This is a genomic window from Flavitalea antarctica (assembly GCF_054461535.1).
Map to the genome: position 1 here is coordinate 1 of NZ_JBTLQG010000024.1, position 57,671 is coordinate 57,671.

General features: G+C 44.3%; 48 protein-coding genes and 1 pseudogene. 13 read left to right on the forward strand and 36 right to left on the reverse strand.

Annotated features, from left to right (window positions below):
• From ACX0G7_RS18615 to ACX0G7_RS18660, 10 genes and pseudogenes are all read right to left on the reverse strand, one after another.
• Positions 1–199, reverse strand: a pseudogene (locus ACX0G7_RS18615) (30S ribosomal protein S4); the annotation flags it as partial.
• A gap of 135 nt (positions 200–334) precedes the next feature.
• Positions 335–736 carry a 30S ribosomal protein S11 gene (gene rpsK / locus ACX0G7_RS18620; RefSeq protein ID WP_458925026.1) on the reverse strand — a complete coding sequence of 134 codons (402 nt, stop codon included), beginning with the start codon at positions 734–736 and terminating at the stop codon, positions 335–337.
• A gap of 157 nt (positions 737–893) precedes the next feature.
• Positions 894–1,274 (reverse strand): 30S ribosomal protein S13, encoded by a 381-nt coding sequence (gene rpsM / locus ACX0G7_RS18625; RefSeq protein WP_458925027.1) that lies wholly within the window; start codon positions 1,272–1,274, stop codon positions 894–896.
• A gap of 110 nt (positions 1,275–1,384) precedes the next feature.
• A complete protein-coding gene (ykgO, locus tag ACX0G7_RS18630) occupies positions 1,385–1,501 on the reverse strand; it encodes a type B 50S ribosomal protein L36 (RefSeq protein WP_279297482.1) in 117 nt (38 codons plus the stop codon).
• A gap of 18 nt (positions 1,502–1,519) precedes the next feature.
• A complete protein-coding gene (gene infA / locus ACX0G7_RS18635; RefSeq protein WP_458925028.1) occupies positions 1,520–1,738 on the reverse strand; it encodes a translation initiation factor IF-1 in 219 nt (72 codons plus the stop codon).
• 122 nt (positions 1,739–1,860) lie between these two features.
• A complete protein-coding gene (locus ACX0G7_RS18640) occupies positions 1,861–2,259 on the reverse strand; it encodes a hypothetical protein (protein WP_458925029.1) in 399 nt (132 codons plus the stop codon).
• A 94-nt stretch (positions 2,260–2,353) separates the two neighbouring features.
• Complete coding sequence (locus ACX0G7_RS18645; protein ID WP_458925030.1) at positions 2,354–3,223, reverse strand: carbon-nitrogen hydrolase; 870 nt, start codon at positions 3,221–3,223, stop codon at positions 2,354–2,356.
• 199 nt (positions 3,224–3,422) lie between these two features.
• A complete protein-coding gene (locus tag ACX0G7_RS18650) occupies positions 3,423–4,484 on the reverse strand; it encodes a fatty acid desaturase family protein (RefSeq protein ID WP_458925031.1) in 1,062 nt (353 codons plus the stop codon).
• Between the two features lie 160 nt (positions 4,485–4,644).
• Complete coding sequence (bshB1, locus tag ACX0G7_RS18655) at positions 4,645–5,382, reverse strand: bacillithiol biosynthesis deacetylase BshB1 (RefSeq protein WP_458925032.1); 738 nt, start codon at positions 5,380–5,382, stop codon at positions 4,645–4,647.
• A gap of 101 nt (positions 5,383–5,483) precedes the next feature.
• Complete coding sequence (locus ACX0G7_RS18660) at positions 5,484–6,620, reverse strand: serine hydrolase domain-containing protein (protein WP_458925033.1); 1,137 nt, start codon at positions 6,618–6,620, stop codon at positions 5,484–5,486.
• 154 nt (positions 6,621–6,774) lie between these two features.
• Here ACX0G7_RS18660 and lpdA point away from each other — a divergent pair, with 154 nt between their 5' ends.
• The gene (lpdA, locus tag ACX0G7_RS18665; RefSeq protein WP_458925034.1) at positions 6,775–8,178 is read left to right on the forward strand and encodes a dihydrolipoyl dehydrogenase; all 1,404 of its coding nucleotides are present in this window, start codon (positions 6,775–6,777) and stop codon (positions 8,176–8,178) included.
• A 174-nt stretch (positions 8,179–8,352) separates the two neighbouring features.
• Positions 8,353–9,501 carry an NAD(P)/FAD-dependent oxidoreductase gene (locus tag ACX0G7_RS18670; RefSeq protein ID WP_458925035.1) on the forward strand — a complete coding sequence of 383 codons (1,149 nt, stop codon included), beginning with the start codon at positions 8,353–8,355 and terminating at the stop codon, positions 9,499–9,501.
• Positions 9,502–9,517: 16 nt separating this feature from the next.
• Here ACX0G7_RS18670 and ACX0G7_RS18675 read toward each other — a convergent pair whose 3' ends face one another.
• Positions 9,518–10,789: a M43 family zinc metalloprotease gene (locus ACX0G7_RS18675; RefSeq protein WP_458925036.1), complete on the reverse strand. Its 1,272-nt coding sequence runs from the start codon at positions 10,787–10,789 to the stop codon at positions 9,518–9,520.
• Between the two features lie 339 nt (positions 10,790–11,128).
• Here ACX0G7_RS18675 and ACX0G7_RS18680 point away from each other — a divergent pair, with 339 nt between their 5' ends.
• Positions 11,129–11,968, forward strand: coding sequence for a glutaminyl-peptide cyclotransferase (locus ACX0G7_RS18680; RefSeq protein ID WP_458925037.1), 840 nt, complete (start codon positions 11,129–11,131; stop codon positions 11,966–11,968).
• A 12-nt stretch (positions 11,969–11,980) separates the two neighbouring features.
• Here the strand turns inward: ACX0G7_RS18680 and ACX0G7_RS18685 are convergent, their stop codons facing one another.
• The 4 genes from ACX0G7_RS18685 to ACX0G7_RS18700 all read right to left on the reverse strand — a co-directional run bounded on the left by ACX0G7_RS18685 (position 11,981) and on the right by ACX0G7_RS18700 (position 18,422).
• Positions 11,981–12,880 carry a class I SAM-dependent methyltransferase gene (locus tag ACX0G7_RS18685; RefSeq protein ID WP_458925038.1) on the reverse strand — a complete coding sequence of 300 codons (900 nt, stop codon included), beginning with the start codon at positions 12,878–12,880 and terminating at the stop codon, positions 11,981–11,983.
• A gap of 79 nt (positions 12,881–12,959) precedes the next feature.
• The gene (locus ACX0G7_RS18690; RefSeq protein WP_458925039.1) at positions 12,960–13,535 is read right to left on the reverse strand and encodes a hypothetical protein; all 576 of its coding nucleotides are present in this window, start codon (positions 13,533–13,535) and stop codon (positions 12,960–12,962) included.
• A 16-nt stretch (positions 13,536–13,551) separates the two neighbouring features.
• Positions 13,552–15,216 (reverse strand): hypothetical protein, encoded by a 1,665-nt coding sequence (locus tag ACX0G7_RS18695; protein WP_458925040.1) that lies wholly within the window; start codon positions 15,214–15,216, stop codon positions 13,552–13,554.
• A 107-nt stretch (positions 15,217–15,323) separates the two neighbouring features.
• Complete coding sequence (locus ACX0G7_RS18700) at positions 15,324–18,422, reverse strand: tetratricopeptide repeat protein (protein ID WP_458925041.1); 3,099 nt, start codon at positions 18,420–18,422, stop codon at positions 15,324–15,326.
• Positions 18,423–18,715: 293 nt separating this feature from the next.
• Here ACX0G7_RS18700 and ACX0G7_RS18705 point away from each other — a divergent pair, with 293 nt between their 5' ends.
• Complete coding sequence (locus ACX0G7_RS18705; protein WP_458925042.1) at positions 18,716–19,123, forward strand: DoxX family protein; 408 nt, start codon at positions 18,716–18,718, stop codon at positions 19,121–19,123.
• A gap of 25 nt (positions 19,124–19,148) precedes the next feature.
• Here the strand turns inward: ACX0G7_RS18705 and ACX0G7_RS18710 are convergent, their stop codons facing one another.
• On the reverse strand, positions 19,149–20,624 hold the full coding sequence (locus ACX0G7_RS18710) for a D-alanyl-D-alanine carboxypeptidase/D-alanyl-D-alanine-endopeptidase (protein WP_458925043.1): 1,476 nt from the start codon (positions 20,622–20,624) through the stop codon (positions 19,149–19,151).
• Positions 20,625–20,675: 51 nt separating this feature from the next.
• On the opposite strand from ACX0G7_RS18710, the gene ACX0G7_RS18715 reads away from it, so the two are divergent.
• Both ACX0G7_RS18715 and ACX0G7_RS18720 read left to right on the forward strand, forming a co-directional pair.
• On the forward strand, positions 20,676–21,926 hold the full coding sequence (locus ACX0G7_RS18715; protein ID WP_458925044.1) for a competence/damage-inducible protein A: 1,251 nt from the start codon (positions 20,676–20,678) through the stop codon (positions 21,924–21,926).
• A gap of 127 nt (positions 21,927–22,053) precedes the next feature.
• Positions 22,054–23,523 carry a dihydrolipoamide acetyltransferase family protein gene (locus ACX0G7_RS18720; RefSeq protein WP_458925045.1) on the forward strand — a complete coding sequence of 490 codons (1,470 nt, stop codon included), beginning with the start codon at positions 22,054–22,056 and terminating at the stop codon, positions 23,521–23,523.
• A gap of 55 nt (positions 23,524–23,578) precedes the next feature.
• Here the strand turns inward: ACX0G7_RS18720 and ACX0G7_RS18725 are convergent, their stop codons facing one another.
• Entirely contained in the window at positions 23,579–24,121 is a 543-nt protein-coding gene (locus ACX0G7_RS18725; protein ID WP_458925046.1) for a SixA phosphatase family protein, read from the reverse strand.
• Positions 24,122–24,200: 79 nt separating this feature from the next.
• Between ACX0G7_RS18725 and ACX0G7_RS18730 the strand changes: the two genes are divergently transcribed.
• Complete coding sequence (locus ACX0G7_RS18730) at positions 24,201–24,920, forward strand: hypothetical protein (protein ID WP_458925047.1); 720 nt, start codon at positions 24,201–24,203, stop codon at positions 24,918–24,920.
• A 259-nt stretch (positions 24,921–25,179) separates the two neighbouring features.
• Here the strand turns inward: ACX0G7_RS18730 and ACX0G7_RS18735 are convergent, their stop codons facing one another.
• The 7 genes from ACX0G7_RS18735 to ACX0G7_RS18765 all read right to left on the reverse strand — a co-directional run bounded on the left by ACX0G7_RS18735 (position 25,180) and on the right by ACX0G7_RS18765 (position 33,429).
• Positions 25,180–25,422, reverse strand: a complete 243-nt coding sequence (locus ACX0G7_RS18735; protein ID WP_458925048.1) for a hypothetical protein — start codon at positions 25,420–25,422, stop codon at positions 25,180–25,182.
• Between the two features lie 26 nt (positions 25,423–25,448).
• A complete protein-coding gene (locus tag ACX0G7_RS18740) occupies positions 25,449–25,739 on the reverse strand; it encodes a glycosyltransferase family 2 protein (RefSeq protein ID WP_458925049.1) in 291 nt (96 codons plus the stop codon).
• Positions 25,740–25,867: 128 nt separating this feature from the next.
• Positions 25,868–28,819 (reverse strand): alpha/beta hydrolase family protein, encoded by a 2,952-nt coding sequence (locus tag ACX0G7_RS18745; RefSeq protein ID WP_458925050.1) that lies wholly within the window; start codon positions 28,817–28,819, stop codon positions 25,868–25,870.
• A 178-nt stretch (positions 28,820–28,997) separates the two neighbouring features.
• The gene (locus ACX0G7_RS18750) at positions 28,998–29,795 is read right to left on the reverse strand and encodes a polyprenol monophosphomannose synthase (protein WP_458925051.1); all 798 of its coding nucleotides are present in this window, start codon (positions 29,793–29,795) and stop codon (positions 28,998–29,000) included.
• Positions 29,796–29,870: 75 nt separating this feature from the next.
• Complete coding sequence (locus ACX0G7_RS18755; protein WP_458925052.1) at positions 29,871–30,638, reverse strand: exonuclease domain-containing protein; 768 nt, start codon at positions 30,636–30,638, stop codon at positions 29,871–29,873.
• 15 nt (positions 30,639–30,653) lie between these two features.
• Positions 30,654–32,024, reverse strand: a complete 1,371-nt coding sequence (locus ACX0G7_RS18760) for a UDP-N-acetylmuramate--L-alanine ligase (RefSeq protein WP_458925053.1) — start codon at positions 32,022–32,024, stop codon at positions 30,654–30,656.
• 550 nt (positions 32,025–32,574) lie between these two features.
• Positions 32,575–33,429, reverse strand: a complete 855-nt coding sequence (locus ACX0G7_RS18765; protein WP_458925054.1) for a hypothetical protein — start codon at positions 33,427–33,429, stop codon at positions 32,575–32,577.
• Between the two features lie 228 nt (positions 33,430–33,657).
• On the opposite strand from ACX0G7_RS18765, the gene ACX0G7_RS18770 reads away from it, so the two are divergent.
• Positions 33,658–34,026, forward strand: a complete 369-nt coding sequence (locus tag ACX0G7_RS18770; protein ID WP_458925055.1) for a hypothetical protein — start codon at positions 33,658–33,660, stop codon at positions 34,024–34,026.
• A 207-nt stretch (positions 34,027–34,233) separates the two neighbouring features.
• Here the strand turns inward: ACX0G7_RS18770 and ACX0G7_RS18775 are convergent, their stop codons facing one another.
• The 5 genes from ACX0G7_RS18775 to ACX0G7_RS18795 all read right to left on the reverse strand — a co-directional run bounded on the left by ACX0G7_RS18775 (position 34,234) and on the right by ACX0G7_RS18795 (position 38,015).
• Positions 34,234–34,833, reverse strand: coding sequence for a GNAT family N-acetyltransferase (locus ACX0G7_RS18775; protein ID WP_458925056.1), 600 nt, complete (start codon positions 34,831–34,833; stop codon positions 34,234–34,236).
• Positions 34,834–35,104: 271 nt separating this feature from the next.
• Positions 35,105–36,472: an alpha-L-fucosidase gene (locus ACX0G7_RS18780; protein WP_458925057.1), complete on the reverse strand. Its 1,368-nt coding sequence runs from the start codon at positions 36,470–36,472 to the stop codon at positions 35,105–35,107.
• A 93-nt stretch (positions 36,473–36,565) separates the two neighbouring features.
• On the reverse strand, positions 36,566–37,606 hold the full coding sequence (locus ACX0G7_RS18785; RefSeq protein ID WP_458925058.1) for a glycosyltransferase family 9 protein: 1,041 nt from the start codon (positions 37,604–37,606) through the stop codon (positions 36,566–36,568).
• A 54-nt stretch (positions 37,607–37,660) separates the two neighbouring features.
• Complete coding sequence (locus tag ACX0G7_RS18790; protein ID WP_458925059.1) at positions 37,661–37,822, reverse strand: hypothetical protein; 162 nt, start codon at positions 37,820–37,822, stop codon at positions 37,661–37,663.
• Positions 37,797–38,015, reverse strand: a complete 219-nt coding sequence (locus ACX0G7_RS18795) for a hypothetical protein (protein WP_458925060.1) — start codon at positions 38,013–38,015, stop codon at positions 37,797–37,799. Before ACX0G7_RS18795 ends, ACX0G7_RS18790 begins: the two co-directional genes overlap by 26 nt.
• Positions 38,016–38,195: 180 nt before the next feature.
• On the opposite strand from ACX0G7_RS18795, the gene ACX0G7_RS18800 reads away from it, so the two are divergent.
• The 4 genes from ACX0G7_RS18800 (at position 38,196) to ACX0G7_RS18815 (ending at position 43,144) form a co-directional block, all read left to right on the forward strand.
• Positions 38,196–40,196: a gamma-glutamyltransferase family protein gene (locus tag ACX0G7_RS18800; protein WP_458925061.1), complete on the forward strand. Its 2,001-nt coding sequence runs from the start codon at positions 38,196–38,198 to the stop codon at positions 40,194–40,196.
• Positions 40,197–40,418: 222 nt separating this feature from the next.
• A complete protein-coding gene (locus tag ACX0G7_RS18805) occupies positions 40,419–41,702 on the forward strand; it encodes a hemolysin family protein (protein ID WP_458925062.1) in 1,284 nt (427 codons plus the stop codon).
• Between the two features lie 176 nt (positions 41,703–41,878).
• Positions 41,879–42,733, forward strand: coding sequence for a hypothetical protein (locus tag ACX0G7_RS18810; protein WP_458925063.1), 855 nt, complete (start codon positions 41,879–41,881; stop codon positions 42,731–42,733).
• A gap of 21 nt (positions 42,734–42,754) precedes the next feature.
• Positions 42,755–43,144 carry a hypothetical protein gene (locus ACX0G7_RS18815; protein ID WP_458925064.1) on the forward strand — a complete coding sequence of 130 codons (390 nt, stop codon included), beginning with the start codon at positions 42,755–42,757 and terminating at the stop codon, positions 43,142–43,144.
• 11 nt (positions 43,145–43,155) lie between these two features.
• On the opposite strand, the gene ACX0G7_RS18820 is transcribed toward ACX0G7_RS18815, so the two are convergent.
• From ACX0G7_RS18820 to ACX0G7_RS18850, 7 genes are all read right to left on the reverse strand, one after another.
• Positions 43,156–45,252, reverse strand: a complete 2,097-nt coding sequence (locus tag ACX0G7_RS18820; protein ID WP_458925065.1) for an outer membrane protein assembly factor BamB family protein — start codon at positions 45,250–45,252, stop codon at positions 43,156–43,158.
• Between the two features lie 81 nt (positions 45,253–45,333).
• Positions 45,334–47,712, reverse strand: a complete 2,379-nt coding sequence (locus tag ACX0G7_RS18825) for a serine hydrolase (RefSeq protein ID WP_458925066.1) — start codon at positions 47,710–47,712, stop codon at positions 45,334–45,336.
• 126 nt (positions 47,713–47,838) lie between these two features.
• A complete protein-coding gene (locus ACX0G7_RS18830) occupies positions 47,839–49,947 on the reverse strand; it encodes a S9 family peptidase (protein WP_458925067.1) in 2,109 nt (702 codons plus the stop codon).
• Positions 49,948–50,045: 98 nt separating this feature from the next.
• Positions 50,046–51,461, reverse strand: coding sequence for a SusD/RagB family nutrient-binding outer membrane lipoprotein (locus tag ACX0G7_RS18835; protein ID WP_458925068.1), 1,416 nt, complete (start codon positions 51,459–51,461; stop codon positions 50,046–50,048).
• Between the two features lie 11 nt (positions 51,462–51,472).
• A complete protein-coding gene (locus tag ACX0G7_RS18840) occupies positions 51,473–54,610 on the reverse strand; it encodes a SusC/RagA family TonB-linked outer membrane protein (RefSeq protein WP_458925069.1) in 3,138 nt (1,045 codons plus the stop codon).
• Between the two features lie 327 nt (positions 54,611–54,937).
• Positions 54,938–55,792 (reverse strand): alpha/beta hydrolase, encoded by an 855-nt coding sequence (locus ACX0G7_RS18845; protein WP_458925070.1) that lies wholly within the window; start codon positions 55,790–55,792, stop codon positions 54,938–54,940.
• Positions 55,793–55,873: 81 nt separating this feature from the next.
• On the reverse strand, positions 55,874–57,013 hold the full coding sequence (locus tag ACX0G7_RS18850; RefSeq protein ID WP_458925071.1) for a glycoside hydrolase family 18 protein: 1,140 nt from the start codon (positions 57,011–57,013) through the stop codon (positions 55,874–55,876).
• A 150-nt stretch (positions 57,014–57,163) separates the two neighbouring features.
• Here ACX0G7_RS18850 and ACX0G7_RS18855 point away from each other — a divergent pair, with 150 nt between their 5' ends.
• The gene (locus ACX0G7_RS18855; protein ID WP_458925072.1) at positions 57,164–57,640 is read left to right on the forward strand and encodes a group II truncated hemoglobin; all 477 of its coding nucleotides are present in this window, start codon (positions 57,164–57,166) and stop codon (positions 57,638–57,640) included.
• Positions 57,641–57,671 lie beyond the last annotated feature (31 nt).

A 57,671-nucleotide genomic window follows, 5' to 3' on the forward strand; every position in this document is an offset into this window, starting at 1 on the left:
TCTCGAGTACACCGTACGTGTATTTCGCTTTCTGTTTTTCTTTCAGCTGCAATGCATACTCACCCGGAGCTTTACGCTTACGGGTTGGTCCGTGCTGACCTGGAGGAAAACTGTTCTTTGTAAGATACTTACCATTTCCAAGGATCGGCTCACCGAAAATCCGGCAGATCCTTGTTTTGGGTCCTGTGTAACGTGCCATAATTGATTAGATGATTTTTTATTTACGATGTGCGATCAGTAAAAATCTTAAAAATGAATCGCACACCTTTGATGAAAAATGATTATCGGCTGTTCACCGGATACCCAACAAACAACAGATAATGCTATTAAAAGTTTATACGCGTCTTTTCTTCGGAGGACGGCAACCATTGTGAGGTAAAGGCGTAACGTCTTTGATCATCACCACTTCGATACCTGAATTAGATAAAGAACGGATAGAGCTTTCACGACCAGCACCGGGACCTTTTACGAATACATCCACTTTCTTTACGCCGGCATCAAAAGCGGTTTTCGCTGCGTCAGCTGCTGCCATCTGGGCCGCATACGGTGTGTTCTTCTTTGATCCTTTGAAACCCATCTTACCTGCGCTGCTCCAGGAGATCACCTGGCCGGTCTTATTGGTAATGCTGATGATGATGTTGTTGAAACTTGCTACGATATGTGCATCGCCATAATTCTCAACTTTTACGATTCTCTTTTTCGCAGCGGCTTTTGCGCTGGCTTGTGCTTTTGCCATAAATCAATACAATTGGAGGTAATCAATTAACATTTACAGATACATCCCGTCTGATAATGGAGCGTTCCGTCTGATTTGGGAACGTCCCGTTAAATACGGGAATGAACCGATCCTACTCCCTTTCGGGTATCCGGCACCGGTTCAATACGTTTATTTATTATTTCTTGGCGGCTTTCTTCTTACCGGCAACTGTCTTACGTTTACCTTTACGGGTACGGCTGTTGGTACGTGTACGCTGTCCACGAACCGGCAGTCCTTTACGATGACGGAGACCACGGTAGCAGGCGATATCAAGCAAACGCTTAATGCTCATCTGAACCTCTGAACGAAGCTGACCTTCTACTTTAAATTCATTGGTAATAATGGTACGGATAGCATTCAGCTCATCATCATTCCATTCATTTACTTTCTTATTAACATCTATCTCAGCTTTGTTCAGTATATACTGAGCAGTTGTGAGGCCAATGCCAAAGATATAAGTAAGGCCTATTTCGCCTCTTTTAGTTTTTGGTAAGTCTACACCGGCAATACGAGCCATAGTTTATTTTTGTTTTTTTATTTTGAATTTCAATTGTAAAAACAATTGAGGAAACGTAAATGCAGTTACAATTGACAATCCAGTTTGCTGTGCAATCGGGCTTGCAAATATTATCCCTGTCTTTGTTTGAAACGAGGGTTCTTTTTGTTGATCACATACAGAACACCCTTCCTGCGAACGATTTTGCAATCAGCACTGCGCTTTTTAATAGATGCACGAACTTTCATAATATCTGTTTTAAACTATTATTTATACCTGAATATGATCCTTCCCCTGGTCAAATCATAAGGGCTCATCTCCACTCCCACTTTATCACCAGGCAAAATTCTGATGTAATTCATTCTCATCTTTCCTGAAATTGTCGCCAGTATTTCATGACCATTTTCCAGTTTTACCCTGAACATCGCATTTGAAAGGGCCTCGATGATCGATCCATCCTGCTTTATAAGTGGTTGTTTACCCATACTATTTTTCGGAGCGCAAAGATAGGCAATTCAGCGGGAAATAAGAAAAAATTAGGATCTTTTTACCTTTTGAGGTAAAAACCCGGTTATTTTCCGCTGACGTTACAGATAATACCTTCTTTTCAGGCTGGATTCAGCTCTACTTTTGTCATGGAGAGATAGTGATTCTGCAACTCATGAACATAGATGGCCTGGTGCAGTCTGCGTTTATCTTCTCTCCACCAGATCTCGATGTTACTGAAATCATCTTTTTTTGGAACTAGTATCCTGAATGAACTTTTACTGTATTTTACCGAACCATCTTCGTTTTCGTGCCTTTCGAATCCCAGCTTTAGTAACTGGGCGTCATCAAGCACTATCGGATAAATCTCCTCCGGTTTGAACCAGAATGACTGGACTGATGTTTCGACACAAACTTCCTTATCTTCCCTGTTCAGCTCTTTCACAACCCCTTCAAAACGCTGACCTTCATATTCGGCCATTACAATATCTCCCGGCTTTAAATCGCTCAATTTGATCATATAAAGAATGTTTTAGACTTTCAAATTAAGGATTTTTTACAAAACTCAAGCCAGTAGCTTAAAGAACGGACCCGGCTAACGCCCGTTGGGGATCCTAATCCTGATCTATATACCTTTTTGTTATCTGATCGTAGGAATCAATCCGCCTGTCACGCAGGAATGGCCAGTGTGTACGATACCGGTCCGTTTTGGCCAGGTCAATTTCCTGTACAACTACTTCCTCTTCTTCATGGGAAGCCTGGTATATTACCGTTCCAAATGGATTAGAGATAAAAGACCCTCCCCAGAACTTCATGGCACCCTCCTGTTCGTAACCTACGCGGTTTACACTAACCACATGAACCCCATTGGCTACAGCATGGCTGCGTTGAATGGTTTGCCAGGCATTGTACTGTTCGATATTGGTATCTTCCTCCTGCGAGGTCGCCCATCCGATTGCGGTGGGATAAAACAGGATCTCAGCTCCCATCAGCGAGGTGATCCTGGCCGCCTCAGGGTACCACTGATCCCAGCAGATCAATACGCCAAAGGTGGCATATTTCGTTTTCCATATCTTATAACCCAGGTCTCCGGGTGTGAAATAAAACTTCTCATAGTAAGCCGGATCATCCGGGATGTGCATTTTCCGGTATTTGCCAAGATACTTTCCATCCGCATCTATCACCGCGGTAGTATTATGATAAAGGCCCTGTGCCCTTTTCTCGAACAGCGAAGCGATGATTACCACGTCCAGTTCTGCTGCAACTGTGCTCAAGGTTTCTACCGAAGGGCCGGGAATGGGTTCAGCGAGGTTGAAGTATTCATAATCTTCCACGTCACAGAAGTATAAGGAAGTGAAGAGCTCCTGCAAACAGATAATCTGTGCACCTTTCGCAGCTGCTTCCCGCACCTTCGAAACCGCTTTAGCCAGGTTCTCCGACTTCTCACGGACACAACTCATCTGGACCATCCCGATTTTAACCATAATTCAAATCTTTTAAATCTTGGAAAAGTTGATTAAATAAGCAGACTGTCAGCGTTTTATCCAAACTAAAACTGATGCCCGGAAACGGCGCAAATTTACGCTTTTTTCAGTTATCCGGCCTTCACAAATTCAAGCACAAAGCCCGAATAAAAGGTTAAATGATTATCCTCTTATCCGGGCTTTGGGTTATGAGCAATTATTAGTTCTGACCCATCTGCCTGAGATAGGCAACGTGTGATGCTACTGCAAGCCTCATACGTGGATATTCGATATAATTTATACCGTATTCCTGGCAAGCCTGTTTAATGATCTTGCTGATGGCAGGATAATGCACGTGAGAAATCTTAGGAAAAAGATGGTGTTCTACCTGGAAGTTCAACCCTCCTACAAGCCAGCATATCACCTTGTTACCTGTTGCAAAGTTTGCGGTTGTTTTAATCTGGTGAACAGCCCACTCATCCTCCAGTCTGCCGGTCTTTTCGTCTGGCATCGGGAAATGTGTATGTTCAACAGTATGCGCCAGCTGGAACACTATACTCAGGATAAATCCAGAAAATAAACCATACACCAGGAAACCGATAGCCCAGTTACCTACGCCTACCATGTAAATCGGCAGCGCAACAAACAGGAAAAGGTGCAAAACTTTAAACGCCCAGAATGAAATGTGATCCGCGCGGGTCATCTTTTTCAATGGTACGCTACCCACTCTTTTCAGAAAGTATTTTTTATAATCTGTTACGAATATCCAATAAAGGTAAAGTAATGAATATGCTGCCCAGAAATAGAGGTGCTGATATTTATGTATTTTATAGAATTTCTGGGTGTCGCACAAACGAAGAAACGGCTTTGCATCAATATCATCATCCAGTCCATCCACGTTTGTGTATGCATGGTGAATAACATTGTGTTTTGTTTTCCACATAAAGATATTCGCACCAAGAAAGTTGAGTGACAAAGCAGCAAGATCATTTACCCATTTGTAGCGACTGAAGCTGCCGTGGCCGCCATCATGCATCACATTAAAACCAATTGCGGCTGTAAAACCACCTAAAGCAATACATTCAACCAGGGCCAGCCACACAGGCGGCGTAAAAAACACAAGGTGAATATAAGTGGCGATCAGCCCAACAACAAGAACAATAGCCTTGAAGTAAAGGTGAAAGTTGCCGGTAGATGATTTACCGGATTCCTGGAAATACACAGAGATTCTCTTTTTTAGTTCACCGTGAAAGGAAGTAGGAACCGCAGAGAATTTTGGCATTATCATATTTGAACAATTAAAAAGTTGATAAACAGACGCAAATCTACGCTTAAACGCCTGCATTTAAGTCAGAATAGTGTAAGATTGAATATGCGTTACATTAATTTAAGGTTTCTTACTGAAAAACCCTTATTGACCATCAGATTGATTTAGGATCTGCTCAGGTTTCGACCTGTATGATAGCATCAAGGGACTTAATACCAATCTTTTTCTGGCTAATGAAACCTTCAGCATATTTCACGCCAAGACGCTTCCCCAGCATTCTTGCCCTGGCAATAACGCTATCGAGAAAATCGGGCGTTGAAATGTAAGTTACGGGACCTTCCAGGCCGGCATCGGATGTAAAAAACTGTGTTGAGTAAGCTTCGATTGCCTTCATTCTTTGATCAAAAACATCACTGATGTCAATGAGCAGATCAGGTTCATGATACCAGTCCTGGATATAATGTAACACGATCTTTGGTCTCCACTTTTCCTGCTGCCTGCCTGATGCGTCGCATGTCTGGATTTTCACCAGTCCTGATAAATAAGCCGCATCCGCGATCAGATGACCAGCCCTTCCATGATCGGGGTGCCGGTCATCAAGTACGTTCGCAAGTATAACATCCGGTTGATATTTACGTATCGCAGATATCAGTTTCAACACATGTTCCTCATCGTTCCTGAAAAAACCATCGCGGAATTTGAGGTTCTCCCTTAGGTGTACCCCCATGATTTCCGCTGCCGCGGCAGCTTCTGCATAACGGGTTTCAATGTTGCCCCGGGTACCAAGTTCACCCTGGGTGAGGTCAAGTATACCAACTTTTTTTCCAAGCCTGATTTCATTAATAATAGTGCCCGAACATCCTAATTCTATGTCATCAGGATGAACCCCTATTCCAAGTATATCGAGTTTCATGTTTTTAATTGAAGATCAAAAATAGTCGAAATGAGTTATGATTATCAGGTTATGGTGTGTGAAAACTTAGGATGGCTCATCTTGTAAGTGTCAAAACCGGTTCAAAGTTGTTTTGCAAATTTTATCATCTCTTCAACTTCCTCAAAACTGGTGTTAACACGTTTGGCGGATCTCTTTTTTCCGAGTCTGACCATGACCACCTGTCTGGAAGGAATCACTATGATATACTGACCAAGTATGCCCCGGGCATAAAATATCTTTTCTTCGTCCGGATATATCCACCACTGGTACCCATAATAATTGCACGGATCTCCTTTTTCATCGGGAATCATGCATGGCTTAACGGAAGCCTCGAAGTAGTCGCGCGTGATGATTTCATTTCCGTTCCACCGCCCACTGTCGAGCATCAGAAGTCCGAGCCGGGCAAAATCACGTGCATTGGAATTGAAACAACAATATGCTTTTTCATTACCACCGTCTTTATCTGCACTCCATAGTGCCGGATGCGCCGCACCCAATGGCTTCCACAATTTGTCGGAGGCATAGCTGCTCAGGGATTTACCGGTTACTTTTTCAACGATCATGGCAAGCAACTGCGTGTCACCCGACTTATAATTGTGTTCAGTGCCCGGGGTTTTTATAATATCTACTCCGGCAGCTGTTTCGTTTGCATGACTGCCATAATAGATCTCTGTAGTTACTGATAAAGGATTTGCATAGGATTCATCCCAGTTGCTGCCACTGCTCATGGTTAACAGGTCAACAATTTTTAGTTCCTTTCTCCTTCCCTCGTTAAATTCAGGCAGGTATTTGCCAACGGGATCGTTTACTGAGCCGATAAGGCCATCTTTTATTGCTGTTCCGATGAGAAGGCTGGTTATGCTTTTTGCCATGGAAAATGAGTTCGACCAGGAAGAATCGTTATAGCCGTCCCAATAACGTTCAATAATTACCTGGTTATCTTTTATTACAAGGAATGAAACGGTTTCGAGCTCGCGCAGCAAACTATCGAGCGTGACCGGTACCGGGGTTTTATTAAGATCTGCCGAAACCGCCAGGGGTTGCGGTATGCCGGCACTCACGGTATTATTCGAAAAGATCTTGTAATCGTCAATATCTGCAAAGTTATAAGCTACTGCCCTGAAGAGATAGGTTTTGCCGGATACCAGGGCAAAAACAGAGATCAGGGCGATGAGGCTCAAAAGCATTATGGCAAGCCTCCGGAGGAATTTCTTCATAACCAGTATTTATTCCGTGAATATAATGATTTGCACTAACGCTTCCCATCCCCACCAAACCTTGAGTTTTGGCTAATTCCCCGATGTGAAGTAGTTTCGCAAATCGTTTATTTTCAGAATGGATCTCATCTAAACATTAAATCATTAAATTAATATGGCCTACGATCTAATTGTTCTCGGCAGCGGTCCCGGTGGTTATGTGGCAGCAATCCGGGCTTCTCAGCTGGGTTTCAAAACAGCGATAATTGAAAAGGAAAGTCTTGGTGGTGTTTGTCTCAACTGGGGTTGTATACCAACGAAGGCTCTTCTGAAAAGTGCTCAGGTATTCGACAATATAAAACATGCAAAAGATTTTGGGATTGAGGCAAGCGGACAGCCAAATTTCGAAGCCGTGATTAAGCGTAGCCGCGGAGTAGCTGATAAAATGAGCCGGGGTGTACAGTTCCTGATGAAGAAAAATAAGATTGATGTGGTGATGGGAACCGGTAAACTGAAAGCAAAGGGACAAATTGAAGTTACCGGTGCAGATGGAAAGACTCAGCTGGTTGAAGGTAAACATATCATTATTGCGACAGGTGGCCGTAGCCGTGAGTTGCCAAACCTGAAGCAGGATGGCAAAAAAGTGATAGGTTATCGTGAGGCGATGTCATTGCCAACACAGCCTAAGAGTATGATCGTAGTTGGAAGCGGCGCCATCGGCGTTGAATTCGGGTATTTTTATAACAGTATGGGAACCAAGGTAACCATCGTTGAATTTTTGCCGAGGGTAGTTCCGGTTGAAGATGAAGATATTTCAAAGGAACTTGAAAAGAGCCTGAAAAAATCAGGGATCGAAGTATTGACCAGCTCTGAAGTGCTCAGCCTCGACACTTCTGCCAACGGTGTTAAGGCAAAAGTTAAAACACCGACTGGCGAAATAGTTCTTGAAGCAGATGTTGTATTAAGTGCTGTAGGTGTTAGTGCAAACATTGAAAATATCGGACTTGAAACGCTCGGTATAAAAACTGATAAGGGCCGTGTTGCGGTGGATAAATTTTACAAAACCAATGTAGAAGGATTCTACGCCATCGGTGATTGCGCTCCTGGCCAGGCGCTCGCACATGTTGCTTCCAAAGAAGGTATAATTTGTGTTGAGGCAATTGCCTATGCTGAGAAGAAGCATGCACATCAGCCGGAAGCTCTTGATTACAACAACGTTCCGGGTTGTACCTATTGCAGCCCTGAGGTTGCATCTGTCGGATACACAGAAAAACAGGCTAAAGATGCCGGCTACGAAATAAAAGTCGGAAAGTTCCCAATGAGCGCGTCCGGCAAGGCTTCCGCGGCAGGACATACTGAAGGCTTTGTTAAAGTGATCTTTGATGCTAAATACGGCGAATGGCTGGGTACGCACATGATCGGCTACAATGTGACCGAAATCATCGTTCAGACTGTCACTGCACGCAAGCTCGAAACCACTTATCATGAAGTGCTGAACAGCATCCATCCTCACCCGACTATCAGTGAAGGCATTAAAGATGCTATTGAAGTTGCCTATGGAGAAGCAATTCATCTGTAATAGTGATAATTAATAGTCAAAATCCCCGCCCCTGAAGGCGGGGATTTTGTTTTATGTGGCTGCCCGGTTTTTGGGTTTGGCTGTTAAATTCCTGAGTTTTGCCTTACAATCGTATGTTTGTCTCACGATTGATAAGTCAAATGTTTCTTACACCACATTGTTTAAAGCATCAAAATGACTGAATACTCATCATCTTTATCAATCTGGGAAAAGGAAAGCTTTTATGCCAGCCGGGATATTATCATCATCGGTGCCGGTCTCTCCGGACTTTGGTCAGCATATCATCTGAAAAAATTAAAACCATCCCTTTCCATAACCATCGTTGAAAGAGGACTTATTCCTTCCGGGGCCAGTACGCGCAATGCCGGCTTTGCCTGTTTCGGAAGTTTCACTGAATTACTCCATGATCTTGAATCGATGGGAGAAGACAAGATGCTTCAACTGGTGAATATGCGTTACCAGGGCCTGCAACAGATCATGAAATCTTTCAATCCCGCCGAAACGGGTTTCACGCTTTGCGGGGGATATGAACTGATCATTCAAAAAGAAACCAGCGCGGATCGGGCCTTTGAAGATAAGATGCACCTGGTCAATAAGCTGCTTTCTGCTATTCTTCCTGCACAAACTACTTTCCACTTTGCAGATGATAAGATAAAGAAGTTCGGTTTTCAGCATGTAAATCACCTCATCGAAAACGATATGGAAGGATACCTGCACCCTGGCAAACTTTGCCAGGTTCTTAGCCGCCGGGTGCAGGCAGCTGGTGTCACTATTCTGAACGGAATTAACGTGAATGGTTACACGAGACTTGATGGGCGGGTGGTTTTGCACACCGACAAGCAATACGATCTGTCGGCAACCAATCTGTTGGTTTGTAACAATGCATTCGCCAGCGCAATCTTACCAGGCATTGATGTTGTAACTGCCCGCGGCCAGGTGTTATTAACGGATGAAATACCGAACCTCAGTTTCCGGGGAACCTTCCATGCTGATGAAGGGTTTTATTATTTCAGAAATCATGGTAAAAGAATTCTGCTTGGTGGTGCAAGGAATGAAGATTTCGAAGGTGAGACTACAGGTAACATGCAGACAACTCCAGGGATCCAGGATGCATTGGAAGTGTTCCTGAAAAAACATATCCTTCCTTCCACCCCCTACACGGTATCTGACCGTTGGAGCGGTATTATGGGAATGGGAAAAGAGAAGCTGCCGATAGTAAGAGAAATTGAACCAAACGTATTCTGCGCAGTAAGAATGAGCGGTATGGGCGTTGCCTTAACGCCGGTAACAGGTGAAAAGATAGCAAGGCAAATGTTACTCTGAAGAAGCCGGTACCAACCTAATAGGCGGTCTTTAGCAGCCGTATCGTCGGTTTATCATCCCCAACCTTGATAAAGTATATACCGGTTGATAACTCAGCTATGTTCAGGGTCATCTGGTTCGAGGTGATCACCTTATACATAATCATCTGTCCGTGCTGGTTAAACAACGATACATATTTCCCGGTAAGGGTTTCGTCGCCACCAAAGTCGATCGTTACACCTGATTTAGCGGGGTTAGGAAAAACCCTCACCTTTTTATCGTCAGCGGGATCTACAGGAATATCAACCGGGGGCTGGTTTCCAGGATCGGTGGCTGCAGTTGAGCTTAACAGTGCATGACGCGGACCCCCGTCATTAAAAAGGGTGCGCATGCGCAGTTTTTGCCCTTTGGTAAACAAATTAGTACATGCATCTTCGGTAAGATCCATGAAGTTCATATACATGTTTCCGTTAGGCGCATTTCCACAGCTGATCACTATGGCTCCCGTAGGACATCCACGTGTATAAGTTTGTTGGGGCGGAGTATCTTCTACCATATCATCACCGCATAAAAGGTCGCCCCAAATATGGACAAGTCCGAGCCAATGACCAACTTCATGTACCGCTGTCCGGCCTTTGTTATATGGTGGGGCCGCAGCACCGGTATTGCCAAATGCATTGAAGCGAACCACTACTCCATCCCTGTTTTTATCTGAACCGGGTGCACTGGCATATCCAACTATACCCGCAGCCATAGGTCCAACCCAGATATTCAGATATTTATCAGAGTCCCACGCATCATCTCCCCCGGTCGAAGAAAATTTAATGTCATCATCCATCGAGAAGCCGGTTACGTTTGTGGATTTCCGGATGATGCCCGTAGTTGGAAAACCCTGCGGGTTAACCTTAGCGAGGCTAAATGTAATGTTACAGTCAGCTGCAACAGAGCGGAAATGTTGAGGTGTATTAGAAGTGTCGGCATTTTTCCGGCGGAAGTCACGATTAAGTATGTCTAACTGCGTAAGGATCTGCGCTTCTGAAATATTCTGTGCAGATCCATTAAACAACACATGAACCACCACGGGGATGTTGATCACGGTCTGTTCAGTCGGGTTATCCTGGGTACCTAACATCCTTAACTCGTTGTCACCCGGCAAAAGGAATTGAGCGATTGATTGTTGCCGGGCCAGAAGAGATGGATTCAATTCCTGTTGCCTGGAATTATATTGGGAGGAAACACATGACTGCTGTGACATCACCACATTATGAATAAAAACACCAAAAATCACTAACAGTCTGGATCGGATCATGAGTCTCAATTACACTTTTCTTTCATATGGTATCTGTCAACGCCATATGGTTTTGTACACAAAATAAACGTTACCTGTAAAAGCATTTGACTGCTATCCAGGTTCGCAAACGGGAATTTCCAGGATGAGGGTATTGACCAGCGGGCCTGCGTTTCGGGGGGTAAGCGAAATGTATGAATGCGCAATACTCCGGAAAAATACCGGAGTTCAGTCTTGTGCAGCCTGTAAAGTGATAAAAAAAAATTAACAAATCAAAATCTCCAGGCGCTATTTTACACATTTATTTCCTTTTATTTTGTAAGGATTGGGTTTTGAGGCCCCCTGGTTTAAATTCGTCTAATGATGCACAAAAGATTTAAGTATTTCGTTTTTCTTTCTTTAATTATCGCCGCCTGTAATGATGAACCTGAAGAAACTATAACTGAAGATCCACAGGTAAGCACTGCTCCTTCAATTCTTCCTTTTTCGCTGGTGGGTACCCAGCCTCATGATGTGAATTATTTCACCGAAGGGCTTGAGTTCCACAATGGACAATTATATGAAAGTTCGGGACCGTCCACCGACCCAAATGGCACGGGTAACGGGCCGTACCCTTCTGGCTTTGGCATTGTAGATCCTGCAACCGGCAAGGTGACCGAAAAAGTAACACTCGATAAAAAGAAGTACTTCGGTGAAGGTATTACGATCTTCAGGGACAAAATATACCAGGTCACCTATAAGGAAAAAACAGGATTCGTTTATGATTTGAAGACCTATAAAAAACTTCGTGAATTCACCCTGCCCTCTCCAGAAGGCTGGGGACTGACGCATGACACAAGTCACATCATTATGAGTGTCGGTACGAATCAACTGTATTATCTTCATCCGGATTCATTGACAACTGTCAATATCGTAAGTGTCCATGATAACAACGGACCGTTAACTACAAGGCTGAACGAACTGGAATATATCAATGGTTATATCTATGCGAATGAATGGTTAACAAATTACATCGCGAAGATTGACCCAACCACTGGGAAGGTTGTGGGCAGGCTGGATATGTCAAGACAGGTGGCAGAAGCAGCGCAAAGATATCCGGGTGGTAACGAGATGAACGGGATCGCTTATGACAGTGCCAATAACAATATTTTAGTTACTGGTAAAAACTGGCCGGTCATCTATAAGATAAGGTTACAATAAAACGGTTGGCTATTACATCTCCGCAATATAAATCAGCGAACTGCAGCGACTTTTGTCCGTTAATGCTTTCATATTAGAAATTAAACCGTTCACGAAACCCGGGAGGAGCCGCTGTTTGCCGGTTTTGTATTTTTCACTCAGCAGGCTAACGTAAAAACTATCGAACCACATTGGTTGTATTGACGTAATCGTAAATCCATGATGAGTCAGCAACTTTTTCATTGATGCCGGAGAGAAATGATACAGATGTATTGGAATATCATAAGCCGCCCAGTATTCACCATAAGTGGATGCATCACTTGAGGTATAATTTGGTACGGCAATAAAAAGCACCCCACCCGGCTTTAATAGCTTTTTCATTTCAGCGAGGTAACCATGCAGGTTATGAACATGCTCAAGTACATGCCACATAGTAATAGCATTAAAACTATCTGGGCTAAGCCTGAACAACTCTTCGGGTGATTGAAGCGCAATGCCATAGTTACGGAGAGCATTATCGCGCGTTGCGGCGTCCGGCTCCAGGCCTGTCACGGACCAGCCTGCTTTTTTCATGTAAGCCGCAAAGGTGCCCGCTCCTGCACCGATGTCGAGTAAACTACCTTTTTGAAGGCCGGTTTTGCTGATGATCAATCGCTTTTTTTGCCCCAGCGTGAAATTCCGCACAAGGTGGTACAACTTATTTACCACCCCTGCTTTGGTATTGGAATGTGAAATGTATTGAGAAGACTGGTAATACCTGCCTATTGAGTCCTGATCAGGAACATCCTGGGTAAACCGGAGCCCACATGCAGCACATTCCCATATTTCGAACTTCTCCTTTGAAACCGAATGATCTGCAACGGTTAACACAGGCTTGATAGAAGCACTGCTACATGCAGGGCAATGTTGAAAATGTATAATTGTTGAATTCAAGATAGGGTGCAATATAAAACGAAAGTCTGAAGGTGAAACCGCGGCTGCGAAAGATAACAGTTGTAAAAGTCAGAAGAGCCTATCTGGTGCCGAAATATACAAACAAGATGATGATCACGAGCAGCCCACCTATCAGGGCATAAACCGGCCAGGTTTTTTTCTGAACGGGTTGTTTCCCATTATCGTGCAGGTAACCGCTCATTTGGAGATTTGTAAGCTCCTTATCGCCTACCAGCATCGTATGTGCAGTATTGGTCCGGATGATCCGGGTTGCCGGCACCGGTTGAAGAAAAGCGTCTATTGGCGCTATGGCCTCAAAAAAAACATCACCCGTATCATTTCTCTTTAATGCCCCAACTCCGTCCCACGACACTATGGAATCGGCCTTCAGTTTTGCACTGATCCCGTAGGCCCATTCATTATACCATTGCATCGCCTCGTAGTCAGCAACGTTTTTCTTCCTGGCAATAAAAGAGAAGAAATTTTTATCCGGGGTATCATAAAAGCGGTCGAAGCGGTAGTGATATCCGGGGGGCAGTATCTGCTTGTTGGTAAAGTCTGACCTCGCAGGTGTACGTTCTATATAAATCGTACCGATCCCCGGAATACTGAGACTTTTGTGCTGATGAAGATAACTGCTGAGTGCTGGTATCATAGCCGTTGTTGAAAAATCAGAATGAATATGTTATGCCTCCTAATATATTAAACCCAAATACTTCATACTGATTCCAGCGTTCGTATTTGTTATTAAATATATTATTCATCTGCAGCCAAAGGTTGAAATTTTTCGTGATCCTGAATTCTGCACCCGCATTCAGGTCAAAAGCAGCATCACCCTTTTCAGGTTTGCCATCTTTTTTACGGTATTGAGCACCATCCCATGTCCACAATTCAGAGGTGAGCCAAAGGTCCGTAAGAAGCCGGTATTTAACAGAGATGTTTAATTCGCGGGGAAGTAGTCCATAAGCTTTCGGATTCACTTCCAGCCCTGTAAAACTATTAATGGTGATCCCACCCTTGGCACTTAACTTTTCACTCACAGTATAACCAACTTCACCATGAAAATGCAGCACATCTACACTTGGTTCATAAATAACATCAAAAGTTTTACCGTCCACATTGTCATTTACATACAAAGCCATGTTGCGGTGCTTTTGTACCCCGAGCTTACCTGAATATGTAAAATGGTTACCCAGAGAACCTTTGATACCACCATAAATTTCTGTAACCCGATCGTTTAATAAGCCCCCGACTGAATCGTACACTTTCAGATCTATCCATGGATTAACTGCCGCGAATCGCTGGTACGATCCTTTATTATAATAACCGATCCATCCCCCCATCAATGTGAAGCGCTGATTTTCTGTTGTCACTTCAGCCATGATGTTTGGTAACATATGAAAATCGCTTTTATCCCACGAAGGAATTATTCCGCCATGCAGATATAAATTCGGTGTTTTCATGGTTACCGCCGGTGACACCATATATATATTGTTCACCTCGCTGATCGGGTTATTGTTATACTTCTTCCTATAATTTGTAAGGTCCGCAGTAAATCCAAGATTAAAAGCAAAGGTCTCGCCGAAGCTCTTTGTTACCGGAACATTCAAGACGGCATTAGCCTCAGAGCCCGTTGGGGCTTTGTTGTCCGCGAAAACACTTACCCTGAGCGACGGGCTATAGGTTAAACCGAATTCCGTAGGTATAGTGTTCCTGAACTGAACCTTTCCTTCGATGGTCTGAAAACGCTGACGTAGGTCATCCTTGGTGAATTGAAGGGTCGTTGGCTGGTATCCATACAGGAAATATTCATCACTCTTAAAGCCAAGGCTGCCGTTCCATTCGTGATTGTTTTGGGTTTTATGAGTAATGGCACCGCCTACGCTTGTGAGGCTGTTTTTTTGAAAAGGCAGTTTTCCCTTTGATGTGTAATGTTCTCCAAACAAATTATAAAAGGTATTCTTATCGTCCCCAAAGCTAAATCCCACCTTAACATAAGGAAGATGTACATTACCTACTCCTACTTTTATATAATTGCTGTGATCCCAGGCGTTCACGGAATCCACCGAAACTGCCACGGGCTTAAGCTCTGTGGGAACATAAGAGAATAACAGGTTCTGGGAAGGCACAGCATACACCAGCCTGGGTTTCGATGTATCAGCAACCGGCGGCGCCGCATTGAAATTAATTTTTGAACCTTCTTTAAGCACCGGTTTGAAGGTGGAAGTGATATCGATCGTCTTCTTTTTTGTCGTGTCCTGGCCAAAGCCAGACAGGCATATGGCGACTATGGGAGCTGTGGTCAGCAAACATCTTATGACTGAATATACTCTCATTTTGGCTTAGATCTTTTGTTTGATTTAATTTCACTGCAGTGTTCTGTAATGACCTGCTATAAAAAACTTGCAGGTACGTTAACCCCGAATCATTCGTACAATCCTGGTTATTCCAACTTAGAACTTTTTCTTTCTTCTTCAGCAGCGTCTTTCAGCTTGTTCGCTGCTTCCTGCCTGAGCGTTTCAATCTTAGCATTATCAACCACACTCTGATAGGTTGCCTTGGCATTGAAAAAGTCTTTTGTTTTCATGTACACGTCGCCAAGCAACAGGTAAGCCCGGGTAATCCAGTCTTCGTATGAACCCGCTTTATTGATTACCTCAAATGCAGCTTTTTCTGCGTCCGGATACCTGTTCTGCAAAAAATAACAATGGGCTATTTCATACCTTGCTTCCGCAGCATAGGCAGACTTACTTAGTGATATGATGGTGCGGTACTGAGTGATGGCAAGCTCACACTGGTTATTATTTTTGTAAGACCTTGCTATGGCCATATTGGCCAGCACCTTATCATCTGTACCGATTCCCTTTTGATTGAGCAGGTCCTTTGCATTGGTAACAGCCGCATCCCATTTCGAAAGCTGGTACTGGCTGCGCAATAGTCCCCGCATAGCTTCTAGTTTGGTTTCCTGGTTAGAGGCAAAATCTTTCAGCCTTGAGAAGTATTTCTCAGCTTTTTCGTAATTCTTTACGTCGAAGAAATTTATGCGCGCAGCATTCAGCAATGACTTTTCACCAAATTTATGTGGCACCCTGTCAGAAAGAATCTCATACCCTCCTGCAGCTTTTGACCAGTCTTTCTGGTTGAAATAGATTTCGCTTTTGTAGTATAGTGCTTCAAGAGAAAACTTGCCTTCCGGAAATTTTGCGAGATAATCTTCGAATTTTTTTGCTGCTGCAGGGAAATTTCCATTGTTGAACTGGACCTCAGCTTCCTGGTAGGCCAGCTGATCTTCCTGCGTGCCGGAAATACTCTTACCCATTGACCTGGCGAATCCGACATATTCACTGGTTTTGCCCTGCTCGATATAAATTGACCTTGCATTCTCGAGGGCAGCATCAGCCTCAGGTGAATTTGGAAACTGCTTAAGGAGCGTTGTGTATTGTTCCAGGGCCGCATCATTATTATCCTGGTTGTAATAAACGATACCCAGTCTCAGCATTGCTTTAGGCCTCAGCGCAGGATTCGGATCGTTAACTACGTTCTTGAGGAAAGGTATGGCCTCAGGATATTGTTCATTAACCATGTAGTAGTTTGCCAGCTCCATATTTGCATCAGCTATCAGCGGGGATGCGGGAAATTTCCTGGCAATTGAAGACATCAGGGTGATCTTCTCTTTATTATTGGATGTTCCGGCGCCGGCGATCATTCCCTTTTGGAAAGTAGCATAGTCGCTGGCTGGCCATGAAAATTCAAGCACTTTGTTATACATGGCCAAAGCCTTACTGTATTCACGGTTCATATAATAGCAGTCCGCACTTCTTATGTATGCGTCCTGTTCCATAGTCGGTGAATTGATCCGCGGCGTGCCTGCAATCTGGGTAAAAAATCCAAGTGCCTGCTGGTAATTCTCCTTTTTCATGAAGCAATAACCAAGATTGTACTTGGCATTCGTAGGATTTGCTTCTCCGTTGACCGCTCCTGATTTCAGATAATCAAAATAATACCTGATCGCATCGTCAATCCGGTTTATCCGGTAAGCGATCTCACCTTTCCAGAACTTTATAAATGGCAGGTAAGCCGCGTTGTTTACATCCGCTTCGGCTTTTGTTAACAGGTCGTTGGCGGCAAGCAACATACCATCATTAATCATCTCGGTTGCACGTCCATAAAGGATTTTAGCATATTGCCTCCTTGCATTGACTGAATTGGCAGGCATGGCCTCAATCATAGTTAATGCTTCCTTGTAATTATTTGTATTTGCCAGCACGTTTACAAGCAGTTCGCGCGCCTCGTCGCCGTATTCGGAGCTCTTATAGGTGTCGTTGAACTTTTGAAGTTCAGTAAGTGCCACATCCTGGTAGCCGAGTTCGTAGCTGAGCTTGGCATAATTAAAAGTGGCTATCTCCTTCTGCTTTGCATTGCTGTTATTCGATGCTGCTACGAGAAATGCATTTCTTGCATTGGCTTTCTGGTTTGTTTTAAGATAAGCATCACCCAGGAGATACATGGAATGTTGGGCAAGTGAATCACCTCCGTCACCAAGCTGCTTGAATCCTTCGATCGCTTTTGTCCAGTTAGAACCCTTATAATAAGAGTAAGAAAGCTCATAAAGATCTTCCCGTGATACCTTCTCCGATTTTTTCACAAAGGCTTCGAGATATGGAAGGGCTTTATCAAACTGCCCTTTCTCAAAGTAAGCGTGACCAACAAGATGTCTCAATTCAGTATCATAAATCTGTCCGCCACCTTTCATTTTTTGCTCAACATAGGCCAGGGCTTTGTCTTTCTGTCCCTGGGTATACAGGATATTGGCAATATAATAAGGAACCACATTGCTGTAGTTCTTATCATTTTCCACCACCCGGAAAGCGGTAAGGGCGTCATTATATTTCCGCTCATTGAATGATATGTAGCCGTAATAGTAGTTAGCGTCAATATAATTCCTGTCTTTAGGGAGCTGTCTTATCGCATCGAAAAGCGGCCGGGCTTTCTCATATTGTTTATCTGTGAAATAAGAATAACCGAGATGAAATTTCATATCGGCGATCTCTTCATTTGTCAGGTTATCCAGGCTTACCTTTTCATAAAGGCTGGTGGCAGTCGCATAATCCTGCTTTCGGTAATAATATTCAGCAAGGTTGAAACTCATCATCTGTACCCTTGCCGAATTATCCTCCAGGTCAATAAAATCTTTTGCCTGCTGCACAGCGGCCTCTTCGTTCTGGCGAAGCGCACATGCGGTAGTATAATATTTTACCTCCTGGTAGTCGAGCGCCTGGCTGGTCCTTTCAGCATCTCTTTGCCTGAGCTGCAAATCCTTCAAAATCGGATAAGCTAAACTGTACTGCTCTTTCTGATAATAATCCTTCGCCTGCTTAAGATCTTTTTGAGGGTCATTTATGAATTTGGTTTGCTGGGCAAACGAAATCACATGAAGTCCTATAAGAAATACGAGAACTGTAGTTTGTTTCATCCGTTCATTTATTGTTTTTTCCTGGCCCACCGGCCTCGCTCCTGGCAGGCTCTCAAAAATGTTTCCCATATATGTAAGGATTTTAACAGAACAATTGATTCCATTTATCCTTGTCAGGGATTAAACGCAGTAAAGTTTCTAAATATTTTATCCTCTACCAAACATCGTTCCAAACAGCTGTGGATAAGTATAGTAATTAACAATTCGTTCTGATAAAACCCCCTGTTTACAAGGTTTTACATGAGGTATGAAAGCCGACGATTGCAATAAATGCAAAGGTATGATGGTATCTGACTCCATCTCTTATTCAAATATGCCATTCTTTTGAACTAAGATATTATTTTTGACAAAAAACTGCTTTCATGAAGAAACTTCTTTCCATCAGTTATTCCCAGGGTGCTTTCAATATCGCTATGTTGTTGTTAAGGGTAAGCTTTGGAGTCTTTATGATACCACATGGATACGACAAACTGGTAAAGTTTGCACAGATGAAAAACGGATTTATAAATTTTCTTGGCATGGGCTCGGGTGTGTCTCTTGCCCTTGATATATTTGCGGAATTCTTCTGTTCAATCTTCCTGATATTTGGTTTGTTTACGAGGTTAGCGGTGATCCCTCTGATCATAGCCATGTGTGTGGTAGTCGCCATCGCCCATAATTACCAGATCTTCGGAGATGGTGAACATGGTGCCATGTTCCTGGCAGGATATCTCGTAATACTGTTACTCGGACCCGGTAAGATCAGTGTGGATGGTATGATAAACAAATAGGTTATTATTTCAATAGATCATCTATCTACTTCAATAAATCAAGCACCACATACATTTTTTTCACTATCTCTGTCGGACTGCCATTATAGTTGTTGATGATCATCGCAAATGTGTATTTTTTCCCGTTTGCCGATTTATGATAGCCAGCAAAGGCCCGTGAACCGTTGATTGAACCGCTTTTCATTTTCATCCCGTTGTATGTCGGCATCGCATGCAGAAAAGCCGGGAACCAGCTTCTTCCCGAGCTGAATTGAAGCGCCTGCGTGATGGCCCGGGTAGTCACCCGATTCTGAGGGGAAAGTCCGCTTCCATCAATCAAAGAAATTTCAGACTTGCGGATCCCTGTTGCCATCCAGAATTCGATGATCTTACCAAGGCCCTTATCAAGATTGAACCCGGCGTTTTTTTCATTGGCTAAAGTTTTCACAAAGGCTTCGCCATACATGTTGATGCTTTTCCTGAGAAACCAGAATACAAGGCTGTCGAGTGTCGGAGAGCGGTGATCAATTGACAAAACCGGTGATGCAGAAGAAATAAGTGTTGAATAATCATTCCAGGTCGAAGAAGTTCCGTTGACTTTACTTTTGCTTGTCGCTTCGGTGGTGTGAAGTCCTCCTGTGCTTTTTATTTCAATCCCGGGATCAGCTTTAGCTCCGGCAAGCACCAGATGATTTTGTAAACCAAGTGCCAGGGTATGAGCAGGATCCGGCATTGAACCTGAAATGGTGAAGTTTTGTTGATTTGGTGGTATAGTGCCACTGACTACAGCTAAGCTGGCAAACGGTGCAGCATAAATATATGCGTTATCTCCGCTGCCACTTGCTCCGGCCATCACTGAAATATGATATTTCAGTGGTTTCTGGGTAGTGTCCAGTTTAATAACCGTGGCTTGTTTGCCAGTTCCTCCGGATCTGAATACGATATCATATTGATTCTCGCTCCAGTTTAACAAAGTTGTTCCTGCACCATAATAATTGCCTATATCCTGCCAGATGTATCCATCGGGGATGGTTTGCAGATTACCGGGCAGAAGATCATTTACATATATCGTCCTGAGATTAAGACCGGGCCTGGCTTTGACCAGTTCGTCCGCCCATTTTTTTAATAGAAATTCCTTTTTTGTGCCCGCAAATCTCCAGCTTCCAAGCGAAGGATCGCCATTTCCGGTAATACCGATTATGCCGGATTTACCTTCATCGTTGGTTTGCTCATATAAACTGACTGTTGTTTTATAACTGTATTTCTGACCAAGTAACTCAAGCATAGCAGCAGCAGTAAAGAGCTTTTGGGTACTTGCAGGAGCAAGTCCGTACCGGCTGTTCTTCTCAAACACCAAAGTTTGATTATCCGAATCAATAACATATAGACTAACTATAGCCGCTTCCATCTGGGGATCTCTCTCCAATGAAGCAATTGCCTTTCCTAGTTTTTCGCTGATAGTCTGCCCCGACGAAAGCATACAACTGATCGAAAAGGTTAACAGTAAACAAACTTTTTTCATACTTCAGGCATTATTACTTTACACCCGAAATTAAACTCCTTTAATCAGATTATGATTTTCGCATCAATTATTACTATAGGTGATGAACTCCTTATCGGCCAGGTAATCGACACCAATTCTGCATGGATAGCACGTGAGCTTAACAATAATGGTATCTGGCTCAAGCGCCGCGTCGCTGTTGGTGATAACAGGACCGATATCGTGAAAGCGCTTGAAGAAGAAAGCAGGGATGCAGAGATTATACTGATAACAGGAGGACTTGGCCCAACTGCAGATGACATTACAAAACCGGTATTATGTGAATACTTCAATGGAAAAATGATTGTTGATCCGGGAGCCCTGGAGAACGTGAAAACTATTTTCTCAAAGCTATCTAACAGACCGATACTGGAAAGAAATCTTAAACAAGCCGAGGTACCTGATACCTGCACGGTGATTCAGAATAAACGAGGTACAGCACCTGGAATGTGGTTTGAAAAAGATGGAAAGATTTATGTCTCCATGCCGGGAGTACCGCATGAAATGCAGGGAATGATGAATGACCATGTGATCCCGGGTCTTAAACAGTATTTCAAAACGCCCTATATACTCCACAGAACTTTACTGACGGCAGGAGTTGGGGAATCAGTGCTTGCTGAACATATTCAGCATTGGGAATCAAAAATACCGGCACACATCAAGCTGGCCTACCTGCCTAACTATGGCATGGTTCGGTTACGCCTTACCGGTACCAGCGACAACAAAGAGGAATTGGGCCATGAACTTGATCTGCAATTCCAGGAGCTGAGAGACCTGGTAAAAGAATGGCTCGTTGTCGACAAGGATCAGAATCTTCAGCAGGTGGTAGCCGGGTTGTTAAAAGAAAAAGGCAGAACATTAGGGACAGCTGAAAGCTGTACGGGCGGGTATATTGCACACCTGTTAACAGCAGATGCAGGTGCTTCTTCATTTTTTAAAGGGGGGATAGTCAGTTATGACAACCAGGTCAAGGAGAAAGTGTTGAAAGTTAACCATCAGACTTTGGCCACTGTGGGAGCTGTAAGTGAAGAAACGGTTAAACAAATGGTGCAGGGTGCGCTGCTGGAACTCGAAACGGATTATGCAGTAGCTGTTTCAGGCATCATGGGCCCTGATGGAGGTAGTGAGGAAAAACCTGTCGGAACGGTGTGGGTGGCCGCGGGCACGAGGGAAAAGGTAGACACCCAGAAATTTCATTTTCGCTTCAACCGGCAACGAAATATCGAACTGACCGCTAACTATGCCCTTAATCTGTTACGCAAACTGATCCTTGAACAAGGTTGATTTAACTCATCAACTTCCAATAACCGGGAGATTTCAGTATAGTAAGGGTATTATTAGGAAATAATTACCTTTGGCCGGAGGCCGCAGGCACTTAGAGATATAATCAGAATTTAAATAAAGGGTGAATATGGCAATAGTTGAATTGGTAATGCCTAAGCTGGGGGAAAGTATCACTGAAGCAACTATACTTAAGTGGCACAAACAACCGGGCGATCATATCAGCGCTGATGAAACAGTCCTTGAAATTGCAACGGACAAGGTTGACAGTGAAGTACCGTCTATAGCGGAGGGTGTGCTGGAAGAAATATTGTTCCAGGTAAACGATGTTGTACCTGTTGGAGCGGTGATCGCAAAGATCAGGACAGCTGCCGAAGAGGCCGCATTGTATAATGGAGGTGGCGATAACGGCAATGCCGGTGCCCACCCAGGTAATACTAAGTCGTATAATGGATCCCTGCAACCGGAAACTACCGCTTACGGCGCTGCCTCCCCGGGATCGAACTGGCAAAAAATGCCGGATCAGCAACGGAAGGATGCGCCGGTACCGGGCAATCGTTTTTATTCACCCCTTGTTTTAAATATCGCTTCGAGTGAAGGGATCAGCATGACTGAACTTGAACAGATTCCCGGAACCGGTAATGAAGGAAGGGTTACGAAAAAGGATATTTTATCATTTGTAGATAACCGCCGTTCAGGAACCCGGGTTACATCTCCGGGAGGACGCAACGAAGTACAGACTGCCGCAGCTAATGAGTCCGGACAACGAACACCTGCAACGAGCCAGGGCAGTGAGTTACGCCAGTTCAACCAACAGGCCAGTAAGGCGGAACTTTCAACTCAGCCTAACTTTACTGAATCAAATACCCAGTCTCCTGCCATTTACACCGGCAACACGGAGATCATAGAAATGGATCGGATGAGGAAGCTCATTTCGAAACACATGGTGGATAGCAAACGCATAAGTGCCCACGTTACGAGTTTTACTGAGGCCGATGTTACTAACCTGGTACAATGGAGAGAAAGGATAAAAAAAGATTTCGAGAAAAGAGAAGGCGATAAAATAACTTTTACCCCTTTGTTTATTGAAGCCATCGTGAAATGTATCAAAAAGTACCCCTGGTTAAACAGCAGTGTGGATGGTGATCAGATTATCGTAAAAAAAGACATTAATATCGGGATGGCAACTGCGTTACCGAACGGTAACCTTATTGTTCCGGTTATCAGGAGTGCAGATCAGCTGAATCTTGTTGGTCTAAGCAAGCAGGTGAACAATCTTGCCAACAGTGCACGTAACGGCAAACTCAGACCCGACGACACCTCCGGTGGTACATTTACTTTTACCAACGTCGGTACTTTTGGCAGTCTCATGGGAACACCAATTATCAATCAACCGCAGGTAGCTATACTTGCTGTCGGCGCCATCAAGAAAAGACCGGTTGTAATTGAAACGGCCCAGGGTGATTCCATTGCCATACGTCATATGATGTACCTGTCTATGTCATATGATCACCGCATCATAGATGGTTCACTTGGTGCTACTTTTCTGAATGCCGTAGCCAAAGAACTGGAAAACTTCAATCCTCAAAGAGAATACTGACACCAGGCCGCTACTTTTTATAAGCGCTTACCGGATTTAGGTAACCAGTAGTGCATCAATCATTGGACGACATGGCCGGTTTGGCTGCGGTACTTACCGACTGACTTTTTTTGCCATATTTGCGGCTCTCGAGGCGACCATTACCCTTGCCCGATTTAGGCATTTTGACTATGTACAGATTATCATAAGCAGCATCGGGTAAATCTTCCGGAATCGCTTTACTACCGACCAGCATATTCACTACATCATCTATGGTGTTGCTATGACCGACTACAAGCTGGTTGGCGGCATTGCTTTTGAGTGTTTTAATAAAGTTATTGTCTGGCCTTGCGGGATACGTGACCGTTTTGATATGTAATACTTCCCCAAGTGGAGCCGCTGTGTTTTGCGTGCGGGTAGTATTGGTGGAATAGATGTACCTGATCTTTTTGTTCCTTAATGTTTCCCGCAGACTGAGCGCCCGTGCAGTCCCGGCGTCAGACAGAACCGGGTTGTCCGGTGGCGAAGTGGATTTTTCAGCATGCCTGACTACATAAACCTTGTAAGTGCACGAACTGAGTATTAAGCAAGAGAAAAAAACCAGAAAACTAATTTTCATAATGAAATATTTTTTTTGTAAATTCAGAATTAGAGATATCCGACTGCTGCCTGTACGCTAACTTAAATATTTATACACCATGAAAACACTCTCCGAGACCTGGTTCGCTGATGGTTATATAGATTTTGAACTAAAAAAATACACGCTCCTCGCCTATTTGCAGGAAATCAGCAATCACTTCAATGAAAATAAACTATACCCACAACTTTCTGACATCATTTTTCACTACAACAATTTAGTCGCGTTCAGGGAGAACAAGAAATATCTGCAGGAACAGTTTCCTAAAAAACTGACTGGCATACAGATGGAAAAGCTACAGTTACTGTATGAACAACTGATCGAAGATGATGACCTGATGAAAGAGCTCGAAGACATCATTAATTATGCTAGCGACAAAATGAAACGGGCTATCAGCAATGGTACCGAGATATATGAATTTGTAGAAGACAAGCTAACCGTTTTCCCTGTGGGCATCCTTCCCATCAAAATACATGAAGGATATTTTTTTTTAAGCGACGGCAGTACCCGTGAAACGAGGGTATATAAATACCGCCTCAGCATTTTTGAGAAACATGATGAAAAGTACCGCGCCATCAAGACTGAATTCGTGAACCAATGGCAGCGAAACATCGTGAACAGTTACGAGAACATTAAGGCTGAACTTATGCGGCAAAATAAGAATCTTCCGCATCCTGCAGTATATTCGATCGAGACACCGCTGAGTTTTCCTATAGATGAAACGTTACTTCCTATAGCAAAACGAACATTGGTTCGCTATATCTCGGTGAATGCTGCCTAGTCAACTGATTGCCTGCTTAAGATCAATCTCAGCTTAAGGATGTTTCATCGATGACCATGTTTGCAAATTCATTAACTATCTGAAATTCTTCAACCGTACGTTGCATTTCACTATCTGCCCTCCCTCTCGCCACCTTGAGCCTGAAATCTTCGAGTGAGCGAACGAAATAATGGTTGAGCTGAATTTTATTCGATGTGTGAGTAGCCACGGCCCCATTGATACGCTCAAAGTTTTCATTGACGCAATATTTCCCAAACTTCTACCGGAAGTGATGGGGATCTTTAGGAACGCTTCTGACATGCCTTGGCTGCACCACGCTTTTGATGTGACGGTTCATTCCCCCTGTTAACAGCGATCTTTTTGTATAACTTTCTAACTGCGATTTTTCTGGCCTCTCCAGGTGCCCGTTGGATCCCAAAACCCGCCAGTGTATGCCGAGACCCACGAATTTTTTGTAGCTCTCCAGGAAATCACCCAGACTGCCGTTCCGAGTTTTTGGCACAATGAATTCATCGACATCGATAAAAGCTATCCATTGACATTCCTTCCATAGTTTGCCAGGCAGTGCTTACGCGCCTTTATTTGCATTTTAAAGCCAGGAAAAGGTTCGACCTTCACTATTCCCTTTTGTATGTACCCACTTAAAACAGTTGCAATACGAGTTGTTGATTCATTGTCATAAATATAGAAACGAGTTACCCCAATTTGCAAATGATGCTCCACCCATTCATCCAGGTACCGGTCTTCATTTTTTGCAATACAACAGATCCCTACCTTGTGTTTCGGCTTACGCAAAAATCCCCGAATAGACTTAGTCATTTTATGTCAATTAATAAGTAGCTTGAATCGGGGGAATCGATTTGCACTAATCAGAGGGGCCGGGCGCCCATGCGTTGCCGGGTTAAGCTATTGCCAGCTCATTAACAGGAATGCCTTCTGCCGGGGATCTAAAAAGCCTTTTTTTCCTGCGAGGGCAATTCCGTTCCCGGATCAATGCCCTTCAGCACTGCCGGTACGCCTTCGCTGATCCATTTTGCAGCCGGCGCTCCTTTCAGGTGATGATCAAAAAATTGTCCCAGCCGGATGCTGAGGTCTTTCCGGTTTCTTCTTTCTACCAGGTTATGATCTTCACCATTATACTGCAACATCCATACTTTTTTATTGAGTCTTCTCATCGCGGTGAACAGCTCAATCCCCTGGTACCATGGAACAGCCCCGTCAGCATCATTGTGCATGATCAGCAGTGGTGTTGAAATCTTATCTGCCTTAAACAACGGGGAGTTTTTTATATAAAGATCCGGCCTTTGCCATAAAGTTGCTCCGATTCTTGTTTGCGTGCGCTCATACTGAAACTGGCGGTTCATACCGGTTCCCCAACGGATACCACCATATGCACTTGTCATATTTGCGACGGGCGCACCTGCGCCTGCAGCGGCAAACATCTTTGTACGTGTGACGAGGTATGCTACCTGGTACCCTCCCCAGCTCTGACCCTGGATTGCCATTTTAGTGGAATCAACCCATGGGAACCTGGACATATGTTTCGCCGCAGAGACTACTGAATTGTATGCACTTTCTCCGGGCTCACCATCTTTGTAATGAATGTTTGGATCCATGACTATATATCCGTTACTAACAAAATATGGAATATTGATTGTCGATGCGCTAGGTGCAGGCGCCCGGTAGTTGTAAAGACCGTCTGCATCCTGTTCATAGAAATAAAAAATTACCGGGTATTTTTTCTTAGGATCAAAATTTTCAGGTTTGTAAACAAGACCTTCAGATTCCTTGCCATCAAACATTTTCCACCTGACGAGCTCCGCTGTGAGCCAGTTATAGTTTTTTTGCTGCGGATTGATATCACTCAGCTTAGTGAAAGATTTAAGATCGGTTGTCGTGTATACGTTGGGAGACTCCTGCGGAGTCATTCTTCCAACAAGGTAAACTTCGGCCTGTTTTGCTTTTAACGGCATCACATAGCCATGTGCACCCATCGTCATTAATGTGGGGTCGCCGTCAGTACCCAGCGTTTTGGTATAGAAACCACTGTGTTTGTTGTTTCGGTTGAATGCTTCCAAAGGCAAAGCAGTATTTGCTTTGATAAACCGCTGTTCCCTGTCGAACCTGATATATTTCAGAACGATCCTGTTCTTTTTACCATAGCCACCGGTCACATTAACAGGAGCTTTGGCATCATCGGGATCGAGTTGCCAGATATCATAGCGGTCATTGACAAGCAGCGCTACGTCATTTTCAATCCATCCGATGATACCAAAGGATGGCGGTTCATCAGGATGGTCATCTTCATCATCAAACAAGGGAGTCGTAACTTTTTTTGAGATGTTTTTGGTCACACCTGTTTTCACATTGTAAGCAAAATAATGTTTGGCCGCCCCATCATACCATGTTACATATCTCCCCTGGGGAGACACGGTAAACAAACCACGGTGTTTTTCTTTTATGATTTTACGGGTTCCGTCAGCTACAGAGATTACATATGCAGTTTGTTTGGCAAATCCCTGCCATTGTGATTCGATCCTGTTGCCTTTTGAAGAAGTTGCAATAACATAGTCTGCATTGCCTTCATCTACCAGGAAAACATTTTCTGCATCGGGTCCGCCAAGTTGAACCACTCTTTGCTGATCAGCGGTCAATACGGCCTGGTAAGATCTTCCCGTTTCTGTCCTCAACTGTTTCAGTTGCTGAGGCTGAAGATAGTCATCGTTATAGTGCCAGATGTCAAGGCGGGCAGTTTCAAAATCAGGCTGTGTCGTATCTTTGGGCTCCCTGATTTGTGACAGGCCAAAAAATAACTTTTTGCCATCTTTGCTGAACCTCGGCAATGAGCTATCGCTGAGGGTTAGCCCATTCTGAACTCCGGATGTATTTCTGTCAACGCGTTTAACAGCGCTGTCCATTCCCGGCTTATAATAATAAAGTTTATAAAATTTTCGCAGGGCTTTTGTTGAGCTGTCTCTTTCCGCTACAAACGCCAACTGTGTCCCATCTTCATCAAAAGAAAAATTCCGTGCATCATTAAATTTTCTCAGGATAGTGTCCGACTTTGCCAAAGCAAGATCGGTCCAGATCACAGAAGCATTTACCAGCGTATCCGTGTTTTTCCGCGAGGTTTCGAGCAAGAATATCTTTCCATTTTTGCTGAACAGGTAATCGTTCACCAATGAATATTTTCTTTCTTCACCGGTATGAAGGTTACGAAGTACAAGTTCCGCACCTTCTTCAACCCGCTCAGAGATCCTGTTCGTTGTGCGCGCGTTTTTTGGCGCCTGGAGCGTAGCTATCCCTTTGGTTTTTGCTTCATTTGCTTTGTTGCGTATGCTGTCAACAATCCTTGAAAGACTGTCCGCCATTCTCATCATATTGGAGATCTGGGTGAGCGAGTCAGGGCGTACAGCAGGTTTGTTTAATGGAGACGTATTTTTTTCGTAAAGCCAGGCAACCCACACGCCATTTCCTTCTTCGGGAAGTTTGTAGGATCTGACTGACGGAAACTTCAACACACTGTCTTTGCCCAGCTCAACAATAGCAAGACTGTCCTTTGGCATTTCAGGGGGCGTTTTTTTTCTAATTCTGGCTTCTCTTACGTCTTTGAAAAGCGGCTTGATTTTGAAGATTACAAATCGGTTGTCCCCGGTGAAGTTGGCATTGTATCCACGCGGAACCACCATTTTATAGCTATTGTCGGAAGCCTGAATCACCATGGTTCCATCGCCTTCCTGAGGATTAATGGCATAGACCACAAATCGGCCGTTATTGGAAATACTTCGCTCACCGATCGACTCCCAGGCATCATAAACGCTGTGATCTAAAACTTTTTTCTGTGCCTTAACGGATAATGAAAAAATAGATACACATAAAAGCAGGAGATGACCTCGCATCGGTTAAAGGTTTTGGATATGAAAGATAAGTTAGAGTTAGAATAATATGATCAGCTGCGCTAAACTTTTATTTACACTCAACTTATCCCGCAGGAGTAATGGGCGGAAATTTACGACACCTGGGACACGGAAGTATCCTGCTCCGGAACAAAATTCATCATGAAAAAAGCTAGAGAAATTACTTGGATTTCATCAGGACCTCATCATTGGTCCTTTCCGAATAAGCCGGGTTACCGGTGTTCTTGACCCGTCTGCGGTAATCTTTGAAAAGGCTGTGCCACCTGAGTTTGAGTACTCCGAGCACTCCTTCTTTTACGATGCCCTTATGCATTTTTGAAAGCCCGAATTTCCGGTCCTGGAAAATGATAGGAATTTCTTTTATTTTAAATCCGAGTTTCCACGTGGCAAACTTCATTTCTATCTGGAACGCATACCCGAGGAACCTGATCTCATCCAGGTTCAAGGTTTCAAGGACAATGCGACGATAACAAACAAAACCAGCCGTAGTGTCTTTCACCGGCATCCAGGTGATCATTCTTGTATACAGCGATCCTCCCTTTGAAAGCATGATCCTGTCCTTTGGCCAGTTCACAGTGCCGCCTCCACGGACATATCTTGAACCGATTGCCATGTCTGCACCACCTGTCTTGCAGGCGTCATATAAACGAATAAGATCATTGGGATTATGTGAGAAATCGGCATCCATTTCGAATATGAAAGAATATCCGCGGCTAAGGCTCCACTTAAAACCAAAGATGTAGGCTGTGCCCAGGCCGAGCTTACCGCTTCTTTCTTCAAGGAAAAGTTTTCCGGGGTAACTGAGTTGCAGCTCTTTGACGATCGCAGCGGTACCATCAGGTGAGCCATCATCAATAACGAGAACGTGAAAAGGTTGATTCAATGAAAAAATCGCGGATATGATCTTTCCTATATTCTCCTTTTCATTATAAGTCGGTATGATGACAATATTTTCCAATCGAAGACCCGCGTTATTTCTGTAAAATACAATTTTTCAGCCGGTAAGATGGTCCGAAATTAAAGGTTTGATTATTTATCCCTTTTTTAACAAGCTCCTGTTCAGAATTTCGGTAAGTTTTTGTTTCGTATGAAGTGGGAAATCGCCTTTCATCATCCAGTCATAATACTGTGGCTCTGTTCTTAACACCTCAGCGACCGACCTACCCTTGTGTTTGCCAAAGTTGAAGACCTCAACGCCATTTTCGATGACCATCCGGCGTGCCAGATCAACAACCAGGTCTTCACCAATACATTTAAGTACCGTATCGAGTGTGGTGCCTAACTGGGGATATCGGTCTATCTGTGACTCCAGGATGTCCCAGGTGGCCGAGGCGTCTGCCTCAGCACTATGAGCATCAGTCAGTACTTTGTTACAATAGAATTTATAAGCTGCACTTAATGTGCGTTGTTCCATCTGGTGAAAGATCTTTTGTACATCCAGGAATTTGCGTCCCCTTGTTTCGAAATCAAGGCCAGCCCTCAGGAATTCTTCTGCGAGCATAGGTATATCGAAACGGTTGGAGTTATAACCCGCAAGATCAGCGTTCTCCAGGAATTGTTTGACCTCGTTGGCTACCTGCTTAAATGTCGGCGCGTCTTTAACCATCTCATCGGTAATACCATGAAATTCAGTAGACGATGGCGGGATAGGCATTTCCGGGTTGAGAATTTTCCTTTTAACGATCTTTTTACCATCAGGCATAATCTTGATAATGGCGATTTCAACGATCCGGTCTGCAGATAAGTTTATCCCGGTAGTTTCAAGATCGATAACAGCCAGCGGCTTGGACAATTGTAGCATGAGCGTCTATGTAATTTAATTCAACTTGTTTTTACTGGCTTGTTCCGCAAAGGTAAGCATATCTAATCCATCATAATTACCTGAACTCATGAGCAACAAACTGGCATTTTCATAATCCTGTTTTTTTAACCACCGCTCCAGATCTTCGCGTTTATTTATTACTTCGAGCCCTGGTTTATTAAATCCTGCCGATACGGCCCCGACAGCGAGATCCGGCATTTTCTTAAGTTCGAGTGCATGTTTTGAGTAGAATACGGCCGCTTCATCGGCCATAGTCATCACTCCATTATATTCTTCCATGAATTTCTCGTTCAGACTGCTATAAGTGTGCAGTTCAAGCAGTGCTATCAGTTTCCTTCCCGGATACTGCGCTTTAACCGCCTCAATAGTAGCTTTAACTTTTGAGGGAGCATGGGCGAAATCGCGGTAAACGTTGGTGTTTTTTCCGGAAGCCAGCAATTCGAGTCTTTTTGAGGCCCCGGTAAAATCTGCCATAGCCTTCATAAAAGTTGAAGCATCCATTCCAAGCTCTTTGCAGGCATACCAGGCCGCATTCAGGTTAAGCAGGTTGTGGTTTCCGAATACCCTCAGCATTCCGCCTGCACCTTCAATGATTGCCTCGGTTTTGCCTTCACTGATGGTATGATCAGGAACATGGTAAGGCTGATACCGGATATCTGAACGAAAATGCTGATTAACAAGTTCTGTAAGAACCGGATCGGACTCATTATAGATGAGCAGGCCGCCCTCTTTGATCATGCTAATAAAAATCGAGAACTGTTCAAGATAAAACGGGAAGGTTGGAAATACATTGATATGATCCCAGGCTATCCCGGTCAGAATGGCCACATGCGGAAACAGGAAATGGAATTTGGGTCTTTTCTCTATGGCCGATGCCGGGTATTCGTCTGCTTCACAAACGATGATTGGCGCATCTGTAATATTTACGGACTGGGCAAATCCGTCCAGGCGCGCACCAACCAGGTAATCGAAATCATAACCGGCACCCTTTAACGCATGCATGATCATGGACGTCGTCGTGGTTTTTCCATGACTGCCGCCCACCGCTATGCGTTTTTTCTGGAGACTTTCCTGGTAAATGTATTCAGGGAAAGAATAGATCTTCAGGTCTAATTCGATGGCCCGCTGAAGTTCAGGATTTTCTTTTCTTGCATGCATGCCGAGAATAACGGCGTCCAGGTCAGCGGTGATCTTCGCGGGAAACCAACCGGTATCAGGAGGTAAAATTCCAGCCTGGTCCAGGTTCGAACGGGCGGGTTCAAAGATTTCGTCATCACTCCCGCTGACGGTATAACCCTTTAGCTTCAATGCTATGGCCAATTGATGCATAACACTTCCGCCTATGGCTATAAAATGTACTTTCATTTAGTATTGGATTTGTTATTAAAAGTATTTAAGATCAAATGATTAGCAAAAAAATTTTAAGTTTTCAGAAGGCAGGCTTGCAATTTCAATTTTTTCTGCGTTATTTTGAATCTCTGGTCATCCAATCCGACAGAAATCTCCCCTTAAGAACTACCCTTTTCAAAACTTTTTCGATTCGCGGAACTTACCCTCTGCTACCCGTCCGTTTTCCTTTGAATCACCCTGTGATCGTTAAGCCCTTGTTCCGCCAGGCTTAATTCAAACTCTAAATACCACAAAAATGAAAAGGACACTTTTAGTTATTCTGCTTGCTATTACTGCTACTGTTACTGTTAGCTCATGCGTATCATCCCGCGGGGGTTGCAAATCTACCCAGGGTATGTCTGGATACAGATAAATACTTCCTGTAAATTGTCAATTGCTGGTTGTAAACATGCACGACCATAGGAACTGTTGTTTCTGAAGACTCACTATTGTATTGGAGAGATCAACCTCAATTGCTGCAGGCACTTCTGCTGTAAGCAATCATCAATTGACAATTACATTTTGATCATTTTCTCTTGTAGTTATACAATTTCACGGTTGAAGCAAACGCTTTTTCGCTTAGTGTGAAGAAACCTGTGTTGTCATCCAGGAAACAGATGGCTTCACCCTGCGGTTCCACCTGGTAACTTACCGGAGCCGGGGTTGAATTAAAAACCTCAGCCAGGGGCTTCCCCGGTTTTATATCGTAGTAATAAATTGCAGAATAAGTTTTTACCAGCATGGATTTCCTGTCCGTTGCCAGGTCCGCGCTCACAACCCCGTTGAATCTCAGTGAGGTAACGTATTCAAGCGTGCTGACATCGTTTGGGCTGGAGGGATTCTTCATACGATACACGCGTGAAGCTGTATCCCGCTTGGTGATGATGTATATTTCCTTATTCAGGTCATCGACAATCAAGGCTTCGGCATCATGCGCACCATCCGGATATTTGAAAGCAATCCTTTCAATTTTCCGAACGGTATCGACCGTAAGCGATGGCTCAGGAAACCGGTAAATGCTATAATCGCTTTGCGTGGCACCGTTGTCACCTATATCAGCTACGTAAAGGTAATCCAATGAGGGATCCGGACCTTTAGCTATAGTCATGTCCTCCCAATCACGATTTGTTATTCCATCGAGATAAATTGTTTTTTTTACTTTGGCTTCATGACTGACCAGGAATAATTGCGGTGGATTTCCACTGTCTTCCTGCACCCAGATATGTCCCCTGTTGATCCTGCTATCGGCGATCCCGGAAGCCTCATCAATAGACTGGGGATCTAACACTTTCTGCGTAGGATCATTATCAAAAACACTCTGATTAACAGCAGGTGTCTTATGACATGACACCATGTAAAACAGGAAGATCAGAAACATCATTCCACTAATATAATTTAACTTCAGATTCGACAAGGGCATATGTTCAATCTAACGAAATTCTTTTTAAAATAATATGCGGACCCCGCGTTCGTAGAGATTTTTCCCCACCTTTTTCCAGACATTACAGATTATCCCTGATTTGCCTGTTAAATATAGCAATCGGCCGTGCCGGGCAAGTCTGCAAAAGAGGCTTGAGTTTTGTTTAGACTACGGGATAAACTATATGTTATGATTACACAAAATGCAGCACCTGAAGATAAAGTCCAAATGACAACCGTTACTTCGGTTCTTGAAAAACTAAGACTAAAAAAGATGGATAATGAATTCCGACTGGTTGATGGAAAGTTCCAGGCCGGTCGCGGAAAAAGTTATTCAGCAGATGAACTAACTATTATTAAAACGTTCCGGTTTGAGGGTGAATCAGACCCTTCCGACTCATCAATCATATACATCATTGAAGCCAACGACGGCCTGCGCGGCTACAGCATGGATGCGTACGGCGTTTACAGCAATCATGATGAAGAAGAAGGTTATGATAACTTCATTCGCAAGATCAAAGTTGAAAACAGGGACGAGCAGTTAATTTTTGAAATTTAAACAGACAGGTATCAAATTTCGGGTAATGAGTTGTCAGTTATGGGATATGTTCCCTATTGACGACTCATTACTTTTTACATGCTCTCCAACAATCCAATATGAAAGGCGGATCGTTTGCCTGAGCGGTTTACCGTAACAAAGGTTGAGACTGCCGTGTATGATAACTTTAATAAGTTCTCTTCTTCACGAGAACTTTGGTGCTTGTTCCTAAACTCCGGGTCTGTAATCTTTCTGATAAACTTTTTTGTAAATCGTTGAGATAAGTGATTGAATTACTTCTTCGCCTGGCATCTCCGCAGGTTGAGGCAAAATCATCAGCTGCATCTCCATCGGTTCAGCAGCTCCTCCCAATGGTGGCAGAAAGTATCGGACGTTGTTTATTGTAACTCCCCCATTGTTTACATAGAATCGCACTCTCTTTGCCCTTTCGTCTTTGTCTCCATAATGCGGATGTTCAACTTCGATGATAAGATGCCTTTCGTTTTGCAAAAAATTGCCAACGATATATTGTAAAAAACGGGTTCCAAGCTGGTAACCCCTGTTACTGTGTTTGACAGCGAAATAGTCAAGGAAAAAATACGGGGTCCCTTCAAAGTTCCATAATACGGACATAGATACTATCTCCCCCTCTCTTTTTCCAGCCAATAAGATGCAGCTATCATCGTCAATCCTCTGCCGGATCAACTCATCAGGCTGCCGTTCAAAAACAGGAAAGGCCTCATGATAAATTTCCAGGCACCCGGCAAACTCCGGCTCTGATGAACTCCTGACGCGGGAAAATGTAACCGGATAATCCATGTCCGTCATGATAAGCTAATTAACAAAAAATCCCCTGTAAGAATACAGGGGAATAACCAAAACTAACTGCTTATGAGAAAAAAATTATTGTTGTGTCACTCTGTTTTCTGAATCAAAATTAGTCAATTCATGTGCCGGCAACCAGAGAACCAGTACTGAATGTCTGACGTAAAACTACGCCACTTTACCGGACCGCGATATCACCACATCGTGGTATTCTTTATCCCCTATTCTGTGCGATTATCTCAGTGTTTGAACATCTTGTAACACTCCCCTGATTTTAATTCAAAATAAGTTCAATCACTGCAATTTCGGTATCCGGCTTTATTACCGGCAAGCTTAGACTAAGATCGCCGGTGGCTCCTGTTTGTTGTTTGTATCCATGACCATCACGATCGGTGGGCCTGATCTCGGAACCATCATGCAGAAACTGGGCATACTTTACCTTGCCCTTCAATCCTGGTAACACGATCTTTTGTAACGGATAGTCAAGCAGGTGCACATATAATCTTTTTGTTTGAGAATTATAGGTAAGCAGGCAGTTATCCGGTTTCTGAAAACCATCGGCCTGGGTACAACCGTAGATGGATCGGCTATTAACCTGCATCCATTCACCCATCTGCCCCAATGCTTTTTTTGCCCGCGAATCAAATGTACCCCGTGCTGTAGGACCAACGTTCAACAAAACGTTTCCACCTTTACTCACCGATTCAATTAAAAGTGTCAACAATTGTTTATTATCCTTCCAGGTGTTCTCATCACGGTAATACCCCCACGAACCAGAAAACGTCTGACATGTTTCCCAGGGTACCCGTTTTCCATTTTCCATTGGCCATTCTGCCACCTTATATTGTTCAGGGGTAACAAAGTCGCCGCCGTCTTCGTAATCCCGCAGATCAAGCCTGTCGTTTACTATGATGCCAGGCTGAAGTTTGCGTACCATTTTGATTAATTCAACTGAACCCCAGTCATCCCTTCCTTTACCATCCTGTCCAGGATAAGAAAAGTCCATCCACATCAGATCGATCTTGCCATAATTGGTGAGCAGCTCCGCTACCTGCTTATGGAGATAGTCGCGGTATTTAGCCATGTCTTTCCCCTGGTTCAGCGCTGCATAATTTTTGGGATCAGCTACGCGCTGGGGATGATTTTTATCTATGGTAAAATCAGGGTGATGCCAGTCTATCAGTGAATAATAAAATCCAACCTTCAATCCTTCAGCCCTGAATGCATCTACAAATTCCTTTACAAGATCTCTTTTTGCCTGTGTTTTTGTAGCCTTATAATCCGTATACCTGGAATCGAAAAGACAGAATCCCTCGTGGTGTTTCGAAGTAAGTACCGCATATTTCATTCCTGCCTCGCGGGCCATCCTCGCCCATTCTTTTGGTTGAAAAAGATCCGGGTTAAAATTGTCAAAGTATTTCTGATAGGCTGAATCTGTTATTCTTTCCTGGTTCTTTACCCATTCATGCCTTGCCGGTAAAGCATAAAGACCCCAGTGAATGAACATACCGAAACGATCATGCTGCCACCAGGCGAGTCTTTTGGATTTTTCAGCTTCCGATTCGTTGAAGATTTTTTTTGACTGGGCATAGCCCGGAGCCAGAATACACAGTAGAATACATGCAAAGAGAAAACTTTTCATAAGCAAAAAATGTTTGAGTGTTCTTAATGGGATATATACTTTGCCAGCCAGGACCGTGATAAGGCAACTTGCCGGGATGGTGAAATTAATGATCTAATAAACACGAATAAGTTTTTCTCCTCCCCTGCCGTGGTCCAAACGTTTTTCAACGGAGGGCCATAACTCCTCCATTTTCAAATGCCGCAACTTGCCCTGGTGATAATAGAGCGTGACATCTTTTCCTTCAGCAAAACGGCCCGAGTACACCTGGTAGTTTTTGTATTGCTGATAATAGCCAAAAAGGATAACGCTGTTGGTGCCAAGTGCATTGGCAAAATGTCCAAAGCCACTTTCAACACCAATAAAGAGCCTCGCTCTTTTTATAATACAGGCAACCTGTTGAAGATTAAACCTGGAAGTAAGATTGTGGAATCTCGGGGAGCAATTTGATAGAACAGTTTGTAATCCTATCTCAACAACGTGAACAGTGGGATATAGATCAAGGATCCGTTGCAGCAGTGCATTCCATTGTTCACTTGACCAATTCCTTTCCTGATCATTTGCAAGAGGATGAAATACAACATAATCGAATGGAAAGACAACTTCATTGGATTTATCCGGAGAGAAATGAAAAGTTGGTGCACGGTTTTTAATATTTTGGATACCTGCAGTTTTTGAGAAAACGTCCAGGAGATTACCAAAGCCGAGATAATTAAAGACAGTTATCCCAATAGTGTTTGGATTTTTGTTTGTCAGTTTATAAGTGCCACAAGAACGACCGTTCAGGTGAAGGTCAAAGACTGTGATCATTTTGCCGATCATCTTTTTAAGAATGATCCATTCAGCAATGCAGGTGACCGTTATGATAGCATCCAGGGCAGGATTGTATTTAACCAGTTCATCAAACTTCTTATTTACACACCAGATAATATACGCATCCGGATTTTCATTGCGAAGATGTGCCGCTACGGGTTCGGCGGCAACTATATCACCCATATGTTCGGTGAGATTGATCAGAATAATATCTTTCCTGTTCCTATTGACACGAAGTGAGATTATTTTTCGAAACAGGAAAAACAGGTTACTAAGGAAAGACTTTCTGAAGTACGGATCTTTCAGAATTATCTTTAGATATGTATACAGGTATTTAACCATTCAAGTGTGATTGCTACTAACATGCGGGATCTATCCTGCGGCTATCGCATGACACTAAAGATAGATAAACGAATCGTGAAAATAAAAGTCCTTTATACTACCTGCGGGAAGCCTGATTTGTGTATTTCCGGCTGTACTGACCTGCTTTTTCCGGCCGCGTTGGCTTGCCTTTTTGCCGGCGATGTCTGCATCACCAGACAATTTCCCATTTGCCATCTTTATCAATGGCATAATCTAATCCATTGCTCATGCAATGCACCTCCCGGCCATTGCTATCTGTCTTAAGATCTTTTTGATATACGGGTATACCATTGTTTTCCCTGGTGAGATACACGAGCAACGAATTAATTGATGGTGGAAGATCGTGTAACCACTGATCGTCACTTTCCCTTACAAAAGCCTGGCTCATAGTGTATTTTATAGGTATGCCATATACAATCAATTTTCGTTCCCGGTGTTGAGAATCTTATGTCCACCAGCTTAAGCCTACTTCATATTTTATTAATCCTGATTCAAAGGATGTATCTCAACGTAGTGATAATTAGTAACTCACTTTTCCCTAACTTGTATGATAACCTATTTTATATACATGAACCGGAACATTCTAACTGCCGTCACCATCCTGATTTCAATATCGCTTAATGCTCAACAAACCCAGAAACCGCCATTGCATGGCAAGAACTGGATGGCGATCACCGGCAAACCTTTGGCTGCCACTGCCGGGGCGATGATTTTTCAAAAAGGAGGAAATGCTGTTGACGCTGCATGCGCAATGCTCGCGGCCACCTGTACTATGTGGGATGTGCTCAGCTGGGGAGGCGAAACGCAGGCACTCATCTACAATCCTAAGACAAAAAAAGTAATCGCAATCAATGCGTTGGGTATTGCACCGACCGGTGCCACGGTAAAGTTTTTTAAAGATAAAGGATACAATTTTCCGCCGGAGTACGGACCGCTTGCGGCAGTGACACCCGGTACCGTTGGAGGTATCTGTCATATGTTATCGGAATATGGTACGATGAGTCTGAAAGACGTGTTAGGACCGGCAATGGAAATGGCTGCAGGTTATCCTATTGAAGCTTCTACAGCACGTAGCATTGAATCCAATAAAGCAATGATCAAGCAATGGCCATACAGCAAGGCTGTATTTCTTACTCATCCCGGCGAAAAAAGAGAAGCTCCGGAAGCCGGCGAAATTTTTGTACAAAAAGATCTGCTCGAAACGCTGACAAAACTGGTAGAAGCTGAACAACAGGCGATCAGGAACAAGAAGTCGCGCAAGGAAGCAATTATGGCTGCTTATGACAGATTCTATAAAGGTGATATTGCAAAGGAATTTGTAAGAGGTTGCCAGGAACAGGGTGGCCTTATAACGATGGAGGATCTTGCAAAATGGAAACCCATAGAGGAAGAACCACTGCATGTGAATTACAAGGGGATCGAAGTATACAAACTCCAGGAATGGACCCAGGGACCTGCGCTGCTCCAAAGCCTGAACCTGTTGGAAAACTTCGATCTGAAACAAATGGGATATAATTCGAGTAAGTATATACATACAGTTTACCAGGCTATGAATCTCGCATTTGCCGACCGTGATTTTTACTATGGGGATCCGCGCTTTACCCCAAAAACACCAATCAGGGGGCTGCTGAGCAAGGAATACGCTAAAGAAAGAGTTAAGTTGATCAATGAAGCTAAAAATGATGCGTTTGCTGCGCCGGGAGATCCTTATCCTTTTGAAGGAAAAACAAATCCCTATACGGCTCTGCTCAAAAAGCGTTTAACCCTCACTGATACCACAGCTGAGAAAACCCCGGGTGGTGCCACTCCTAAACATGATTCGATCAGTTTCAATTTGCCTGCGGACAAGCCTGGAAGCGAAAGCGCAGAAATACTTGCGTCCAACAGTCTTTCCAACAGTTCCGACGCGATAGGTTTCAATGACATTGAAGCCTCTTATGTCAATGATAGTTTGTACCAGGACAGGCTTTGGCGGGGTACTACCTCTGTTGAAGCGGCAGACAAAGAGGGATGGGTTGTTTCCATTACCCCAAGTGGTGGTTGGATACCTGCTTGCATAGCAGGCAAAACAGGCGTGGGCATGAGCCAGCGCCTGCAGAGTTTTGTGCTCGATTCGGTCGTCAGCCCTTTTAATGTGATCACACCTGGAAAAAGACCAAGAGTAACACTCACACCGTCTATGGCCCTCAAGGATGGGAAACCATTTGTATCCTTTGCAGTACAGGGAGGCGACACACAGGACCAGAATCTCCTGCAGTTTTTCCTGAATATGGTCGAGTTCGGCATGACTGTTCAGCAGGCAACTGAAGCTGCAAACATCAATTCTGACCAGCTTTGGCTATCACTTGGAGGAACTACCATGAAGGAGAGGCAACCCAGGGCAGGTAATATTGTTTTACAATCGGCAACACCTCCCAAGGTAAGGGAAGAACTGAAAGCTATGGGATATACAATGCGCTTTACCAACAGGTCGAGCGGTCCGATCAATGCGATCTACTTCGATTGGGAACATGGTTCCTTGTGGGGAGGAAGCAGTAATCACGGCGAGGATTACGGGATAGGCTGGTAATCTCCCTTCAATTCTTATGCATAAGGGTAAATTCAGGCTAAACCCTTAATTTCGTGCTGTTTCAGCATGAAGAAATTATCAGATTCCCGTAAATGTTGTTGCAGTCTTTTGGGATTGGGATCATTTTTCCAGATCCGGTACCCAACGGCCATTTTTAACCCCCAAACGCAATAGTTCCCTTAAAGGGTAGGCCTGGTTTATCCTGCTCTTTCATTAAATATCATGGAGATCTTAATTATTATTTTTCTAATACTCCTCAATGGCGTTTTTTCCATGAGTGAGATTGCACTTGTGTCCGCGAGGAAGTTCAAACTCGAGAGCGCCGCTAAAAAAGGAAATTCAAATGCGAAGCGGGCGCTGGATCTTGCAAACAATCCAAATACTTTTCTGTCGACCGTTCAGATTGGCATAACGCTGATCGGAATCCTGACCGGTATCTTTAGCGGGGATACATTGACCCTGAATGTGCAACGTGCGGTGGAAAAGGTCAGTTTCCTGGCACCATATGCAGAAATGGTTTCCGTGATCCTGATTGTCATCATCATCACTTTTTTTTCTATCGTATTTGGTGAACTGATACCGAAAAGAATAGGTCTTATGTTTCCCGAAGCAATCGCATCGTTCGTTGCAGGACCAATGAAATTCATTTCTGTGATCACGAAGCCGTTCATCTGGTTACTGGTCAGAACGAATGATCTTGTGCTTGGACTGTTTGGACTCAGACATCAGAAAGAAGGAATCGTAAGTGAAGAGGAAATCAAAGCCATGGTCCAGGAGAGCGCTGAAGGCGGTGAAATTCAACAGATCGAACAGAGTATAGTTCATAGGGTATTCGCACTTGGTGATCGGAAAGTGACACAATTAATGACCCATCGCAATGACCTTGTTTATTTTGACCTGGATGAGTCAATTGAAAGCATTAAATCAAAAGCTGGTGAAGAAGCTCATTCGGTTTACCCGGTTGTGCAAAAAAATCTCGACAAGTTATTGGGCATTGTGTCTGTCAAAGATATTTTCCCAAAGGACTTCAGCACCACACCGTTCAGGCTGTCTGACTTTATAAGGCAACCGTTAATGGTGCATGAAAACACCTCAGCGTATAAGGTGCTTGACAAGTTTAAAGAAAACCGGATTCATTACGCGTTTGTCGTGGATGAATATGGGCGCGTACAGGGGATGGTAAGCATGGATGATATTGTTGATGCCCTGGTAGGTGATACATCGGAATATAATCAGAACGAATACCAGATCAATAAACGGGATGATAATACCTGGCTGGCTGATGGACAGTTCCCTTTCTTCGAGTTCCTGCATTTTTTTGATATCTCACAGGAAGAAAACAGCGGAGACTTCAATACCCTGGGGGGACTGATCTTGTCGCAGCTTAATCACATGCCGGTCACCGGTGAGAAAGTAAAATGGAAACAGTTTGTTTTCGAGGTAATCGATATGGATGAAAACAAAATCGACAAAATCCTTATCACTGTCACGGATCCCTTTAAATAGATGAGGCTGATCTTTGAATCATTCGCATACAGGCAAACCTGGCCATAAACACTGCACATTGCCCTGATATTAAATTTATCAAAAGCCGGGATTTGTTTAAATTAGGATTTCAGCACGCTTTGAGAAGCAAACCCGTATCCCATCCGGCAGCATTGGGATCAAACAAAACCGTCGCTATGCACAGACCAGATATACTTTCACGAGGACTACTCATCATTGCCTTGTTGTTTTCTCTTTCCGGATGTATCTCCTTGAAGCCGGTATCAGAGCTATCAGACAAGTCGTTAAAAAGCCTGGCGATCTATGAGGAGATGCCTGTAACATACAGCAGCTTTTGTGAACGGCGTTGTCAGTTTGATCTTATCCGGCGAAATGTTATTCTTCGCGATACTGCCGTTAAGTGTGATTGCAGTTTATTTTCTGATGCAGATAAAGCCACAACCAAAGTATACAAAACATTGGCTGCTTATTTTAAGAGCCTCGGAGCGATTTCAGAAGGAAATCTTACTGCCATCGAGACAAAATCTTTGAACGAAGCTTTAACCGAAGGGAAATTCGGGCCATTGACGATTGACAAAAATACCGTGACTGCGTACAGCGGTCTTGGTCGCCTGTTAACGCAGGCCTTTACCGAAGGATACCGTACACAAAAGATCAGGCAGGTGATCGAGACAGGCAATCCGCATATACAGGTCCTGGTCGGGCTTTTCAAGACTTCTATAGGCAACCTCGTAATGGAACTTAATTTTCAAAAAGAAAGAAACTTTGCACTCCACTCTGAATTATTGATGGAGAAACTTACGGGTTATGACAGGGTGAAACTTGCATCAGACTATTACCGGGAAATTGATTCCATTTCTTTGAGACAAGAACAGTTGAATACATTCTCAAAGAGTCTTACTGTTATAGCTAACGGACATCAAAAACTTTTTGAGAACAGGAATAAACTTTCGGTAAAGGAGATACAGTCAATACTTGGCGGATATTCTGCCGACTTACAGGATCTCATAGTTGATTTCAAAAAATTGTAAACACAACAAATACATTCAGCCATGGAGAACCTGACCGCGGACCAGGCAGCAGAGCTGGCAAAAAATTTTCTGGGACTAGCCCAGTCAATAGGCAATTACCGTTTTTCAAACTGGAAGAAGCTTAGCCGTGATGAGAACCAGGCCCTGGCCGATAAGCAATGGTCCATATTAAATGCGGGCGAAGATATGCTTGCCCTGTCAACCACACTGGAAATACAGGAGGCAGATGACACCCTGAAATCCATTAAATCCCTTACCGGGGAGCTTGACAAAACCATATTACAGATAAAAAAAGTTCAGAAGGTCATCAATATAGGCACCGCTGTCATTCAGCTTGCGGCTGTGATCATTGGTAAGCAACCCCTGGCGATACCCGCTGCCATTGGTAACCTGGCAAAGGCGATCAAATGAGATTATGCCCATTATTTTTTGACGGCAAATGCAACGTAACTATCCCCGGACTTTCCCTTTAATTTGCCTCCTCCGCAAGCGATAACTATGTATTGTTTTCCATTGGCCATATAGGTTGAAGGCGAAGCGAAACCTGCGGCAGGAAGGTCGTGTGCCCAGAGCGTTCTTCCATCTTTTTTATCTATAGCGCGGAACTTTTTATCTGGTGTGGCAGCGATAAAAATTAACCCACTGGCTGTGACCAGCGGCCCGCCATAATTATCGGTACCTGTTGCCGGAACTCCTTTGGCCTTCAGGCTCGCATATTCACCCAGCGGCACCTGCCACAGTCGCTTTCCGGTTGAAAGATTAATTGCAGTCAGCGTTCCCCATGGTGGGGTATTCACCGGGTAACCTGCGCTATCATACCAACGGTTGTAACCAGTAATAACGTAAGGATTTGTGGAGAGCCGCTCTCCCGTTATGGAGTCTCCGGATTTGCTTCCCAGCAGGTATGCAATGACAGCTTCCTTTTCATTTTTACTGATATGGGCAAGGGATGGCATCATGCCCCTTCCTTTATTAATGATCTCCAACAATTGTGTGCCGGAATATCGGCTACCTATATCCGTTAGAGACGGATATGTACCACCGTGGTCGCCTCGTTTTTCAGCACCATGGCAGGAACCGCAGTGCACCTGGTATAAAGCTTCTTTAGGATTTTTGCCAGACGCCTTAGGTGTTGGAACCAGGGATGAAAAGACCGGGACCTCTTTTGCCGGGATATAGATAATATTCTCCGGATCTACCGCTGCACCTCCCCACTGTGCTCCCCCATCGGTTCCGGGAAAAAACAGGGTGCGCTTCGAACTCAACGGTATAAATGGCCGGCCGGTATTGCTTCGCCGCAATTGTGCTAATACGGAATCGCGGTTAGAGACATCCGGCCGTAAATCGTCTTCTGTAAATTTTTGCCGGGTGAAAGGCTCCGGCAATACGGGAAAGGGCTGGGTTGCAGCTGCATATTCACCTGGCACTTCAGATGGTGGTACATTCCTTTCTTCAACCGGGAACACTGGTTCTCCCGTTTTACGGTCAAAGACAAACATAAACCCCTGCTTGCTTAGTTGAACCACTGACTCAATATCTGCGTTATTTTTTCGGATAGTTACAAGATTTGGCGGAGCAGGCGGATCCCGATCCCAGATATCGTGGTGTACAAGTTGAAAATGCCAGATACGTTTACCCGTATTCGCATCAAGTGCCAGTAAAGAATTGGCATAGAGATTATCGCCTTTCCGGTCACCGCCATAGAAATCAAAAGACGCTGACCCGGTTGGTGCATAAACAATTTCGTTTTCCCGGTCTATGGCCATTCCCATCCATGAGTTGGCACCACCATTGTTGTTTCTTGCATCTTTCGGCCAGGTCTCCGAACCTGGCTCGTTGTTTTCAGGAATGGTTTTGAATGTCCAGACAACTTTGCCTGTATGAACATCGAAGGCACGTATGTCACCCGGCAATGCCGTTGGACCTTCAGCAACGCGCGCACCAGCAATCAACAGATTTTTGTGGATGATTCCGGGTGTATTATAAACTACGTATTTATCGGCGCCGGGTCTTAACAGTCCATCCCGGAGATTGATCTTTCCACCGGAACCGAATGTAGATACCGGCTTACCCGAAGCTGCATCCAAAGCATACAGCCACTCGCCAAAACCGAAAAATATGATTGGTTTTCCTTCATTGGCGAAGAAGGTTACACCCCGGCTGGTCATGGAAAAAGTTTCATCCCTGAAGGTTGTTTTCCAAAGTTCCTTTCCGTTATCTGCCTGTACTGCAAATGCCTGCGAATCGGCGGAGACTCCGTACATGATTCCGTCAATGATAACAGGGTTGCATTGCATCTGCGTCCTGTTGTTTACAGTGTCTGCACCACCACTGTGATAAACCCAGGCGACTTCGAGGTTAGAAAGATTTTCTTTGTTGATTTCCGCTAATGCGGAATAATGATTTTTATCAGGACCGCCATTGTATTCGGGCCAATCTGCGTTTTTGTTTTTTGTAGATGGAAAATTACACGCGCCTAAAAAGCAACAAAAAATGATGTACTTAAAACGGGGAATCATTTTTAAATCTAAGGGAAATTGATAAATTATAAACGCCGCAGCCCTGTTTATTTGGCCGGGATCCGGGCATCGGATATGTTATCATTGTACCATGTAATCATAAATGAGTCTTGAGATATTTGCCAGGGTATTGTTGACATCATCCAGGTCTTTTACTCCCTTTGATAACAGCACCAAAACATATTTGCGGCCATCGGGAAGATAAACAATACCTGAGTCATGAGACACCGCCGTTATAGAGCCTGTTTTGCAGGCAACTTTTACTTCGGGGGGCAATTTTCGCGGGATCTTATCACGCAGTTTCTGATCCATAAGAATACCAATCATTTCCTCCGATGATTTTGCATCTACCGCCTTGCTCATTGCAAGTGCTTCCATGATAATCATCAGATCGTAGGCGGTAGTCGTGTTGTTGAGCCCTTTCTGAAATGCCTTGTTGTCTTCTACACCACGAACCACCTGTATGTCCGCGGCACCCATTCCCCGCATGGTAGCATTGGCATTCTGCGCACCGACAAGGTCAATCATCAGATTTGTTGCAAGGTTACTGCTACGCGTGATCATCCGGTGTAACACATCGTAAACCGGTAGCCTGGTATTCAGCTTTTCATAAAGATCATATTCGCTGTCATCATTCGGACTCAGCGAATACAGGCTCCCATCAACGATGCTTTTAAATTGATTCTTCACCAGTATAGAATCAGTTATTTTGAACTTCCCGGCTGCAGCCTGTTTGTATGCCTCAATCATTACCGGCGTTTTCATGGTGCTGGCTGCGTGAAACACAGCCCGCTCATTCATAAAAAGCGTTTGACCGTTACTGAGATCTTTAAAAGCCAAAGCAAATGTGCCTTCAGGATGCTGAATTAGTTGGCCGGTAATATTATTTTTCAGATCAGTTGTGTCCATTTTTTTTCTTTGAATCGGTTTAAGTTCCATATCATCAAAGTCGATCTGCGAAGCAGGATCAAGCACTTGTAATCTCGCCGATTCAATCGCTCCTTTCGCATTGATGTTGAAATTCAGGTAAGCATCAGCTGAAAATTCCCGATCCCTGAATTTCGCTAAAAATGTATTGTATTGAAAATGCTCCAGGTCAGCCACAAACTGGAACGAATGGGAAAACCGCATAACCATGCCGGGACCTTCTTTTGCAATTACTATCTCTCCTAATAATTTATCCTCGTAAACTCCGGCATATTGCTCAACCGGTAGTGACGGCTTTGATAACGAATCGCGTTTCAACACAAATTTCCGTCTCGCTTCGCGCGTCGAGACAAGTGCACTATCCTGTTGTCTTTTGTGAGCTCCGATCCAGTCATACGGTTTGAACTGCATGTAATAATCAAGGATCTGGTAGATGATGGACCAATATGCGGCTGTATTAGATTGGTTGGTAAGCACTGTGATCCCGAGATTAAGATCCGGCACCATCGCAATCTGGGAGACAAATCCTTTTAATGCCCCACCGTGCCCCACAACCTTATATTGTTTATAGTTATAGGTACGAAAACCAAGTGCATAACCAAAATAATCGGACTGCAGTGGCTTGAGATAATCGGGAACCTTTGTCACGGGAATGGGCCTTACTACTTTCCATAGCTCCACAGTGGTGGTCGGTTTAAACAGTGGTGCTTTGCCGGCGATACGGCCCGAATCAAGTTGGGCGATTATCCATTTGGCCATATCTGCAGCTGTCGAAACTATCCCCCCGGCCGGGTTACCGGCGTCACCGATGTTCTGATCCATAAATTTGTCAGCCACCTTAACACGGTCCGCGGATCTTGCATGTGAAGCTGATACATTAGACTGTTCTTTGATCTCCGAGAACCTTGAAATGGTTCGACTCATACCCAGTTTATTCAAAATCCGGACGCGTACAAAATCTTCCCATGACATTCCCGATGCTGCACCGATCACCTCTCCTGCGGCCAGGTAAAGGATATTATCATATGCATAGGTAGTACGGAAGTCATGAACTATCGGAAGTACAGGTAGCTTTTGAAGTATTTCTTTTCTTGAGTAGGTAGATGGAGGAAATAATAGGGCATCACCAGCATAGGCCGGCAGGCCGCTATGATGCACCAGTAAATCACGAACAGTCAGATGTGTTGTAATATAATCATCACTCATCCGGAACCAGGGCAGATGATCGATGACCTTATCGTTCCATTTTAATTTACCTTCTTCTACAAGTATGGCCAGTGCCGTTGCAGTAAATGCTTTGGTATTTGAGGCAATCAGGAAAAGGGTATTTTCATCAACCTTTTCATTGGTGCCCATTTTTTTTACACCATAACCTTTTGACAGCATTACCTGTCCATCTTTTACGATAGAAACGGATACACCCGGAACGTTGAATGTTTTAAGTACTTTCTCAATATACTGATCGAGTCCGGGAGGAACAGCAGCTGTTTTTTGCTGGGCGCTTAATAAGCCGCAGCTTAAAACCAGGAACAACAGGTAGTTTACTACCTTATCATATTCTATTAATACAAGTGAACGCTTATAGATTTTTCATCTATCCGAAGCGGGCGGTATCCATCTATCACAGATATCATCCTTGACCGCTTCTATAGGTTGACATTAATTTCTTTGACTCTTCATTAATTTTCTTTTCAGAAAATCGGCCACAGCTTCATTTACCCTTACCGTATTTTCATACCTCATCCAATGATGCGTTTCATCAGGGATCACCAGGCTTTCAAAAGGTTTTCCTTCCTGTTGAAAACGCCTTACGAGGTCAATGCTTTCATCAAAGCCAACGTTACCATCATCGTCACCATGAATAAAAAGGACCGGCGATGTCATCCCTTTGACCCAGGATACCGGTGACGACTCCCAGAGCAGCTTGCGGGCAAGCGGTGCGTCAGGCGCCTGTTCTCCATCCAGGGGCGGACTTAAGTTCAGATGATTATGCACTCCGTGAATATCAACCCCAGCAGCAAATAATTTCGAGTCACGGCCAAGTGCAAGTGCAGTAAGATATCCGCCGTAAGAGCCACCATACACACCGATCCTTGAAGCATCTACCTGGGGTTGGACTTTAAGCCATTCACCCGCTGCTTTTATATCCAGGTATTCTGACGCACCGAAGTATCCGCCTTTTACGGGGTGCTGAAAATCGTATCCGTAGCCAATACCCAAACGATAGTTGACTGCAAGCACCACAAAACCCATATTTGCCAGGTACTGATTTAGTGCATATGTGTTTGAATAATAATCTCCATAATGCCATCCGAGCAACATCTGTCTTGAAGGACCGCCATGAATAAAAACAATGGCTGGTTTTTTTCCGGTACCGGTTTTGGGTTCGAATAACTGTCCATACACAGTATTACCGTCCGACGCCTTGAAGCTTACAGATTTCGGCGTCACCAGCTGTGAAACCGGGAAATCGGGCGGAAGCAATTCTTTGCCGATGACCCGGCTTTGTTTATTCAGGGTATTCATGATCGTTAGTAAACCGGGAACCTGCGCCGTTGCACTGATATATGCGATGTTGGCCCCATCACCGGTCATTACCGGGAAAGATTCTATACCAGTTCCCGGTGTAAGCACTTCCATGGCCGCCTTATCGAATGGAACTTTGACGATGTGCCTGCGGTCGAGATCGTCCTTGTCAGGTCCCGTATTAGCGCTGGCAATAGCGAAATTGCCATCGGCACTTAGTTCTATATGTTCCAGCATAAACTTTCCCGAGGTGAGTTGCAACGGCTTACCACCGGCAGAATCTATGGAGTAAAGATGTGACCAGCCATCATGCGCCGACATAAACACCACTTTGCCGTTTGATGAAGTGAGCAGGTTATAACGGCCATGTGTATCCGGTATAGATCCTCTTAAGGTCTTTGGAGACTCCCAAAGCTTTTTCAGCATACCCGTAGTGGCGTCTGCGATACACAGGATCCAGGGAGAAGGGGTCCGGCTCGTAAGCGAATCAGGTTTGCCACCCCTGGCGGAGGTTCTTGCAAATATGATTTTTTTTCCATCCTTGCTCCATGCAGGTGAAACATCCCTGGCGAAGTCTGGAGATATCCATTGAACAGGGCTCACAGAATCCCGGAATATCCCGATGAAGGAATGGTTACCACGGGATGATACGAACGCCAGTGCTGTTCCATCAGGCGACCAGCTGATCGAACCTGTTCTGCCGCGGGCAAAAAAGAGTCTTCCCGGCATAGGCTTTCCGGACAAAGAAGCCGACCATACCTGTTCGTTCTTAAGATAGGTGACGGTATTATTTTTTGGATGAAAGATCGGATGATCGCCTTCATCGATCAAAACAGGAGTGCCACCATCAAACGGAACATGATATATGAGTACCCTCGGCGCAGATGTTTTTGCTGAAGGATTTCTGGGTACACTCTCTGCAAATGCACCATGATCGCCTCCTCTTACATAAAGAATACTGTTACCGTCCGGTGAGATGGTAATGCCGGTGATCTCCTGCCCTTCATCTTCATCGTACTGAGTAATTTTCTTAAGATTAAACAATGGTCCCCCGGCAGTATATATATTACGTTTACCTTTTTCATTGATAGCAACGGCAATCTTAGACCCGGATGTGGCACTTGTGAGTCCGGAAGCAAAAGGATATCCGGTAACCGAGGCCATTGAAAATTCCTGGGCAGATAATTCCAGCCATCCTATGGTACAAACCAGGATGGTCGTAAACACTTGTTTGATCTTCATGAACATTAAACTTGAAACAGTTATCATGGTTTTCAAAAATAATTAGCATGCTTTCATTCTTATAAAGCATGCTAATTAATACAATTCAACACCTGTTGTTATTTATCCCACCACAACCTGTCGGCGAGCGAACCGACTGTCGGTATATTTTTTCCGTTTTTGGATCTTTCGCCACTCGGGTATGCAAGCCTGCGAATGAAAGTGGTAAGCACTGCGTTTTGCGGCAACGTGAAATCCTTGTATGCATAGTTGAACCGGCGCGCATCGTTCCAGGCCTCAGGATTTAAATAAGTGGCGATATACTTTTCTTTAAATATCAGGTCCTTCGTAAGATTTGCAGCTCCGACTGCGGCAGCGGCAAGATACGCTGTTCTTTCTGTGCCAGCTGGAACCTGTAACTTATCCATGTTAGCTACGATGCCCGCCTGGTAAGCGGCGTAGGCCCTGGCAGGATCAGAAGCGAGTGCCGCTTCGGCTTCCACAAACTTCAATTCTGCATAAGTTACTATCAGCAGCGGAGAACTTGTACCCGTCCATGGCGAAGTCGAATCAACATAGTTTTCATCTTTCACCGTATTGTTTCCAGGCGGGCGGTTACCTGCACCATTAGTGGTACCAATAAAAGTTCCTGTTACCGTGGGACGGGTGATCTTTCTGAGCCTTGGATCAAAAATGCCATATGTTTTCCCGTTCAGATGATCAATGAACTGCTCAGATAACCAGCCGCTAAGCGTTAGGCCTGCGTTATTCACGGCAATCTGTGCCCAGGGGTTCCTTGTAAAAAAGGAGGCCATGCCCGCATCGTCCGCATTTGATTTGTAAGCGTTATTTACGGCAGCAAGTACAGCAGCAGGATTATAGGTTGGCGTTTTACTGACCTTGTTCAGCAACCTGGCTTTGAGCGCATAAGCCGTGAGCAGCCATTTGGCCCGGGCTCCTCCATGTATAAGATCTTTTGCGGCGAGCAGTTTGATCGGAGCATCGGTCCTGGCAAGCTGAACAATAGCAGAATCGATCAGTGTCATGCTGGTTTTATAAAGATCTTCCTGGCCATCATATTTAGGCGTGAAATTGGTGGATTGGAAAGCTTCGCTGAATGGTGCATCGCCCCATAAATCACTCACCAGTGAAAGATGATACGACAATAATACGTTTGCCACACCCAGGTATTCACTCGAATTTTGTTCGATCGCCTGTGTTTTTAAGTCGCTGATATCCGCCATGGCAAAGTACAGCGCATCCCAGGTGCTGGTGAAGTCAACTTCCTGGTAAATATCCGAGGCCGCTGCAGCGGATGGATTCGCAATGTATTGCACATAGTTTGCGGCAATAGCCCCGACATTGTAGCTGTTGATCCCGGTCTTGTGAGTAACCGTGCTTAACAGGGAAGCCAATGATGGTGTGGTCACCAGGTTGGGATTGTCATTCAGATCAAAATAGTCTTTCGAACAACTCTGAAGAATGAGAGCACCTGACAAAAAGGTGATGAGTAATAATTTATAATGCTTGTTCATAAAGATTCGTTTTAGAAGCCAACATTAAGGGTGAACAAAACTGAACGCGCCGCAGGATAAGTAAAACCTGATGAGCCATCAACATTACTTCCACTGTCTGCCGAAACAGATTCAGGATCAAGTCCATAATATTTGGTATGTAACCAAAGATTGTTACCGGTGACTGCGACAGTAAGATTTTGTATCACTTTTTTAGGCAGCCATTTTGATGGCAGCGAATATGCAAGGCTTGCAGACCGAAGACGGATCCATGATGCATCCTGCACAAATGGTTCTGAAATTGCCCGGTAATTGGTCCTGTAATATCCTTCTCCATAGTCAACTCCATCGGGGCCAAATCTCTGGTCGAGCCATACCTGCTTTGTATTCGGCGTTCCATCCGCGAGCACTCCATCAAACACTTTGAAGGACCTCCGGTTAACGGTATAATCAGCAATACCAAATGCAGCAAAGAAGTTATCAAGACGATTAAATCGTTCCATTCCCCAACGGGCATCAATAAGCGCAGAAAAGGTCAGGTTTTTATAGGAGACCGTATTGGTGAGGCCACCGATCCAGTCCGGTTGTGAGTTACCCAGTAACTTCTGGCTGGATACGGGTGCCAGTACCGGGAAGCCATTTGCACCGATAATCATTGGCCTTGACTTATCAGTTCGCACCGGATCCTCTTTATCCCCACCATAATAGCGGGCATAGTGAGTGCCATAGATATTTCCATAAGCTTCTCCCGGTATTAGTTTCATAGTGACCGGCGAATTCAGATATCCGCCACTTGCTCCACCATATACGATTTCAGTGAGTCCCTCGCGGATGCTGACAACTTTGTTGCGGTTAGCCGAAAAATTGAGGCTCGCGTCCCAGGTTACGTTTTTTGTTTTTATAGGGGTTCCTTTCAGGATCAGCTCTATGCCTTTGTTGCGCATGCTTCCGGAGTTAACCGCGGCACGAACATATCCCGTAGCGGATGATATATTTACATTGATGATCTGATCTTCACTCAACGAATGATAGAGTGTAACGTCGAAGCTTAACCGGTTTTTAAGAAAACTCATTTCCAGACCTCCCTCAATAGTATTTGTAAACTCCGGTCTGAGGTTAGGATCACCGAGATTTGCTCCCCTGGTGAACCCGGTGGTGCCTGATGGCAAACCGGTACCTGCAGGAACCGGCGCGTACGCTGAGTACCCGGTCGATGTTGCATACGGCAAAGCGTCTTTACCAATTTTTGCATAGGAAATCCTGGCCTTTGCATAACTGATAAAAGTGGGAAGCTGCAGGTGCTGGGAAAACAAATAACTCAGACTGACTGACGGATAAAAAAATGAGTTATTAGGTTTGCGTAATGTCGACGTAATATCATTCCGGCCGGTGACCGATAAAAACATAAAATTTTTATAGTCTAAGGTTGCCTCGCCGAAAATACCCATCAGGCGATAGGCGCTACTCTCATCACTTGCCGTGTACCTTGAGGCGTTCCTTAGATTATACCAGTCATAAACCCCAAGTACTGAGCCCAGAACACCACGGGCATTTGTCTCCCGGTCCAGCAGATCATGACCAAGCCTTACAGTTGCATTGAAGTTTTTGCCGATATTAGGTGTAATAGTAGCCAGGAAAGTGGAGTTGACCGCGCGATAGTGGATATTGTATTCGCCGACAAAACCTTCCTCATTATCATATGGTCTTTCATTTGTAATGCCCTTTAAACCAGGTGCGGTCCGGAAACGATGATCCGTATAGATATCACCACCGAGGCGATAGCTGAAGTTTAACCAGCTGAATGGCGTATAACCCAGGGTAACACCTCCGATGAAACGGTTTACATCATCTTTCAGACGATTTGTATAAGCCCCATAAATTGGATTGTTTGTTCCTCTCCAGAGCTGATTTCCATCTGCGTCCAGGTAATCCTTAACATTCCATCTTCCGGAAAAATATGCCAGGCTTTCACCGAATCGGTCTGCATCATAACGATAACCTCCTGAATTGGTATAGCTCATATTGAAGGAGGCTTTCAGCTTCGAACTGATATTTGCATCTACATTCAATCTTCCCGAGAGGTTTTTATAATCAGTGAATGGCAACATACCCTCCTGGTCAAAATACGAAAGGGAGGAAAAAAACTTTACCTTTTCTCCCCCACCTGAAAGGTTGACGGCAGTGCGAACCTGGTGCCCGGTCTCGTAAGCCTGTTCATAATTATCATATAGTTCATCCGGGTGGGTGGGATCGATTGCTTTTGCTTCAGCAATGGTTGGGCCCCAGGCGGGTCCCAGTCCGATCGGCGTATACACACCAAGGATTCCGGCAGTATAGACTTTCTGAATTTCCGGCGTTTTGTTGATATTCTCAAAACCATAGGTAGTGTTAACACCAATCCTGATACCTTCGCCCTTTCCTTTTTTTGTTGTAATAACGACAACGCCGTTCGCACCCCGTAATCCATATAAAGCAGTGGCGGCGCCGCCTTTCAGGATATTTATCGTTTCGATATCTTCCGGATTAACGTCTGAAGCACGATTACCTACAGATCTTACATTGTAACCCGATCCTGAACCTAATGTGGAAGTACTGTTATCGAGGATGATGCCATCAATCACAAACAGCGGATCATTCGACTGTGTTACGTCGATGGAATTGATACCACGGATACGGATAGTCGCACCCTGTCCCGGGCCACCCCCGATGCTTGAGATTGTGGCTCCTGCCACTTTTCCCTGCAATGCATTCACCAGGTTTGGCTGCATATTCCGGGTAAGCTCTTCTGCTTTCACTTCCTGGGTAGCATACCCAAGTGCTTTTTTGTCCCTTGAAATTCCCATCGCTGTTACTACTACCTCCGACAAGCCCCCCGATTCTTTTAAAACCACATTGTAAGACGATGCACTTCCAACTTTTAACTCCTGCGGCTCAAAGTTTACTGAAGAAAACACCAGCGTTATATCCGTACCTGAAACACGGATGCTGAATGATCCGTTTTCATCCGCGGTAACGGCCTTGTCTGTTCCTTTAAGTGAAACGGTGGCCCCGGGTACCGGTGCTCCGACAGCATCTTTAACGGTACCGGTAATCGTACGTTCCTGGGAGAAAACGCAAAGTGGCATGGCTCCTAATAGGATGATCCATGCAAGGAACTTTAGTTTCTGCATAAGCAATTTTTTTAGTTTTAGTAATAATTCAGCAGGTGGGCAAGGCTTAGAGAAATCGTAATCCTTCAAAAAGTACGCAAAAAACCGCAATGAAAATTAAAACACCGCAAATTTTGTCATCAGCCCAAAATAAAAAAGGAAGTGGAGAAATCTTTTTTACGGTATGACTTAAGTGTCTACCAAGCCCCTTACTCTCATTTCCTCAGGCCAAATAAAATAGTCTAACTACCTTAATTTAACCTGTTTTCGGTCATAGCGCAAAAGTAAAAGCCCCAGAGAGGGGCTTTAGGAAAGTCAGGTGAGTAATGTTTTCAGAAACAAATAATATCAGTATTGATGAAAGCTCATCGATACAAACTCGAGCACTTCTGGTAGTGACTCCCGCCAGTAGGTCCAGTTATGTGCACCATTGCGTACCCGGAATTCGTGCGGAATCTCCTTCTTCCTCATGGCTACATGCAGCATGGCATTGCCTTCATACAAAAAATCATCATCTCCGCAATCAATGAACCAGCGAACTGCTTTCTTCGTACTATCCGGCATATTGTTCACAAGTGCCACAGCACTGAGCCGGTTATAATATGCTGACAAATCTGTATCGGAAAGGGTTGGATTATCACGGATAAGGTTCTTGCGCATGTCTTCCATAGTAAGTGGTCCGGTTGAAGCGCTTAAAGGACAGGCCGCGGAAAACAATTCGGGGTGATGCATGGCATACATGAGCGTGCCCCCGCCTCCCATAGACAAACCACTGACTGCACGATAGCGTTTCTCTGCTTTTATACGGTATGTTTTTTCCACATAAGGCATTAACTCCTGGAAAAAGAAATCTTCATACTTCCAGTCGCCTTTCACAGAATTAAAATAACCACGTCTTGTGGTATTGGCATCGGGCATAACGATGATCATCGCAGTGGACTTCCCTTCCAGTATAGCCTTATCAGCGATGTGCTGTACCTCACCGAATTGCACCCAGCCTGTGTGATCATCGCCCCCACCATGCAAAAGATAAAGTACGGGGTAACTGCGCTGCGACGTTTCGTAACCGGGTGGCAAGTAGATTGCAAACTTCCGGTCCATGTTCAGGATTTTCGATTTGACTGTTAACATGTCCATTATCTTGCTGCTTTGCGCGGTAAGTAAGCAGGGACAAATCAGTAATACGATGATTAACTTTTTCATATGCAGTTTGTATTTATAATTGATTATTGATGTTCCGGTGATTATTGATGTTCCGGTAATTATTGATGTTCCAGGTGATTATCAATGTTCCAGGTTTTGATGAATTGTGTTGAGCAGGTATTTCTTCAGATCGGAGCTGTATTCCCAAAACATAACGCCTCCGAGTTTGTGTTTCTTCACATATTTGATCTTGTCCTTTACTGAACGCTCATCATCATAAGATATAAACTGGCGGGTAGAATCATTAAACAAATATGGGGCTTTGGCTTTTTTATCCCAATAAGATTTAAATCCGCGTTGGTCCAGCAGGCTATCTTTCAAAAAGGTGAACCCACCTCCCCTGGCTGTTGAAAGCACCTTATGCTGCATTACCGGTTCCCCGGCACCCGCCAGAATCCAGCTGCGTCCATAGAACGCGAGGCCCACAACCAGTTTTTCGGCTGGCACTCCAGCCTTCATGAACGTTTTTACAGCCTTATCCACTGAGTTTTCTTTTTCGTAATCTGCGGAGGGAAAAAGATTTGTATGATGTCCGACTGTTTCCCGTCCACTGAAATCATAAGTCATCAGGCTTACATAATCCAGGTACTGTTCAGCCTTTTGCATCTCCGTATTTTCGGCGAACCGGGGGAAACCACCAACGGCCGTTGTCAGCAGGTATTTGCGGTTATTTTTTTTGCTGACTGAGTCAAGCTGCAGTCGCAGGTCCCTGAACATCAAAGTAAAATTTTGTTTGTCTTCAGGCCTGTAAACATTACCTGCCTCTCCCGGTATCGCAGGATACTCCCAGTCAATATCAACACCGTCCAACTGATATTTGTCAATGATGCCAACGGCGCTTTTTGCAAAGGCTAACCTGGCAGTATCGCTCAAAACGGCATCGGAAAAGTTTTCGCTCCATGCCCATCCACCTATAGAAATGACAATCTGCAATTGCGGATTTATTTTTTTGAGCCCATTAAGTAAGCGGAAGTTTGTAGTATCTGTGGCCTCATTGGTAAGCCAGGCCCTGTTGCTCTTTACATCTACGAACGCGTAGTTTATTATAGAAAGTTTAGCCGCATCGATCAATGAAGGGTCTAACAAACCACGGAAGCCACCAACATATCCTATTACCACCTTTTTTGTTTTTGTCGGGGCGGGGCTAAGGGAGATCACCAGGATGCATACCAGGAAACAAACTGCCAGCCTGAATGGAAAAGAGTTTGGGAATTTGTTCATTGCAATGTTGACTTTGTTCGCTCAATACTAATTCTAATTTCTCAGAATCATATCCGGCATTGAATTAAATTTTCATGTCAATGTAGACCGCTGCTCATGTCAGCCATTCTTTTTGGGGCTGAAGCAGGAAGTTGCTAAATTGAATGTATTATGACCAACACCACACCAGTACCTACATTATATGAATGGATCGGCGGCATGCCGGTGATAGAGGCTCTATTTACAGCGTTTTATAAAAAAGTATTGAAGGACGATCTTCTCGCACCGATCTTCAGGCATATGTCCCCTTCACATCAGTTGCATGTGGCTCATTTCATAGCGGAAGTTTTTGGCGGGCCAAAACTTTATTCTGAAGAAGATGGATCTCATTACAAAATGATCCAAAAACACCTGGGAAAACATCTGACTGAAGCCCATCGACAGCGTTGGGCAAGTTTATTAATTGCCACCGCTGACGAAATGAATGTTCCCGCCGATCCGGAATTTCGCTCCGCCTTTGTTGCCTATATCGAATGGGGAACACGGATAGCGATTATCAATTCTCACCTGGATGAAACAACGATGCAGTCCGACGAGCCTATGCCAGCCTGGGGTTGGGGTGAAACAAAAGGTCCTTATATTCCCTGAGGCCGACAATGTAAACAACCAGAATCTTTGA

Bases quoted from the DNA above. Each gene is read 5' to 3' on its own strand.
- ACX0G7_RS18840 (WP_458925069.1), bottom strand. From the start codon at position 54,610: ATGCAGAAACTAAAGTTCCTTGCATGGATCATCCTATTAGGAGCCATG.
- ACX0G7_RS18645 (WP_458925030.1), bottom strand. From the start codon at position 3,223: ATGGTTAAAATCGGGATGGTCCAGATGAGTTGTGTCCGTGAGAAGTCG.
- rpsM (WP_458925027.1), bottom strand. From the start codon at position 1,274: ATGGCTCGTATTGCCGGTGTAGACTTACCAAAAACTAAAAGAGGCGAA.
- ACX0G7_RS18795 (WP_458925060.1), bottom strand. From the start codon at position 38,015: ATGAGCCAGGCTTTTGTAAGGGAAAGTGACGATCAGTGGTTACACGAT.
- ACX0G7_RS18815 (WP_458925064.1), top strand. From the start codon at position 42,755: ATGGAGAACCTGACCGCGGACCAGGCAGCAGAGCTGGCAAAAAATTTT.
- ACX0G7_RS18775 (WP_458925056.1), bottom strand. From the start codon at position 34,833: ATGACGGACATGGATTATCCGGTTACATTTTCCCGCGTCAGGAGTTCA.
- ACX0G7_RS18705 (WP_458925042.1), top strand. From the start codon at position 18,716: ATGAAGAAACTTCTTTCCATCAGTTATTCCCAGGGTGCTTTCAATATC.
- ACX0G7_RS18790 (WP_458925059.1), bottom strand. From the start codon at position 37,822: ATGGCAAATGGGAAATTGTCTGGTGATGCAGACATCGCCGGCAAAAAG.
- ACX0G7_RS18670 (WP_458925035.1), top strand. From the start codon at position 8,353: ATGACTGAATACTCATCATCTTTATCAATCTGGGAAAAGGAAAGCTTT.
- ACX0G7_RS18745 (WP_458925050.1), bottom strand. From the start codon at position 28,819: ATGCGAGGTCATCTCCTGCTTTTATGTGTATCTATTTTTTCATTATCC.
- ACX0G7_RS18830 (WP_458925067.1), bottom strand. From the start codon at position 49,947: ATGAAGATCAAACAAGTGTTTACGACCATCCTGGTTTGTACCATAGGA.
- bshB1 (WP_458925032.1), bottom strand. From the start codon at position 5,382: ATGAAACTCGATATACTTGGAATAGGGGTTCATCCTGATGACATAGAA.
- ACX0G7_RS18800 (WP_458925061.1), top strand. From the start codon at position 38,196: ATGAACCGGAACATTCTAACTGCCGTCACCATCCTGATTTCAATATCG.
- infA (WP_458925028.1), bottom strand. From the start codon at position 1,738: ATGGGTAAACAACCACTTATAAAGCAGGATGGATCGATCATCGAGGCC.
- ACX0G7_RS18710 (WP_458925043.1), bottom strand. From the start codon at position 20,624: ATGAAAAAAGTTTGTTTACTGTTAACCTTTTCGATCAGTTGTATGCTT.
- ACX0G7_RS18715 (WP_458925044.1), top strand. From the start codon at position 20,676: ATGATTTTCGCATCAATTATTACTATAGGTGATGAACTCCTTATCGGC.
- ACX0G7_RS18820 (WP_458925065.1), bottom strand. From the start codon at position 45,252: ATGATTCCCCGTTTTAAGTACATCATTTTTTGTTGCTTTTTAGGCGCG.
- ACX0G7_RS18850 (WP_458925071.1), bottom strand. From the start codon at position 57,013: ATGAACAAATTCCCAAACTCTTTTCCATTCAGGCTGGCAGTTTGTTTC.
- ACX0G7_RS18810 (WP_458925063.1), top strand. From the start codon at position 41,879: ATGCACAGACCAGATATACTTTCACGAGGACTACTCATCATTGCCTTG.
- ACX0G7_RS18760 (WP_458925053.1), bottom strand. From the start codon at position 32,024: ATGAAAGTACATTTTATAGCCATAGGCGGAAGTGTTATGCATCAATTG.
- ACX0G7_RS18650 (WP_458925031.1), bottom strand. From the start codon at position 4,484: ATGCCAAAATTCTCTGCGGTTCCTACTTCCTTTCACGGTGAACTAAAA.
- ACX0G7_RS18675 (WP_458925036.1), bottom strand. From the start codon at position 10,789: ATGATCCGATCCAGACTGTTAGTGATTTTTGGTGTTTTTATTCATAAT.
- ACX0G7_RS18700 (WP_458925041.1), bottom strand. From the start codon at position 18,422: ATGGGAAACATTTTTGAGAGCCTGCCAGGAGCGAGGCCGGTGGGCCAG.
- ACX0G7_RS18680 (WP_458925037.1), top strand. From the start codon at position 11,129: ATGATGCACAAAAGATTTAAGTATTTCGTTTTTCTTTCTTTAATTATC.
- ACX0G7_RS18640 (WP_458925029.1), bottom strand. From the start codon at position 2,259: ATGATCAAATTGAGCGATTTAAAGCCGGGAGATATTGTAATGGCCGAA.
- rpsK (WP_458925026.1), bottom strand. From the start codon at position 736: ATGGCAAAAGCACAAGCCAGCGCAAAAGCCGCTGCGAAAAAGAGAATC.
- ACX0G7_RS18855 (WP_458925072.1), top strand. From the start codon at position 57,164: ATGACCAACACCACACCAGTACCTACATTATATGAATGGATCGGCGGC.
- ACX0G7_RS18740 (WP_458925049.1), bottom strand. From the start codon at position 25,739: ATGACTAAGTCTATTCGGGGATTTTTGCGTAAGCCGAAACACAAGGTA.
- lpdA (WP_458925034.1), top strand. From the start codon at position 6,775: ATGGCCTACGATCTAATTGTTCTCGGCAGCGGTCCCGGTGGTTATGTG.
- ACX0G7_RS18725 (WP_458925046.1), bottom strand. From the start codon at position 24,121: ATGAAAATTAGTTTTCTGGTTTTTTTCTCTTGCTTAATACTCAGTTCG.
- ACX0G7_RS18730 (WP_458925047.1), top strand. From the start codon at position 24,201: ATGAAAACACTCTCCGAGACCTGGTTCGCTGATGGTTATATAGATTTT.
- ACX0G7_RS18720 (WP_458925045.1), top strand. From the start codon at position 22,054: ATGGCAATAGTTGAATTGGTAATGCCTAAGCTGGGGGAAAGTATCACT.
- ykgO (WP_279297482.1), bottom strand. From the start codon at position 1,501: ATGAAAGTTCGTGCATCTATTAAAAAGCGCAGTGCTGATTGCAAAATC.
- ACX0G7_RS18805 (WP_458925062.1), top strand. From the start codon at position 40,419: ATGGAGATCTTAATTATTATTTTTCTAATACTCCTCAATGGCGTTTTT.
- ACX0G7_RS18780 (WP_458925057.1), bottom strand. From the start codon at position 36,472: ATGAAAAGTTTTCTCTTTGCATGTATTCTACTGTGTATTCTGGCTCCG.
- ACX0G7_RS18765 (WP_458925054.1), bottom strand. From the start codon at position 33,429: ATGATGTTTCTGATCTTCCTGTTTTACATGGTGTCATGTCATAAGACA.
- ACX0G7_RS18755 (WP_458925052.1), bottom strand. From the start codon at position 30,638: ATGCTACAATTGTCCAAGCCGCTGGCTGTTATCGATCTTGAAACTACC.
- ACX0G7_RS18845 (WP_458925070.1), bottom strand. From the start codon at position 55,792: ATGAAAAAGTTAATCATCGTATTACTGATTTGTCCCTGCTTACTTACC.
- ACX0G7_RS18660 (WP_458925033.1), bottom strand. From the start codon at position 6,620: ATGAAGAAATTCCTCCGGAGGCTTGCCATAATGCTTTTGAGCCTCATC.
- ACX0G7_RS18690 (WP_458925039.1), bottom strand. From the start codon at position 13,535: ATGATACCAGCACTCAGCAGTTATCTTCATCAGCACAAAAGTCTCAGT.
- ACX0G7_RS18785 (WP_458925058.1), bottom strand. From the start codon at position 37,606: ATGGTTAAATACCTGTATACATATCTAAAGATAATTCTGAAAGATCCG.
- ACX0G7_RS18770 (WP_458925055.1), top strand. From the start codon at position 33,658: ATGATTACACAAAATGCAGCACCTGAAGATAAAGTCCAAATGACAACC.
- ACX0G7_RS18835 (WP_458925068.1), bottom strand. From the start codon at position 51,461: ATGAACAAGCATTATAAATTATTACTCATCACCTTTTTGTCAGGTGCT.
- ACX0G7_RS18695 (WP_458925040.1), bottom strand. From the start codon at position 15,216: ATGAGAGTATATTCAGTCATAAGATGTTTGCTGACCACAGCTCCCATA.